The sequence below is a fragment of the Marinobacter sp. BW6 genome, from assembly GCF_008107725.1.
Lineage (GTDB): Bacteria > Pseudomonadota > Gammaproteobacteria > Pseudomonadales > Oleiphilaceae > Marinobacter.
Genome location: NZ_VIRN01000035.1, coordinates 230336 through 288006, shown reverse-complemented (window position 1 = coordinate 288006; position 57671 = coordinate 230336). Strand labels below are relative to the sequence as shown.

At 57.0% G+C, this 57671-nt stretch carries 50 protein-coding genes and 1 riboswitch (2 of these 51 running past the window's edge); of the genes, 26 read left to right on the top strand and 24 right to left on the bottom strand.

Annotation, left to right across the window (positions count from 1 at the left end; all coding sequences use genetic code 11):
- The 6 genes from FMN52_RS01370 to FMN52_RS01345 all read left to right on the top strand — a co-directional run.
- On the top strand, nt 1-69 hold the 3' portion of the coding sequence (locus FMN52_RS01370) for a thiamine pyrophosphate-dependent dehydrogenase E1 component subunit alpha (protein ID WP_148606932.1). 1116 nt of this gene lie to the left of the window's left edge; the window shows 69 of its 1185 coding nt (coding positions 1117-1185); its start codon lies off the left edge, out of view; it ends in the stop codon at nt 67-69.
- Between the two features lies 1 nt (nt 70).
- Nucleotides 71-1048 (top strand): transketolase C-terminal domain-containing protein, encoded by a 978-nt coding sequence (locus tag FMN52_RS01365; RefSeq protein WP_148606931.1) that lies wholly within the window; start codon nt 71-73, stop codon nt 1046-1048.
- Nucleotides 1049-1074: 26 nt separating this feature from the next.
- The gene (locus tag FMN52_RS01360; protein ID WP_148606930.1) at nt 1075-2673 is read left to right on the top strand and encodes a dihydrolipoyllysine-residue acetyltransferase; all 1599 of its coding nucleotides are present in this window, start codon (nt 1075-1077) and stop codon (nt 2671-2673) included.
- 9 nt (nt 2674-2682) lie between these two features.
- Nucleotides 2683-4527, top strand: coding sequence for a protein kinase (locus tag FMN52_RS01355; protein ID WP_148606929.1), 1845 nt, complete (start codon nt 2683-2685; stop codon nt 4525-4527).
- 213 nt (nt 4528-4740) lie between these two features.
- Entirely contained in the window at nt 4741-6606 is a 1866-nt protein-coding gene (locus tag FMN52_RS01350; protein WP_240339364.1) for a methyl-accepting chemotaxis protein, read from the top strand.
- 170 nt (nt 6607-6776) lie between these two features.
- On the top strand, nt 6777-7613 hold the full coding sequence (locus FMN52_RS01345) for a peptidoglycan-binding domain-containing protein (protein ID WP_148606927.1): 837 nt from the start codon (nt 6777-6779) through the stop codon (nt 7611-7613).
- 3 nt (nt 7614-7616) lie between these two features.
- Here the strand turns inward: FMN52_RS01345 and FMN52_RS01340 are convergent, their stop codons facing one another.
- From FMN52_RS01340 to FMN52_RS01335, 3 genes are all read right to left on the bottom strand, one after another.
- Complete coding sequence (locus FMN52_RS01340) at nt 7617-7868, bottom strand: hypothetical protein (protein ID WP_148606926.1); 252 nt, start codon at nt 7866-7868, stop codon at nt 7617-7619.
- A 233-nt stretch (nt 7869-8101) separates the two neighbouring features.
- On the bottom strand, nt 8102-8254 hold the full coding sequence (locus tag FMN52_RS19825; RefSeq protein ID WP_162851843.1) for a hypothetical protein: 153 nt from the start codon (nt 8252-8254) through the stop codon (nt 8102-8104).
- Between the two features lie 169 nt (nt 8255-8423).
- Complete coding sequence (locus FMN52_RS01335) at nt 8424-8675, bottom strand: DUF465 domain-containing protein (protein WP_148606925.1); 252 nt, start codon at nt 8673-8675, stop codon at nt 8424-8426.
- Between the two features lie 167 nt (nt 8676-8842).
- Here FMN52_RS01335 and FMN52_RS01330 point away from each other — a divergent pair, with 167 nt between their 5' ends.
- Nucleotides 8843-9811, top strand: a complete 969-nt coding sequence (locus FMN52_RS01330) for a beta-ketoacyl-ACP synthase III (protein ID WP_064227976.1) — start codon at nt 8843-8845, stop codon at nt 9809-9811.
- Nucleotide 9812: 1 nt separating this feature from the next.
- Here the strand turns inward: FMN52_RS01330 and FMN52_RS01325 are convergent, their stop codons facing one another.
- Nucleotides 9813-11363, bottom strand: coding sequence for a diguanylate cyclase (locus tag FMN52_RS01325; protein WP_148606924.1), 1551 nt, complete (start codon nt 11361-11363; stop codon nt 9813-9815).
- 210 nt (nt 11364-11573) lie between these two features.
- Here FMN52_RS01325 and FMN52_RS01320 point away from each other — a divergent pair, with 210 nt between their 5' ends.
- Nucleotides 11574-11846, top strand: a complete 273-nt coding sequence (locus FMN52_RS01320) for a YebG family protein (RefSeq protein ID WP_148606923.1) — start codon at nt 11574-11576, stop codon at nt 11844-11846.
- Nucleotides 11847-11882: 36 nt separating this feature from the next.
- Here FMN52_RS01320 and FMN52_RS01315 read toward each other — a convergent pair whose 3' ends face one another.
- Both FMN52_RS01315 and FMN52_RS01310 read right to left on the bottom strand, forming a co-directional pair.
- Nucleotides 11883-14339 (bottom strand): DUF2309 domain-containing protein, encoded by a 2457-nt coding sequence (locus tag FMN52_RS01315; protein WP_148606922.1) that lies wholly within the window; start codon nt 14337-14339, stop codon nt 11883-11885.
- The gene (locus FMN52_RS01310; RefSeq protein WP_148606921.1) at nt 14336-15955 is read right to left on the bottom strand and encodes an NADH-quinone oxidoreductase subunit L; all 1620 of its coding nucleotides are present in this window, start codon (nt 15953-15955) and stop codon (nt 14336-14338) included. Before FMN52_RS01310 ends, FMN52_RS01315 begins: the two co-directional genes overlap by 4 nt.
- Nucleotides 15956-16055: 100 nt before the next feature.
- Here FMN52_RS01310 and FMN52_RS01305 point away from each other — a divergent pair, with 100 nt between their 5' ends.
- From FMN52_RS01305 to FMN52_RS01290, 4 genes are all read left to right on the top strand, one after another.
- A complete protein-coding gene (locus FMN52_RS01305; protein ID WP_148606920.1) occupies nt 16056-16967 on the top strand; it encodes a LysR family transcriptional regulator in 912 nt (303 codons plus the stop codon).
- A gap of 90 nt (nt 16968-17057) precedes the next feature.
- On the top strand, nt 17058-18536 hold the full coding sequence (locus tag FMN52_RS01300; protein ID WP_148606919.1) for an NAD(P)/FAD-dependent oxidoreductase: 1479 nt from the start codon (nt 17058-17060) through the stop codon (nt 18534-18536).
- A gap of 92 nt (nt 18537-18628) precedes the next feature.
- Nucleotides 18629-19306 carry a FadR/GntR family transcriptional regulator gene (locus FMN52_RS01295; protein ID WP_148606918.1) on the top strand — a complete coding sequence of 226 codons (678 nt, stop codon included), beginning with the start codon at nt 18629-18631 and terminating at the stop codon, nt 19304-19306.
- 3 nt (nt 19307-19309) lie between these two features.
- A complete protein-coding gene (locus FMN52_RS01290) occupies nt 19310-20305 on the top strand; it encodes a bile acid:sodium symporter family protein (RefSeq protein ID WP_148606917.1) in 996 nt (331 codons plus the stop codon).
- A 14-nt stretch (nt 20306-20319) separates the two neighbouring features.
- On the opposite strand, the gene FMN52_RS01285 is transcribed toward FMN52_RS01290, so the two are convergent.
- Nucleotides 20320-20964, bottom strand: a complete 645-nt coding sequence (locus tag FMN52_RS01285) for a J domain-containing protein (protein WP_148606916.1) — start codon at nt 20962-20964, stop codon at nt 20320-20322.
- A gap of 130 nt (nt 20965-21094) precedes the next feature.
- Between FMN52_RS01285 and FMN52_RS01280 the strand changes: the two genes are divergently transcribed.
- The 3 genes from FMN52_RS01280 (at nt 21095) to FMN52_RS01270 (ending at nt 26188) form a co-directional block, all read left to right on the top strand.
- Nucleotides 21095-23242 (top strand): TonB-dependent receptor, encoded by a 2148-nt coding sequence (locus FMN52_RS01280; RefSeq protein ID WP_148606915.1) that lies wholly within the window; start codon nt 21095-21097, stop codon nt 23240-23242.
- Between the two features lie 119 nt (nt 23243-23361).
- Nucleotides 23362-24252 carry an ABC transporter substrate-binding protein gene (locus FMN52_RS01275; protein ID WP_240339363.1) on the top strand — a complete coding sequence of 297 codons (891 nt, stop codon included), beginning with the start codon at nt 23362-23364 and terminating at the stop codon, nt 24250-24252.
- Nucleotides 24245-26188 carry an ATP-binding protein gene (locus FMN52_RS01270; RefSeq protein ID WP_148606913.1) on the top strand — a complete coding sequence of 648 codons (1944 nt, stop codon included), beginning with the start codon at nt 24245-24247 and terminating at the stop codon, nt 26186-26188. Before FMN52_RS01275 ends, FMN52_RS01270 begins: the two co-directional genes overlap by 8 nt.
- Nucleotides 26189-26225: 37 nt before the next feature.
- On the opposite strand, the gene gorA is transcribed toward FMN52_RS01270, so the two are convergent.
- The 11 genes from gorA to gspE form a co-directional block, all read right to left on the bottom strand.
- On the bottom strand, nt 26226-27587 hold the full coding sequence (gene gorA / locus FMN52_RS01265) for a glutathione-disulfide reductase (RefSeq protein ID WP_148606912.1): 1362 nt from the start codon (nt 27585-27587) through the stop codon (nt 26226-26228).
- Nucleotides 27588-27614: 27 nt separating this feature from the next.
- On the bottom strand, nt 27615-28286 hold the full coding sequence (locus FMN52_RS01260) for a GNAT family N-acetyltransferase (protein WP_148606911.1): 672 nt from the start codon (nt 28284-28286) through the stop codon (nt 27615-27617).
- Nucleotides 28287-28342: 56 nt separating this feature from the next.
- Complete coding sequence (locus FMN52_RS01255; protein ID WP_148606910.1) at nt 28343-28873, bottom strand: type II secretion system protein M; 531 nt, start codon at nt 28871-28873, stop codon at nt 28343-28345.
- Nucleotides 28874-28877: 4 nt separating this feature from the next.
- A complete protein-coding gene (gene gspL, locus FMN52_RS01250; RefSeq protein WP_148606909.1) occupies nt 28878-30182 on the bottom strand; it encodes a type II secretion system protein GspL in 1305 nt (434 codons plus the stop codon).
- Between the two features lie 2 nt (nt 30183-30184).
- Nucleotides 30185-31189, bottom strand: a complete 1005-nt coding sequence (gene gspK, locus FMN52_RS01245; RefSeq protein ID WP_148606908.1) for a type II secretion system minor pseudopilin GspK — start codon at nt 31187-31189, stop codon at nt 30185-30187.
- A 6-nt stretch (nt 31190-31195) separates the two neighbouring features.
- Nucleotides 31196-31972, bottom strand: a complete 777-nt coding sequence (gspJ, locus tag FMN52_RS01240) for a type II secretion system minor pseudopilin GspJ (RefSeq protein WP_148606952.1) — start codon at nt 31970-31972, stop codon at nt 31196-31198.
- On the bottom strand, nt 31972-32346 hold the full coding sequence (gene gspI / locus FMN52_RS01235; RefSeq protein ID WP_148606907.1) for a type II secretion system minor pseudopilin GspI: 375 nt from the start codon (nt 32344-32346) through the stop codon (nt 31972-31974). The genes gspJ and gspI overlap by 1 nt, the downstream gene beginning before the upstream one ends.
- Nucleotides 32343-32873, bottom strand: coding sequence for a type II secretion system minor pseudopilin GspH (gene gspH, locus FMN52_RS01230; protein WP_148606906.1), 531 nt, complete (start codon nt 32871-32873; stop codon nt 32343-32345). Before gspH ends, gspI begins: the two co-directional genes overlap by 4 nt.
- A 6-nt stretch (nt 32874-32879) precedes the next feature.
- The gene (gene gspG, locus FMN52_RS01225; RefSeq protein WP_148606905.1) at nt 32880-33332 is read right to left on the bottom strand and encodes a type II secretion system major pseudopilin GspG; all 453 of its coding nucleotides are present in this window, start codon (nt 33330-33332) and stop codon (nt 32880-32882) included.
- A 68-nt stretch (nt 33333-33400) separates the two neighbouring features.
- Nucleotides 33401-34612 (bottom strand): type II secretion system inner membrane protein GspF, encoded by a 1212-nt coding sequence (gspF, locus tag FMN52_RS01220; protein ID WP_148606904.1) that lies wholly within the window; start codon nt 34610-34612, stop codon nt 33401-33403.
- A 3-nt stretch (nt 34613-34615) separates the two neighbouring features.
- Complete coding sequence (gspE, locus tag FMN52_RS01215) at nt 34616-36124, bottom strand: type II secretion system ATPase GspE (RefSeq protein WP_148606903.1); 1509 nt, start codon at nt 36122-36124, stop codon at nt 34616-34618.
- 165 nt (nt 36125-36289) lie between these two features.
- On the opposite strand from gspE, the gene FMN52_RS01210 reads away from it, so the two are divergent.
- The 5 genes from FMN52_RS01210 to FMN52_RS01190 all read left to right on the top strand — a co-directional run bounded on the left by FMN52_RS01210 (nt 36290) and on the right by FMN52_RS01190 (nt 42523).
- Nucleotides 36290-36940, top strand: a complete 651-nt coding sequence (locus FMN52_RS01210) for a type II secretion system protein N (RefSeq protein ID WP_148606902.1) — start codon at nt 36290-36292, stop codon at nt 36938-36940.
- An 8-nt stretch (nt 36941-36948) separates the two neighbouring features.
- Complete coding sequence (locus FMN52_RS01205; RefSeq protein WP_148606901.1) at nt 36949-37611, top strand: transglutaminase-like cysteine peptidase; 663 nt, start codon at nt 36949-36951, stop codon at nt 37609-37611.
- 122 nt (nt 37612-37733) lie between these two features.
- Nucleotides 37734-39338 carry an FAD-binding oxidoreductase gene (locus tag FMN52_RS01200; RefSeq protein ID WP_148606900.1) on the top strand — a complete coding sequence of 535 codons (1605 nt, stop codon included), beginning with the start codon at nt 37734-37736 and terminating at the stop codon, nt 39336-39338.
- A 37-nt stretch (nt 39339-39375) separates the two neighbouring features.
- Nucleotides 39376-40974, top strand: coding sequence for a glycerol-3-phosphate dehydrogenase/oxidase (locus FMN52_RS01195; protein WP_148606899.1), 1599 nt, complete (start codon nt 39376-39378; stop codon nt 40972-40974).
- Nucleotides 40964-42523, top strand: coding sequence for an FGGY-family carbohydrate kinase (locus FMN52_RS01190; RefSeq protein ID WP_148606898.1), 1560 nt, complete (start codon nt 40964-40966; stop codon nt 42521-42523). The genes FMN52_RS01195 and FMN52_RS01190 overlap by 11 nt, the downstream gene beginning before the upstream one ends.
- Here FMN52_RS01190 and FMN52_RS01185 read toward each other — a convergent pair.
- Complete coding sequence (locus FMN52_RS01185) at nt 42504-43724, bottom strand: D-amino acid dehydrogenase (RefSeq protein WP_148606897.1); 1221 nt, start codon at nt 43722-43724, stop codon at nt 42504-42506. The genes FMN52_RS01190 and FMN52_RS01185 overlap by 20 nt on opposite strands.
- Before the next feature lie 163 nt (nt 43725-43887).
- Nucleotides 43888-43980, bottom strand: a riboswitch (glycine riboswitch).
- A gap of 196 nt (nt 43981-44176) precedes the next feature.
- Entirely contained in the window at nt 44177-44458 is a 282-nt protein-coding gene (locus FMN52_RS01180; protein WP_148606896.1) for a hypothetical protein, read from the bottom strand.
- On the opposite strand from FMN52_RS01180, the gene FMN52_RS01175 reads away from it, so the two are divergent.
- Both FMN52_RS01175 and FMN52_RS01170 read left to right on the top strand, forming a co-directional pair.
- On the top strand, nt 44451-46361 hold the full coding sequence (locus FMN52_RS01175; RefSeq protein ID WP_148606895.1) for a hypothetical protein: 1911 nt from the start codon (nt 44451-44453) through the stop codon (nt 46359-46361). The genes FMN52_RS01180 and FMN52_RS01175 overlap by 8 nt on opposite strands.
- A gap of 91 nt (nt 46362-46452) precedes the next feature.
- Nucleotides 46453-47925 (top strand): DUF3336 domain-containing protein, encoded by a 1473-nt coding sequence (locus tag FMN52_RS01170; protein ID WP_148606894.1) that lies wholly within the window; start codon nt 46453-46455, stop codon nt 47923-47925.
- Between the two features lie 15 nt (nt 47926-47940).
- Here FMN52_RS01170 and FMN52_RS01165 read toward each other — a convergent pair whose 3' ends face one another.
- Nucleotides 47941-49428: a leucyl aminopeptidase family protein gene (locus tag FMN52_RS01165; protein WP_148606893.1), complete on the bottom strand. Its 1488-nt coding sequence runs from the start codon at nt 49426-49428 to the stop codon at nt 47941-47943.
- Between the two features lie 187 nt (nt 49429-49615).
- Here FMN52_RS01165 and FMN52_RS01160 point away from each other — a divergent pair, with 187 nt between their 5' ends.
- Nucleotides 49616-50923 (top strand): carboxylate--amine ligase, encoded by a 1308-nt coding sequence (locus FMN52_RS01160; protein ID WP_148606892.1) that lies wholly within the window; start codon nt 49616-49618, stop codon nt 50921-50923.
- A 50-nt stretch (nt 50924-50973) separates the two neighbouring features.
- Here the strand turns inward: FMN52_RS01160 and FMN52_RS01155 are convergent, their stop codons facing one another.
- From FMN52_RS01155 to FMN52_RS01145, 3 genes are read right to left on the bottom strand one after another with little or no spacing between them, the layout of a single operon-like run.
- Nucleotides 50974-51543: a hypothetical protein gene (locus FMN52_RS01155; RefSeq protein ID WP_148606891.1), complete on the bottom strand. Its 570-nt coding sequence runs from the start codon at nt 51541-51543 to the stop codon at nt 50974-50976.
- On the bottom strand, nt 51536-52936 hold the full coding sequence (locus FMN52_RS01150) for a hypothetical protein (protein WP_148606890.1): 1401 nt from the start codon (nt 52934-52936) through the stop codon (nt 51536-51538). Before FMN52_RS01150 ends, FMN52_RS01155 begins: the two co-directional genes overlap by 8 nt.
- Nucleotides 52929-55868 carry a hypothetical protein gene (locus tag FMN52_RS01145; RefSeq protein WP_148606889.1) on the bottom strand — a complete coding sequence of 980 codons (2940 nt, stop codon included), beginning with the start codon at nt 55866-55868 and terminating at the stop codon, nt 52929-52931. The genes FMN52_RS01150 and FMN52_RS01145 overlap by 8 nt, the downstream gene beginning before the upstream one ends.
- A 261-nt stretch (nt 55869-56129) precedes the next feature.
- Between FMN52_RS01145 and FMN52_RS01140 the strand changes: the two genes are divergently transcribed.
- The 3 genes in view from FMN52_RS01140 to FMN52_RS01130 are tightly spaced (at most 16 nt apart) and all read left to right on the top strand, a layout consistent with a single transcriptional unit that may run on beyond the window.
- Nucleotides 56130-56657: a CIA30 family protein gene (locus FMN52_RS01140; RefSeq protein ID WP_148606888.1), complete on the top strand. Its 528-nt coding sequence runs from the start codon at nt 56130-56132 to the stop codon at nt 56655-56657.
- Between the two features lie 16 nt (nt 56658-56673).
- Nucleotides 56674-57516, top strand: coding sequence for a hypothetical protein (locus FMN52_RS01135; RefSeq protein ID WP_148606887.1), 843 nt, complete (start codon nt 56674-56676; stop codon nt 57514-57516).
- Between the two features lie 4 nt (nt 57517-57520).
- Nucleotides 57521-57671: the 5' end (the start) of an SDR family NAD(P)-dependent oxidoreductase gene (locus FMN52_RS01130; protein ID WP_148606886.1), read on the top strand. 668 nt of this gene lie beyond the right edge of the window; 151 of the gene's 819 nt are visible here — the first part of the coding sequence; its start codon is at nt 57521-57523; the stop codon falls past the right edge of the window.

The window sequence follows — 57671 nt, the reverse complement described above, 5'->3', positions numbered from 1 at the left end:
AAAGCACACATTCGCCGCAACCCGGATGAATACCCGAAGAGTGCCGAACACGCCAAGGGAGGAGCCTGAGATGTCCAAGATGAATATGCTCCAGGCCATCAACAATGCCCTCGATACCGCCATGGCGGAGAACGAGCGGGTTCTGTGTTTCGGTGAGGATGTTGGGGTCTTTGGCGGTGTTTTCCGCGCCACCAGCAACCTGCAACAGAAATACGGCAAGGCCCGTTGCTTCAACACGCCGCTGGTAGAGCAAGGAATCATCGGGTTTGCCAACGGCCTCGCAGCCCAGGGTTCGGTGCCGGTGGCCGAGATCCAGTTTGCCGACTACATCTTCCCGGCGTTTGATCAGATCGTGAACGAATCCGCCAAGTTCCGCTATCGTTCAGGCAACCTGTTCGACGTAGGCGGGCTGACCATTCGCGCGCCTTACGGCGGCGGTATTGCTGGCGGTCTGTATCACTCCCAGTCGCCGGAGGCCTACTTTGCCCATACCCCGGGCTTGAAAATCGTAGTGCCACGCAACCCGCATCAGGCAAAAGGTCTGCTGCTTGCTGCTATCCACGATCCCAACCCGACCCTGTTCTTTGAGCCCAAGCGACTGTACCGGGCCTCGGTGGGTGAAGTGCCGGATGAAGACTATCGCCTGCCACTGGGCGAAGCCGAAGTCACCAAGGAGGGCACGGACGTCACGATTCTGGGCTGGGGCGCCCAGATGGAAGTGATTGACCAGGCCGTCGAACGGGCTGAAAAAGATGGCATTTCCTGTGAGGTCATCGACCTGAGGACCATTTTGCCCTGGGATGTGGAAACCGTCGCCAACTCCGTGTTCAAGACCGGAAGGCTGGTGGTCACCCACGAAGCTCCCCTGACCGGCGGATTCGCCGGTGAAATCGCCGCCACGATTCAGGAACGCTGTTTCCTGTATCTGGAGTCTCCGATCGCTCGGGTAACCGGGATGGACACCCCTTTCCCGCTGGTGCTGGAAAAAGAGCACCTGCCCAACCACCTGAAGGTCTACGAGGCCATCAGGGCGAGCGTTGAATTCTAGGCTGATATCAGGACAGGAGAGCGACTATGAGTGATTTTATACTGCCCGATATCGGCGAAGGTATCGTGGAATGTGAACTGGTCAAATGGCTGGTCAGTGAAGGCGATGTGATTGAAGAGGATCAGCCAGTCGCTGAGGTGATGACCGACAAGGCTCTGGTGGAGATTCCAGCGCCCTACAAGGGTCGGGTGACCCGCCTTTACTACAAGGAAGGCGATATCGCCAAGGTCCATGCCCCGCTGTTTGAGCTGGTGGATGAGAGCGAAAGTGGTGGCCAGGCGCCGTCGGCCAGCTCTCCGGAGCCTGCCAACCCTGAGCCGGATGGCGAGACCAAAACGGGATCTACCGCAACTCCGGCGTCTGACGATAACGCCACCGAGGACTTTATCCTGCCGGATATCGGAGAAGGGATAGTCGAATGCGAGGTTGTGGAATGGCGAGTCGCCGAGGGTGACGAGATCGAGGAAGACCAGCCTGTTGTCGACGTGATGACCGACAAGGCCATGGTTGAGATTACCGCCCCCAAAGCCGGGCGCGTAACCAAGCTCTATCATCAACAGCAGGCCATGGCCAAGGTTCATGCCCCGCTGTTCGCGTTCATTCCCCGGGATCGGGAAGCACCGGACGAGCCCAAAGCCAAAGCGGAGCCCGCTGCTCAACTCTCAACCGCAACGGCCTCACCTGTGGCTACGGCCAGCCGACAGCGAATTCCTGCCAGCCCGGCCGTTCGTCGTCTGGTTCGGGAGCACGAGCTCAACCTCGGTGATATCACCGGCTCCGGTAAGGATGGCCGTGTGCTGAAAGCCGATGTACTGGCTCATCTTGAGGAAGGCCCAAAACCTGCTCAGACTCAGGCGCCCGTCAACGATACGCACGCTTCCACCACTGGTCGTGGCCGCGGGCAGCCGGCGCCCGAACAGGACGTTCGGGTCGAGCCCATCCGCGGCATGAAAGCCGCCATGGCGAAAAGCATGGTGAGATCGGCCACCACCATTCCTCACTTTATCTACAGCGAGGATATCGATGTCACCGACCTGCTCAAGCTACGAGAGCAACTGAAACCGGAGGCAGAGGCACGGGGCTCAAGACTGACCCTCATGCCCTTCTTCATGAAGGCCATTGCGCTGGCCGTGCAGGAATTCCCGGTACTCAACAGCCAGCTCAACGACGATGTGACGGAGATTCACTATCTGCCCCAGTGCAACATCGGGATGGCAGTGGATGGTAAGGCAGGTCTGATGGTGCCCAATATCAAGGGCGTCGAGAGCCTGTCGTTACTAGGAATTGCCGATGAAGTCGCTCGCCTGACAGAAGCGGCCCGCTCGGGTCGCGTCAGCCAGGAAGACCTCAAGGGTGGCACCATCACCATCTCCAACATTGGCGCACTGGGCGGCACCTACACCGCGCCCATTATCAATGCGCCGGAAGTGGCCATTGTTGCCCTGGGGCGCACGCAGAAACTGCCCCGGTTTGATGCCGATGGCCAGGTGGTGGAACGCGCCATCATGACTGTGAGCTGGGCCGGCGATCATCGCATTATCGACGGCGGCACCATTGCCCGATTCTGCAACCGCTGGAAAGGTTATCTGGAATCGCCTCAAACCATGCTCCTGCATATGGGCTGACACTTCATCATGGCGCAGAAGACTCAGCTGCAGCAGTTCTACATCCCCGAAGAGCAGTCGATCTATCTGCTCAGCCATGATGATGCGAAGAAGCTCAAGGACTGGGTGGCGCTCTGCGCCGCCCAGCTCCGCCAACTCGGTTATGAAGACATTCAGTTGATTGGCAAGGGCGCATACGGATTTGTATTCTCTGGCCGCCTACCCGGAACCGGGGTCGGCGGTCCAGAACACGTCTTCAAGTTCACTCGCATCAACCTGCCCCGACATCTTCAGGACCGCCTCGAAGATGAAGCCTATATTCTGGAACAGGTCCGGCATCCCAGAGTGCCCCGGCTGATTTCCTACCAGCGAGCCAATAACCAGCCGATTCTGGTAATGGAGCGTGCCGCCGGGTTGAACCTGGAAGAGGTTTCCCTGCGAGATGGGCGCCTGAAACCCCGGCTCGTTATGCGCATTGCGGACCAGCTTGCCGACATCCTGCGCAACCTGCGCCGAGAGAACGGGCCCGCCGGCAGGCCGATCGTCCATGGCGATATCAAACCTTCCAATCTGGTCTTCGACGCCAGCACGGAAAACATTGCCCTGATCGACTGGGGCTCCTCCGTGTTTGCCCAATTGGACGCCAACCAGCAATTCATTACCGCCAACGTCATGGAGCTGATGTCCGATAACGTGCAGCAGACCAACGCTCGGCTCGGGGACGTCTATTTCATCGGCGATGAACAGCTAAACGGCGGCCTGTCTTCTCCCCGGTTTGACGAACAGGGTGCAGCCGGCACCCTCTATGCCCTGGCGTCCGCGCAATCGTGCCGTTTTGGTCATCGTGCCATTCCGGCCACTTCCCTGGGGCTGCCCATGGAGTTTGCCCGCATGCTCGACGGCATGCTGTCGCCGGATCCGGATACGCGACGCCAAGCCGGCGATTACTATCTCAGAGAAATGCCGCGGATGGCCCGGACGGTGATGATTGATCTTCCGGAAAGACCAGTCACGGCACAGGTGCCGGTGTGGGTGCGGGCCTCAGACCAGGAAATTGACACGGTGGTTTACAGCTCCCGAAAATCGTTCCTCAGGGAGGAAGGCGCACCGGAAACCCTCAACGACGTCAATGACGTGCAGCTGGACCGCTACTACAAGAACTTCATGCAGGGCATGGGCGAAACCGAAAAGGCGTTTCTGGCCGCCGTCAGCCGGCTCGGGCGTTACCCGGTGGAAGGTGGACTGGCTGTGCGCTGGGAAACCGATGGCGTCTACATTGATACCTCCCTGAATCTGCACGATCCGGCCTTGAAGTCTGCGTTTGTGCAGGCCGTCAACAATATGGTCTACCTGGCTCAGGCGATTTACCGTAAGGGGATTTTCAAAAGCTGCCTCTTTAACGCCCGGAACACGTTGCACATTGATCGCGACGAACCCGACCAGCCGTTTCTGGTGTCGCCGGACATGAAGCTGCATTACGAGGTCAGTGCCGCACCAGAGGTGGAAGACGAAAGTCGCGTTCACTCCTACTTTGAAGACGGCCCGGATCCGGAGGAATTTCTCGTTCTTCCTGAAACCATCATTCGTTCGCTTGAGGCACTGAACAATATTCACCACACCGGCATGATCATCTTCGAAGCCCTGCCCCGTCATCTCAAAATCCATAGCCACTATCGTCTGCTCGACCCTGATCAGGAACCCGAGTTCAGCCGGCTGTTAGATGAGATCCTGTCAGCTGTTGAACAAATCACCGGCCTCGGCGTATCCGGCTTTATGAAGATGCCTTACAAGGACACCCGGTTCTTTCCCCACATCGAGCGGCTTCCCGAACGCTACTACCCGCGCAATCCCAGGACTGAGCAAGTTTCAACCTGAGCGAAAACACAGCTTCAGTTTTAAGAGTCCGAGCCGATAACTGATAAAACAAATTGATAGAAGGGCTACGCTTTGGCTTCCTCTTTCCTCGAATCCGCAGAACGAACATTAGGTGTTCCAGGCAAGCTATTGATTGCACCTATTTTTATTTTAGTTCTTTTTGCAGCAGTCACGTTTTTCAGTGTTTCCGAGTTCCAGCAGCTGGACGAGCGAATGAACACTGTCGCAAGGGACCTGGCGCCGGATACGGCGATTGGCACAGAATCGGTCATAAGCGTTTACAGAATGCGCCTGCGGGTTTTCGACTACTACGCGTCAGGCAATGAGGAAACCCTCGAGCGCTTTGACGAGCTTGAGTCAGATTTCAACGCGGTTATGGCGAAGGCCCAGGAAAACATTCAGGAGCCAGAGCGCGCCCGTCTTGTCGATGGGATCGAACAAACCACCAACCGCTATATTGATGCCTTCAGAAATGAACTGGTGCCGGCAAAACGTCAGGTCCTAACCATTATCGATGAAAGGCTGGACGAGCACGGCCCCAATGCAACAAAGGCGCTCAGGCTGGCGCTGAACGGTGTCGCCAACCGAGAGCCCGATAGTGAGCTCAGAGCCGGACTGGAGCAGCTCCTCAACGATGCCCTGATCATGCGGATGACTGCCGAACGGTATCTGGCAAAGGGTGACGAGGATTCGAAAAAGGCGCTGGGCTGGGCGATTGAAGATCTCTCCGACGCACTGAACCTGATCGATGCAGAGAATGGCCCGGAATTCGTCCAGGTTTATCTCAATACGGTCGTGGAAGAACTCGGGAGCTACCGCGCAGCCGTTCAGGAGATGCTCGAGCAACAGAGTATTCTGGTAGACGTGAAGTCCAGCAAATTGGACGTTCTGGGGCCTGAAATTGCGAGTATGGCCCGTGAGCTTGAAGCCAGCATTTTTGATGCGCTTGAAGTAGAAGCGGATGAGGCGACGTCGGCAACTGATCTTGCGCTCAGATTCACCCTTATCGCTTTCGTGGTATCGGCAGTACTCGGCCTCATTGTTGCGGTACTGATGAGCCGTCTGATGGGATCGAGCGTGAAACGGGCGAAGACAGAAATTTTGGATTACCTCGACGACATTGCCAACAACAATGGTGATCTGTCCACTCGGCTCACTCCTGGTCGCCCGGATGAAATCGGTGATTTCATCGGCGCCGTCAACACCTTCCTCGAAACTCTCGAGGAAACGATCTCAAACATCGTTACGGCTTCTCGCCGACTGACTGGTGAGTCTGAATCGCTTTCGGGCATTACGGAACGTACCACCGCCAATTCTGAACAACAGCGCGACCAGATCACGCAGGTGTCCGCCGCAATGCAGGAAATGGTCTCGACCTCCGAAGAGATTGCCTCGAACACCAGTGAGACAGACGAGTCAGCCCGCAAGGCCTCCTCACTGGCGGATTCTGGCCAGGAAACGGTTGGATCAGCGATTCGTGCGGTTACCAACCTCGCCAATCAGGTGGAAAAAGGGTCGACGCGCATCCAGCAACTGGAAACCGAGTCAGCCGAGATTGGCAATGTTCTGTCTGTGATTCAAAGCATTGCGGAACAAACGAATCTCCTCGCTTTGAATGCTGCCATTGAGGCGGCCCGAGCCGGCGAAGCAGGACGGGGTTTTGCCGTGGTTGCCGATGAGGTCCGCGGTCTCGCCAAACGTGTTCAGGAATCGACGGTCGACATTGAGCGGATTGTGTCCCAGCTTCAAAGTGGCGCGGCCGGTGCAGTCGTAGACATGAGCAAGGCCAAGCAGATGGCCGAAGAGGCCAGCGAGGAGGCCAGCAAATCGGGCGAGGCTTTGACGGACATTCTAGCGGCGGTTAACAGCATCGTTGAAATGACAACTCAAATAGCCAGTGCAACCGAACAGCAGAGAGCAACGGCTTCGGAGATGACTCAGAACGTGGAAATCAGCAGTGGCGCCATTGAGGAGCTGGCCGGGGATATTTCCCAGGTAAACCAGTCAAGCCGTTCTCTGGCGGACATGGCTGATGATCTAAATACTCTCGTGCGACGCTTCAGGGCCAGTGAATCCTGAACACACAATGGTTGCAGATGTTAACCAATTCACGAGAGCGCAGATGATTACCTGATACCTTGGGGTTTCAAGTTACACAATGTAACCGGAAACGGACTGCCCGGAGGTATCCCGCCATGACGCGCTTTCATTCACAGAGAAATCCAGGCATTCGTGGTTCTGTCATTGCCTTGCTGGCAGCGGCCACTTGCCTTGGCAGTGCTCACGCCTCCCAACCCGAAAAAGTCATTTTCGCCGCGGAAAACGCACTTTACGGTGCCGGTCATGACATCGGGCGCGCCGATGGCTGGCTCGACAACCAACTCCGTGCAGCTATCCGCGCCTATCAAAGTGAAAACGGGCTGCAGACAAATGGCAACCTGGATGCTGACACGCTCAACGCGCTCGGCATAAACGTTCCATCGGGGGCAACGATCACCGCCAATTCTGTTGGTAGTCGCACGGACTCGATGGAAGGGCTTGGATTATCCATACCCAAGCCAAAGCCGGTCACCCCGAAAGTTGCAACTGCCGAGCCAGAACCTGTTCAGGAACCCACCCAGCAAGCCGATCAGAAATCCTCGGGAAAAGTCCAATCAACGGCAAAACCGAAAACGGAAAAATCAGTTGTTCAGATAGTTACAGACGAAACTTCAAAACCAGTTGAAGATGAAAGTCCCAAAAAACCTGAAGTGGTTATTTCAGACACCGCCGAGCCGGCGGTTGCAGAGTCGCCTCAACCAAACCTCGAACCATCCCCCGAACCGAGCCCCGAACCGGAGCCTGAGATAGTCGATAAGGCGCCAACCGCAACCCGGGCCGACAAGGACCCGGTCCTGGCCCGGATTCCGACCGAGCCCACCAGTGCAGGACAAGCAGAGCCGGAGACAACGAAAACCGAACCATCAACGACTGAACAGATCGACACCCCTGCACGGGAAAACCAGACAGTGGCCGACAGACCGCGAAGCTCTGGCGGAGGCTTTTTCAGCGCACTGTTTGATTTCTTTTTTGGCTGGCTGGTGTGAGCGTCAGCTCTGCAACCGGTCTTTGAAGACCTTCCAGTCGATCACGTTGCCGTCGGAATCAAAATGAACGTAGCCACGGAAGCTGGGGTCATCTTCCCAGGCTTTCACAAAGCCGACAGTTTCACCGGCATCGGATACGATCTCAAAGGCTTCACTACGGACGTGGGCTAATTCAGTGTCGGGTTCAGTATCTGAACGCTTGAGGGTAACGGAGGAGTCTAAAGGCAAGGTGCTTTGAAGGAATTCCTGGATCATCGTCAAGCTCTCCTTTCAGGGTGAACCGGTCTGGTTCTGGAGGTAGCGACACTATAATCGGATCCAGTAAGAGAGAATACAGATTCAGATCAATTTTCTTAGACTTTTTTGAGATAAAAACGCTGTAATAACAACAGGATATTTCATTTTTGTGACAACATGTAACCTGCGAGACTGATTAAATTTCAATCAGCTCAGCAGGTTACCGAAGCCAACGCCAACCACCGCGTTGATCAGAATTTCCAGAACGGTGTGCTCAGCTTTTGCTCAACCATTTCCGGGGAAAATCCAACGTCGTTCAGCAAATGCCGATCCATTGTCATTACCATGTGGATAAAGTTGCGCTTCATCCGCCAGCCTTTGTATAGAGAAGCAGCTCTTTTCATTTCATAACTCCTTAGTCAACCCGAATTGCAGTCTGTAAAAACCGGGACCTTGTTTAATTAGGATCCTATTCTAGGCCTGACGAGGAGTTTTCTGAATACTTGGAAACCCCTATAAACAGGGGCTCCAAGCATTTTTTTGTTTCAATATTGTGTGATTTTGATTGCAGCGTTATGACGCCTTGGCGTTTGAAAGTAACACCTGGTAGAGATCGTCTTTAAGCTGTGCCCGCTTCTGCTTCATGCGGTGCAGTTTGTCGTCGCCAATGGGAGAGTCTCTCTTTTCCAGCCCTTCAATTTCGTGATCAAGATGCGTGTACTCCTGAAGCTTTTCGTTGAACCTGAGATCATTGCTCTTGAGTTCCTGAATCAGGTCTCGGTACTGCGGGAATTCTACGTGAAGCTCGTGGCTGGAAATGCCCATCGTTTTACTCTCCTTTTCTTTGCAGAGTGTTGATCAAGGCTGATCACCTTCAGCATAGACGAGCCTGCCAGTTTCTGGGCGTCTTTGACAAATCGCTAATTACGCACGACGTTGCATGGGTATAGCATGGTAGTACGTTATCCAGTTACGCCTCGGGACACTTGCGAATGACCTTTGCACGAATCACCGGCACCGGTTCCTACCTGCCGGACAATATTGTTACCAACAAAGACCTTGAGAAAATGGTCGACACAACCGACCAGTGGATTCGCGAGCGCACGGGAATCGAAAGACGTCACATTGCCATCGAAGGTCAGACTACCGTTGATCTTGCCGAGCAGGCGGCCAAGAACGCCATTGACGCAGCAGGCATCAAGGCGGAAGACATTGATCTCATCGTGTTCGCCACATCCACGCCGGACAAGATCTTTCCCAGCTCTGCCTGCATCCTCCAGGCGCGCCTCGGCATCCATGGCTGTCCTGCCTTTGATATACAGGCCGTCTGCAGCGGCTTTGTTTACGCGCTGGCAACGGCAGAAAAGTTCATTAAGACTGGAAGCAGCAAGAAAGCGCTGGTTATCGGCGCCGAGGTCTTTTCCCGCATCATTAACTGGGAAGACCGTGGTACCTGTGTCCTGTTCGGGGATGGTGCCGGAGCAGTGATCCTTGAAGCCGATGAAGAAACCGGCATCCTCTCTACCCATATTCACGCCGATGGTCAGTATGCGGATCTACTTCACGTGCCCTGCGGCATTGCCGATGGCTACGACCAGGTCAAGGCTGGACGTGCATTTGTTGAGATGAAAGGCAACGAAGTGTTCAAAGTGGCGGTAAACACGTTGGGCAAGATCGTTGACGAAACCCTTGCGGCTAACCAGATGCAGAAATCGGAGATCGATTGGCTGGTTCCGCACCAGGCTAATCTTCGCATCATCTCGGCCACGGCAAAGAAGCTGAACATGTCCATGGACCAGGTGGTCGTAACGGTTAATGAACACGGCAACACGTCTGCCGCATCCATTCCCCTGGCCCTCGACGTTGCCGTTCGTGATGGGCGAATCAAACGCAACGAAGTGCTTCTGTTGGAGGCCTTTGGCGGTGGCTTCACCTGGGGTTCGGCTTTACTGAGGTACTGACTCAGCTTCGGCACACCCGGTTACGCCCTGCGTCTTTGGCTCCATAAAGGGCGGTATCAGCTTTGTCGACAAGCTCTTCGGCCGTGACCTCGGTTGCCTCGCACGTCATGGCCACGCCCAGACTGATCGTCACGCAGCCTGCAATCGACGACAGTGCGTGCGGGATTGCCCTATCGAGCACCGCTCTTCGACAGGACTCGGCAATAACTCCGGGATTGTCGGTATCAGGCAGGATGATGGCGAATTCCTCGCCACCGTAACGCGCCACCAGATCGCCGGGCCTTTTCGCCATATCCCTGAGAACGCCTGCGACCTGTCGCAAGCAATGATCGCCTGCGGGGTGACCATACTCGTCGTTGTATTCTTTGAAGAAATCGATATCGATCATGATCAATGACAGGTTTGTTTTTTCACGATTGGCCCGGCGAATCTCATGCTCAAGCACGGTATCGAAATGCCGCCGATTTGCCAGACCAGTAAGCGAATCGGTAAGTGAAATCCGCTCCAGCTTGGCCTTGGCCTCGCTCAGTTGCAGGTTTCTTCTGGCACCGGCAAGGAAGTAACCGACCACCACACAAACAAGAATGATGCCGGAGGAACTGACAAAAACCGGTAATACGCCGCGTTTCTCACTGATTAATTCGGCCGAAGGGACCGCTTCGACCGACCATTGACGGCCCGCGATCTCAAACTCCCCTGCTCGGTATCGGTCGTCGAACCGCCAGGCTTGCGCGCTCGGTTTTCTCGACCTGTAAAGCAGGCTCTCCCCGCCGTTCGTGCGATCGATAACTTCCAACAACAGATCTGTTCTGAGTTCGCTGCCAACAGCCTGCTCGACCAGCTCTCCGACACGAAAAACACCGTTGATAAAACCATAATGGTAAGCTTCTGCCGCTGACTCCGCAGCTCCCGGCTGGATTTTGTACAACGGCGCGAAGACGAGAAACCCTTTCTGATCCTCAGGTTCCTGAACCAGGCGGATGCCTGCCGTAGCCACCATCTCTCCAGTCGCCCGTGCCAGAGAGAGCGCTTCGAAGCGGGATTCTTCGCTGGCAAGGTCGAAACCAAGGGCCGCGCGATTATCGGCAAGCGGCTCAATGTATTGGACCGGCACATAAAAATCCCGTGGTTTAACGGGAACCAGTCCCTCCAGACCGGTCTCGGTGACATTGAAGTCCTGAAAATCCTCACTCTGTTTGCGAATGAAATCCGTAAGCTGATCCGGCTCTTTCAACGGCGCCCAGGCGAACGCCTGGATGGCAGGAGATCGATCCAGCACATTCCTGGTCAAGGTCCCAAAGCGGGCCGGGGTCATCTCGGGCATGATTCCAACGGCTGCCTTGAGCGCGTATAGGATTTCAAGGTTTAAGAGAACCTCTCGTTCGATGCTGCCAGAGAGCTGATCTATGTCTGACTTGAATCCCAGTTTAATGGCTCTCGATTCCTCGACATAAAACAGCCTTCCCAGGGCAAGACTGATCGCCACGCCCACAATGAGAGCAACCACGGCTGGAAGAACTATTCGCCGTTTCGAGAAAGTTGCTGCGGACAACGTTGAACACCCCCTGAGTCGCTCAATTTAAACCCGATTCCCGGACTGGATTTGCGCAGATGTTTGTTTTACGAGCCTCAGCACCCCTGAGATGTGAGCGTATGTAAATTAAGTCTTCGGCTTTCCTTGGAATAGCGTTGGCACCCGAATGACGGCTCAGTTATACTGTTTTTTTATACAGTAATATGCACTCCACTGCGAGGAATAACCATGGCAGTACAAGCAGTCTACTTTTCTGATAGGGACGGCCTGGATATGGCACTGAAAAATCCTGAGACGATGCTGTTCACTTCAAAAGCCGAAGCCGACGCCCGGGACAAGATACTGGAACTGGCAGAAGAGATTCAGGTATACCTGGGCCGCAAAGTTGAAGGTCTGGGGGACGAACTGGCCGAACGTTGCGCCATGGCCATCGCAGAGGACAAAGACCTGTTCCAGAAGGCGCTCAAGAAACCCGAGCTGCTGAACGGCGAACAGGAATAAGGAAAACAAGGGCGACCTGTGATGGCCGCCCTTCCCTCACGATACGGCGACCCAACAACCATTGTCGTAGCGCTCCGCACCCTGGCCGGACATCCGATGCAGACTGACCCACTGATTCTCCACAAGAGCGGCCACATCCGGTTGCCGATGCAGAACTGATTCAATTCGGTCCGCCGGCGCATCGATCAGAACAGTAAGACGAAGCGGCTCATGACGCCAATGAGTGCCATCGTGAACCGACTGCAACGGCAGGCCGATTCTCAAGTGCGTTCCGTTGCCTTCCACCACACCGACGTTACCTCCAACCACCGAATGCAGCAGTTTGTTGCCCGAGCCGTACACCTCGGGAACGGTGACCGACGCAAAATACTGAAGGTTGATCCAGTTGGCCACGACCATGGGTGCCGAAAGCAGCGCCTCAAGAAGGCCGCCATCAGCATCCAGGGCGGGGTCGTAGTCGTGCAGGAAAACCCGACCCGACAGGTCGCAGCCCCGAGTCTTGGTCCGTTTGGCAAAAACAATCGCTGCGTTGTTGGCGAGGCCCCATTCCGGGCGAACCTCGGACCAGTCCCGGGTTCGAGTTTCCATGGCCTGTTTGAGGTTGTCGTCGTCCAGTCCGTTCAATTTCAGCGGTGTGGCACGTTCCTTACGAACGCGGATGCCGGCCTCCTCAAACCCGGCTTCAAGATCCGCCAGCTTCTGTACGTGGGAATCCGGGACCAAATGGCGATCTGCAATCGTCACCTTGTCAGTCGCGGTGCAATGCACCGCAGCGACCGCCCATGTAAAGTCCGGGATCTTGATGCCCTCAGCTGCCAGCCCCGCCCTAACCTGGGGATCATTAACCAGGCCGGCCGCAAGTCGCGCATTCACGCCGCCGCTCTGACCACCGCAGGCGCCGCAGTCAAGACCGGCCTGGTTCGGGTTGTTATCGGTGTGGCTGCCATGGCCCACCAGTACCAGCAATGGCGCAAAACCACTGGTTAGTGACATACCACGGAGCATGTTTGCCGCCAGAGTTACCTTTTCGGCATCCGACAGCGGATCCCCCCCATGATTGTGCACCAACCGGCCCTCAACACTCTGTTCCTGCCTGGGCTGTTGGCCTTTCTTTAATGAGTCTTTTACCAGCTTCCAGGCCCAGGCCAGCCCGGTCGTTTCAACCAGTGTGAAAGTCGACAGACTGGTGTATTTCGCCTTTCGAACCGATTCCCGGGCGATCTCCCTCTGATCCAGAGAACGATTCTCTGCCAGGTCCTCCCTCAAACTCCCCTTGGTATCGACCAACCGGTATGAGGCTGGCAACAGACCAGGAAGACGGCGGGCCGGCGCGAACGGTCCATGCTGCTGATGGTCAATTGGCATGCCGAAAAAGCCTGCAAAACCGAGCGTCTGCACTCCCGGGTAGACCTCCTCAAGATGGCGACGCATCACTTCGGAGCGAACATCAATACAGAATACGGCCTGAGCGAGCGGAATTTCACTTTCAGAGTCCGGCACCGCTTGTTTAGCGTGGGCAGACCCAAGCGCCCGCCACAAAGTGCGCTGATAGCCAATCTCTAAGGCACGCTGCCAGACCCAAAGTCTTCTTTGATCGTTGTGGTCGCCGCTGCGACGTGCCCGGGCCCTCTGCCTCTGCCATTCTGCCCTCTGGCCCGTCGAGGCAAAGGCTACACCGGCAGACTCCCACACCAGCATAATCGCCAGGATTTGCGCGCAGCGATCAGATGAACGCCCCTCCAGGCCTGCCCGCCAGTCTTCGCCCCGGCACCAGGATGCCCAGCCATTTACTCTCAGTAACAAGCTGTGGCACAGGGCCTCCAGGTCTTCTCCGGAGACACGAATCCGCTTGATAGCATCCAATATCGCCTCGTCCATGCTGTCAGGCACGGTTTTGAAGTAGGCCCTGGCGCCTTTAAGTCCGGTACTGAAATCCAGTGACAGGTCCTGTCGGACTGACTCCAGCCAGAATTGGAACAGGTCCGATGAGGCGTTATCGCCAGCAGCAGACCACCGACCCTGCCGCTGATCAAAGAAAGCACCACAAACTCGTGAGACCTGGTCACAGACTGTATCGGCCAAACCGCTTACTTCATCGTTGCCGCTCGCTTGCTTGAAGGTATCGAGAATGGAACTCCTCAGGGGCGCTGCTATGGAAGGCTTGCGACCAAGCCAATCCAGGTACCAGGCCGTATTCCGCTCGTGACCACGCTCAGCGATACTGGCCTGGAGATCCTCCTCGCGAATCCGGCCGCCCGCCCATGCCTCTCGGTAGTATTCTGTTGGCATTAGCATGCTGAAGCCGCCCCGCTCACCAAGCACCTGATCAGCCCGCGCCGCCGGAAGGTGCCGCAGGCCCCAGAACGGATTAACGGCAATCCACTGATCCAGAGGCCAGACCGGAGCGATCAGGTCGCAGGCCTGCCGGAACGGCTTTCGCCAGCCATCATTGATAACCTGCAGCTCAGGTACCGACACGCAGACGTTACTCATGATCTCTCCTCCAGTCTGAACGGATGATGGGGAACCCGGCGGAACATGGTGGGAACCTTCAGGGCTTCCGCCGCCAGGAAGCGTGTCAGCCGGTCGAACGGCAACTCAAGATACAGACCCTGGCGGAAATGGGCACAGAGGGCGCGGGTTGCCGGGAATCGCGACCCGAACACGATCAACAGGGAACAGGCGGCCAATAGCGCAACCACTGCAGAACCAACCGACCAGGCTGTCGTCGGGATAGCGAACCCCTCGTGCACGGGCACCGCCGGTCCAACAAGGAAGTGCAGCAGTGAGTACACGGGGACCAGAAGTACCGCCAGGCCTGCAAGCCGTAGCTTTACGGCGGCAGTTGCTCCGGCCGGAATACCCATTGCAGCCGCAGACACCGCAAGCACCAGGAGCGCTGCGAATACCGGGTTGTTCTCCACAATCCAGGGCGCCTGGAAGAGTATGCCAGCCGCCACCAGGCCTGTAGAGCCTGCCCAGAACAGCCGACTGGCCGACGGAGACTCCGGGAAACGACTTGCCGCAGACACTGCCACGGTGCGACCGGAGGCCAGGAAAGAGTGTGCCTTATACAGTGAGTGCGCCAGCAAATGCAGCAAGGCCAGCGTGTATGCCCCCATACCAATCTCGAACAGCATGAATCCCATCTGGGCACAGGTTGACCAGGCCAGTGCGTGCTTGACCGAGTACTGGGTCATCATGGTCAGGACCGCAACAACCGCGGTCATTCCGCCAATCACCAGCAGAATCATGTGACCCGCCGTAAATCCGTCGAACACCGGGAACAGACGAAGCCACAGGAACCCACCGAGATTGATAACGCCGGCGTGGAGCAGCGCCGATACCGGTGTGGGCGCTTCCATAACCCGAATCAGCCAACCGTGGAAGGGAATCTGGGCGCACTTGAGGACTGCCGCCAGGGCCAGAACAACCGAAGCAAACGTCAGCGCGGTTGATCCGCCAGCACGAGCGGCCTCACTCTGGACCATTTCCGGCAGGTAGAAGGTGCCGTAGTGAAAATACAGGGCCACCACACCGGAGATGACCAGCGCATCACCCACACGGCTGACAATAAACTTCTGAACCGCCGCCACACGCGCCTGAGGCCGGTCCTGGTAAAGGGTGAGCAGGTGATGCAGGGCCAGACTGACACCAATCCAGGCGCCCGCGAGAATCAACAGGTGGTTGGTAAACACCAGCACCAGAACGGAGGCAACCGTCACCAGCAACCAGGGAAGAAACCGGTCGCGACCAGGATCCTGACTGAGGTAATTGTCGGCAAAGCGCAGGATCACCCATCCGATGAAGGCCACCATCATGGCCATCCAGACGGCAATGCCGTCCGGATAAAGGCCAAAACGCCCGCCAAGGGCAGCCAGGCTCTGGCCATCGCTGCCAAGCCGGGATTCAATCAGGAGTAAAACTGCCACCATCAGCGACGCGGCCATGGAAGCCACCATCATCCATCCGGCAATGCGCCAGCAGTGGTTTAACTTGAGGGGACTCTTCAGCCAACCACTCAAACCGGCCAGTATAAAGAGGCCCACCGGCAGCAGCAGCCAGGTTGCGAGGATCACGAGCGATGACAATTCGGCGATTGGATTCATATCTACAAACCTCCTGTTTGCATGTACTTTGCCCTTGTCCATCACATATAAAAAATGGTTTATACTGATCACTTCATTCTGTTTTTGAGAACGAACGACTGTGAAGCTCAATTACCATCATTTGTATTATTTCTGGAAAGTCGCCCGAACCGGCCACCTGACACGCGCTGCCGACTCGCTGCATATTTCCCAGTCCGCCCTGTCGGGCCAGATAAGAAAGCTCGAGGAGAGCCTGGGGCATGATCTTTTTATCCGAGAGGGGCGGCGGCTGAAACTTTCGGAAGCGGGGCGAATGGCGTTTTCCTATGCCGAGGAGATTTTCCGGCAGGGTGAAGAGCTGACTGCATTGTTTGCCTCAGGCGCTCAGCCCAACCGCGAAATCCTGCGGATCGGCGCAGTTGCAACGCTGTCCAGGAACTTCCAGGAGGGTTTCCTCCAGCCGCTGCTGAACCGGGAAGACCTGGAGCTGAGCCTGCAAAGCAGCCACATCGATGAACTGCTCAGACGGCTCTCAGCCCACCGGCTGGATTTGATCCTGGCTAACCAGTCTGTCCAGGGTGATGAACAGAATCCCTGGCGCTCCCGGCTGATTGCAAAACAACCCGTGAGCATCATTGGGCCCCGGGGGATCGATGTTCAGGGCAATTTTGCGGAGGTATTGCGCGGCAGGAGCCTGATCGTTCCGGGGCCGGACAACAACATACGCCAGGCCTTTGATCAGCTCTGCGAGTACCACAGACTGCGCCCGAACATTGCCGCTGAAGTGGACGATATGGCCATGATGCGACTGCTGACCCGGGACACCGGTCACTTTGCCATCATGCCTCCGGTGGTCGTGCGGGACGAAATGAAAAGTGGAACTCTGGCAGATTACGGCGCCCTGCCCGGCGTCTTCGAGGAGTTTTACGCCATCAGCATCCGGCGCCAGTTCGAGACACCGGCTCTGCGAGAGCTCCTGTCACAAAGCGAGGACAATTTCCTGACCAGGACACCGATTGGTCATTCTGACTAGCCCGTCTGGAGAAAAATGCCATCCATCCGGGCCGGTTACATCCGTATACTCAACCGGAAAGACCATAATAATAACGCCGGACATCTGATCATGAACCAAGCCAACCTCCGTGAACGCCCGTCCATTCTGATTATCGGTACCGGTTTCGGTGGCCTTGGCATGGCCATAAAACTGAAACTGGCAGGCTTCACGAACCTGACCCTGCTGGAAAAGGCCGACCGTGTTGGCGGCACCTGGCGCGATAACACCTACCCCGGCGCCGCCTGCGATGTCCAGTCCCACTTCTACTCCTATTCGTTCGAACCCAAACACGACTGGTCGCGAAAATTTGGCTTGCAGCATGAAATACTCGGCTATATGGAGCACTGCGTCCAAAAATACCGGCTTGGCAGTCACATACGGTTCCATTCGGAGGTCCAGGATGCGACCTTTGACGATCACTCGAATCAATGGACAGTCACCCTGGCTAACGGCGAGCACCTGACCGCCGACGTGCTGATTACCGCCACCGGCCAACTCAATCAACCTGCCTGGCCAAAACTCGACGGCCTGGATCGCTTCCAGGGCAAGATGTTCCACTCGGCCCGCTGGGATCACGATTACGACCTGACCGGTAAACGGGTGGCCGTCATCGGTACTGGGGCCAGTGCCATCCAGTTTGTCCCGGAGATTGCGCGGAAGGTGAAACAGTTGGACCTGTTCCAGCGCTCGGCTGCCTGGGTGCTGCGCAAACCGGACCGTCCTTTCAAGACCTGGGAGCAGACCTTGTTCCAGAAAGTGCCGCTCTGGGACCGTTTCTACCGCTATCTGATTTACTGGAAAAACGAGAGCCGAGCCCTGGCGTTCACCAGATTCAGCGGCCTGCTGGAGTATTACGCCAATCAGGCGAAACGTGAGGCGCGAAAGCGGGTTACGGATCCCGCCAAATTGAAAAGGATCATTCCCGATTACAAGATCGGTTGTAAACGTATCCTCATTTCCAATGACTGGTATCCGGCCATTAACCGGCCTAACGTGAATCTGATCACTGATCCGATCGAACGAATTGACGAAACCGGCGTGATCACCAGAGATGGGCACCACCATCCCGTGGATGCCATTATCTGCGGAACCGGATTCCGGGCCTCGGAGTTTCTATCCCCCATCCGGATAACTGGCCGGGACGGGAAGACGCTGAACCAGGCCTGGCAGAACGGCGCAGCCGCCTTCAAAGGCATCACTGTCAGTGGCTTCCCGAATATGTTCATGCTGTATGGGCCAAACACCAACCTGGCCCACAACTCAATCCTCTACATGCTGGAATCCCAATTCCGATATGTTCTGGCGTGTCTGGAAGCTCTCGAAAAATACCCGCACTCCGCCATGGATGTCCGTCAGGACCGTCAGGACCGTTTCACCCAGGTGGTGCAACAGGGCCTGGAAGACACGGTTTGGAGCTCCGGCTGCACCTCCTGGTACCTGGATGCCAATGGCCGTAACACCATTAACTGGCCGGGATTCACCTTCACCTACCGGTTTGCCACCCGGCGCGTCGATACCGCTGATTACCAGTTTCTGTACCCCGGGTAGTCCAAGGGTTAAGTAGCCGGTTTGACTTTCTCTTGAAGCTCGACTGCATTCATAGGATGATTGGGTTATCGGTTTGAGGGATGATAGACACCATGTTGCAACGTATCCGCAAAGGCTCTCTGGTAGAGACCGCCATAGAGAGCCTGAGAAACGCTATCGAGAAAGGCGATTGGTCCGTCGGCGATCGCCTACCCGTGGAATCGGAGCTGTCCGACTCCCTTGGGGTCAGCCGCAATACCGTGCGCGAGGCGGTTCGAGTACTGGTCCACGTCGGGATGCTGGAAACCCGCCAGGGCGATGGCACCTACGTGCGCGCCACCCGCGATGCCGGAGAAACATTACGGAGGATTGCCCGCACCCAGCTGGCGGACCAGCTGGAGGTAAGAATCATGCTGGAAACCGAGGCGGCCAAGCTGGCCGCGGGCAGGAGAACAGATCAGGATTTGCGGCATATGACCACAGCACTGGATGCACGCGCCAAAGCCGGAGCGAACCTGCAGGCACGAATCCACCACGATGAACGCTTCCATCACGCGCTGGTAGCAGCCTCCCATAACTCGGCCCTGGTAGAACTCTACGATTACTTCTCTCACGCCGTCAGCCAGACCATCGAGCAGACTGAAACCGACACGGATCTGCCAGAGCCTTCCCAGGAAGACCACGAACTGTTGCTCGCTGCTGTAAGAAGGCAGGATGAGAGCAAAGCGGAGACCCTGGCCAGAGAACTCTTGAAACCGAGCCTTCAGGCACTCAAGCGCCGGGAGCCCTGATTCATGAAGTTCCGGATCGACACCTTCACTCTGCTGCTGCTTGGCGCCATCGTATTGGCGACCTTCCTGCCCGCCACTGGCCAGGCCGGGGACGCTCTGGCAACTGCCGGAACGATTGCGGTCGCCCTACTCTTCTTTTTCCACGGCGCGGCATTGTCCCGTGAGCAGATCATTGCCGGCGCCACCCACTGGCGCCTGCACATCCTGATCACGTCGCTCACTTTCATATTCTTTCCGCTGGCGGTGCTACCGATCAACGGGCTCAGCGACATAGCGCCCTCCTGGATGCCAAAGGATCTAGGCCTTGGGTTCCTTTATTTGGGGGTGCTCCCCTCCGCAGTTTCCTCCTCTATCGCCTATACAGCGATGGCCAGGGGCAACGTGCCCGCAGCCATCTGCAGCGCAGCCGCCTCGAATGTCTTCGGTATGATGCTGACGCCGTTCCTGCTATTGCTGCTAGTGAGCACCTCTGGCGGTGGGGACTTCTCCATAGCGGAGGCCCTGAAAGACATCATCCTGCAATTGCTGTTGCCCTTTGCGGTTGGTCACGCCCTCAGACCCTGGCTCGGAGGGTTCCTCGGCAGAAACGAAACGCTGATGTCGCGGTATGACCAGTGCGTGATCTGGCTGATTGTCTATTCCGCCTTCTCACACTCGGTAGAAAGCGGATTGTGGGAAAACCTGCCGTTGCAGGCCATCCTGTTCGCCATCGGGCTATGCCTGGGCTTGCTGCTGCTGTTTATGGTGTTTGCGAAATTCCTGGTACGGCGTTTCGGCTTTAGCCTGGAGGATGAGGCAGCGGTGGTGTTCTGCGGTTCGAAAAAGAGCCTTGCGTCAGGCCTGCCCATGGCCAAGGTGCTGTTTTCCGGCCATCCCGGTTTCGGCATGATCGTATTACCGATCATGTGCTACAACCAGATACAGGTGATAGTCGGGGCGATACTGGCGCAGAAGTACCGCGAAAAGATCGAACAGGCGAACGCCGATAAGTTGAGCTAACCGGGCGGGCGGAGTTAACCGCCGCCCATCCCGCCAAAGAGCGTGGCAAGAATCACCAGACCAACAATCCAGCCAATCACCGCCGGCCAGAAATTCACCATCTGGGGTGGTTGCTCATCCTGTTCTTCCGCCATGCCCGGCTCCGGGTACTTTCGCTCGTCGGCTTCCTCAGGAGCCTCCTCGATGGCAAACCAGCCAAACCATTCCCCAAGAAACTGGGCAACCGGTGCCGGGAAAGTGCCGTTTTCAGCCATCGGTCGCACCTGGGGCTCCAGTTGCCGGCCAATCTCACGTCGCAACTGCGGCTCATCAGCCGGTGGCTCAGCCAGAATGGCTTTCCAGATGCCAGCGTCCTTGCTGCGGGAGGAGTCATTCAGCAGGGCCTTGATCTGAATGACAACCTCTCGAACCACCTGCCCCTCATTGGCATCCAACGGGCGCTCAGGCTCCTCATCCTGGCTTTGACTGTGCTGTTCAGTCTGAACAGCGTCGTCAGCCGGCTTTACCGGCGCCGGCGCATCGCCCACCGCTTCCCGGAAGGCCTGCTCCAGGCGCCTCGCCTCGTCTTCAGAGGCAAATTTAAGCTGTTGCTCATACGCATCCTGGATTCTACGGCGGTCGCCGGTTGGCTCAATTCCAAGGATTTCCCAACAATTCATACAACTGCAACTCCAGCGCCGAGATTCATTACATTTCAGAGAGACAAACAGTGTGTAGTCCCTTACGATAGGGCAAAATCATAATAAAATCGCTTTAACCACTTTCTCGGCAGATTATAGAACGTCAACCATGCATCAATCGACAAAAATGGCAGGAACGGGTGCACGCCGCCCCCTCGGAACCTGCCTCGGCCTCAGCCTTGCTCTGTCCACGCTGCTTCCGGCTGCCGCTCTTGGCCAGACTGACACACCTGATTTCATACCCGGCTTACTCGCCCTTGAAGGCGAACAAAGCGAAATCCCCGAAGTCCTGACCACCACTCGATTGCGTCAGTCGAAACTCAGGGTGCCCGGGACAACTACGATCATTACCGGGGACATGATACGTGATCTCGGCATCATGACCCTGGTTGAAGCGCTCAGGCTGGTTCCCGGTATGGTGGTTGGCCATTGGGGCAGTACCAACCCCGTAGCAACCTACCACGGTACTTCCCAGTACGAACAGCGCCGACTGCAAGTTCAGATTGACGGGCGAACCGCCTACCGAATCAGCCTGGCGGATGTAGACTGGCTGAGCATGCCCGTAGCGCTTGAAAATATCGAACGCATTGAAGTGAGTCGCGGACCAAATTCTGCGGCCTACGGTATCAATGCGTTTCTCGGCAGCATCAACATCATTACCCGTTCCCCCCATGATACGGCTGGCGTTGAGGCTTACACATCAATCGGTTCGCGCGGGCACCTTCGCACGTTTACCTCTGTTGGCGACACCGATGCCGATAAGAGTTGGCGATTGTCCTATGAGAAGCGCAAATCCGACGGGTTCGACTCTCAGGTAGATGGCGGCCAGGAAATCCCATTTCATGATGGTCACGACATCAACAACTTCAATTTCGACAGTGTGTTCCGAATTGACCACCAGCATTCGATTGACGTCCGTGCGGGTGTACTGGACGGTGTAAATGAAGAAGATCTTGAGAAGTCCGGAAAACTGGGGGCCACTACAAATCCGGACATCATCATTGATGATTACTACCTCCATGTCCGATTTGATGGAGCGACCTCTCCGAGTCATTTCTATCATATCCAGGCGAGCTATCAGAACCAGCGCCAACGGCAGCGGTGGACGGTTTCATTCCCGGCAGAGGATTTCAATGACCTGTTGCCGCCAAGTGTTCCACCCTTCCCCGAAGATCAGGGACCATTTATCGCTGATCTGAACGAGGATCTCGAAGAGACTCGTCAGGAAATTGAGCTTCAGGACACGTTGATTCTGAGTGACGATTTCAAGCTGGTCTCGGGAGTGGGTTACCGCAAGGATACGTTTAACTCTGAGACGTACTTCAACGGTAAGGGCCATAACCACCAGTCACGCGTATTCGCTAACGCAGAATATTCGCCATTCCAATGGCTGACGTTCAACGCAGGCGGCAATTGGGAAAGGACCACAACGACCGACCAGGACTATTTCTCGCCCCGCGCTGCCGCCAACTTCATCTTCAATAACAATCACGCTTTGCGGTTTGTTTTCTCGCGGGCAGTCAGAACACCCGATGCTTTCGAGCAAAACCCGGATTGGTCCTACACGCCAAGGAACGTTCAGGCTCCTTTCGAGGTACTCGAAGGATCACGGATCCTGATCGAAGACCTGCTCGATCAAACAACGTCAACCTATGGCGAAGAACTTGAAGAAGAGTGGATAACGTCCCGAGAAATCAGCTATTTTGGTCAGTTCAATCTGGAGCGAGCGATCCTGTCGGTCGAAGTTCGCTATTTCAACGACTACTTCCGCGACATGATTAGCGGCTTTATCAATGAGGAAGAGTGGTTCATAGCCAACAATGTGAACCTGGAACAGGAGGGAGTTGAACTAGAAACCTCCCTGGATTTCTCGGGGACAAAACTGCGGGCCACCTATGCCTACCTCGAGCAGGAAGGAAGTTACATTGGGGATAGTTCATTACCCGCCAACACTCAGGATAAAGTCGTAGACCTGCTTGGCCGCCTTTCCGCGCGAGATTCCGGAAGCTTCGCCTGGATTCAGGATCTGCCGATGGGGTTCATGACCTCAGCGTCAATGTACTGGACCAATGAGGTAAGGGATACCCGGTTTGAGCGTGCCGATTTCAGAATCGCACGCCGGGTGGACAAAACCGATTACAGCTATATGCTGGCACTAACGATCCAGCATTATCTCAACCCCAAGCCATGGATCAGCCCAGATAACCGGATTGAGGACCAGAACCAGTTTTTTGTTGAAGCTGGTATTCGTTTCTAAGTTAAACAAGGAAAGCACGAGCCCTGGACGGTATGGAGCGAAGTACAGGCATGATTCACCGAGAGCGGTCCGGATGCGGAAGCCGGGGCCTTTTAACAAGGGCTCTTTGGATTCTGCTTTTGACCGTTTACTCCACGTTCGGCATCGCGGAGGAATCACCGGCCAGAACCGTCTACTTTGCCGGTTCTGGCAACGCGGCGCTTGATCAACACCTCATCCAGCTCCTGAGAGGGGAACTGGAACCTGCAACTTCCGTGACCGAGGTTTCTGACGACCAGCTGTCAACTCTGGATAACGGTCCGATTATCACCGTCGGGCCTTCCGCTTTTTCCCGCGTTCGCCAGGCAAACCGTTCCGCACCCATACTGGCCATGCTCGTTGACCGACCGTTTATCTCAGGGTTTGCGGGCCGGTCACCCGGACAGATCACCGCTGTTTTGTACGACGTCCCCTTGATTCGCCAGGCCCTGACAGGAAAGGCCATCCTCCCCCAGGCGACCAAGATTGCCCTGCTGGCAACCGCAGACTCGGTGGAACTTTACGAACCTCTGATTGATGAGCTGCCGGCCTATGGCATGTCGGCCAGAATATTTCTGGTCGAAAGCAACGACAACCTGATTTCAACACTTGTCCGGGCCCTGGGTTACGGAGATTTTCTGTTGGCCGCCCCGGACAGTGCCATATACAACCCAAGAACCATCAAACATATTCTGCTCACCGCCTACCGCCGTAATCAAATCGTCATCGGGCCGACTCAGGCTTATGTGAAAGCGGGTTCCCTGGCGTCCAGTTACGGCCCGTTTCCGGAAATGGTTGAGATGGCCGGTGACTTTCTGGCCACGTTTTTCGAGACCGGACAGTTTCCACCACCCGCCTATCCGCAAGAATTCCGGGTAGATGTGAATGCCCAGGTGGCGCGTTCCCTGAACATCCCACTGCCCAGCCGTGAGGACATTGCCACACGGGTGGATCGACAACTGACCATTAAAGGGGAGGCGTCTGATGAGTAATACCCGCAGACAGCAGCGCCCCCTGTCCCGAAAACTGTTGCTCCTGGGAGCACTGCCGGCCGTTGTTATGTTCATCGTGCTGATGGTGTTCTTCACTTCCGCACGCCTGGAAGATGCGCGCCGGGATCTGTCCGACAGCAGCCAGATGCTTGCAGACAGCCTGGCCCCTGCCCTGGAATACGCCGTTGTTTCCGGGAACACCCTGGCCCTGGATCAGATCCTTTCCCAGTCACTGCGGCGCAGCAAAGCTGACTGGATCCGGGTTTCCGACGTTATGGGAGACCAGATCGGCTTCGTATCCCAGAAACCGGTGAATCCCGGTGATATGCCGGAGCGCTATCGTATCTATGAAGCCGACATTCTCCAGCAGCCCCTGGAGTTTGGTACAGAGCGAACCGCTGAATGGTTTGAACCGGACTACGGCTTCGGCTCGGGCTCCCTGCGCGTTGGCACTGTTCAGGTTGGCGTTGGTCACGACATTCTCGCCGAAAGGCAACAGGATATTCTCTGGACCTCGATTGCCGTGGGCGTAGCCCTGCTTCTGTTTACCATTCTGATCATCAATCATTTTCTCGGGACGATTCTTGCGCCAATCCGGGATCTCGCTGGGCGAATCGGAAAAATGACCGACGGCGACTACCGGGAACGTCCGCTTAATACCCATCAAAGTTCCCGGGAGATCGTCGCCATTGAAGAGCAACTCAACCAGCTTGCTCAACATCTGGCCGCCTTGAAAACGGCCCGGGACCAGACACTGGCCGCCTCGGAAGGCGCCCGCGAAAAGGCGGAAATGGCAAACCAGGCGAAATCCGAGTTCCTGGCCAATATGAGCCATGAGTTACGGACACCCTTGAATGGGGTTCTCGGCATGGTGGACCTAATCCAGGAAGACCCGCTTTCTCACCGCCAGCGGGAGTATCTCAATACCGCTCGCCAGTCCACAGAGGATCTGCTCACGGTGATCGGAGATATCCTCGACTACTCGAAAATGGACAGCGGCACCCTGAAGCTCGAGAGCCAGGAATTTGACCTTCGTGAACTGATTTCCAACTGCACAGCCACTTACCGACACGTGGCTGAGCAACAGGGCCTGGCGCTCAATCTTAAATTCTACGGGGACTGGCCAGACAACCCGGTTGTGGTTGGCGATCCGGCTCGGCTTCGCCAAATACTTGCCGGACTGGCTGACAACGCCATCAAGTTTACAGGCGACGGTTTTATCAACATTCAGGCAGGCTGTTTCGCCCTGGAAGACAACTGCGTCATTTTGAACTGCTCGGTAAGCGATTCGGGTTCTGGCATTCCGGTGGAGCGCCTGCAGGACATCTTCAATTCCTTTGAACAGCTGGACGGCGGAAATAGCCGGCTATATGGTGGCACCGGCCTGGGTCTGTCTCTGGTCCAACGCCTGGTGGAACTCATGGGTGGTCACATTCAGGTGGAAACCGACTTGGGTAAGGGCTCCTCGTTCAGGTTTGAGCTGCCCTTCGAGCTGGCCAATCAGGCCGGCCCGCCAGAGCCTTCCGGTTTACCCACAAGGGAAGCCATCAATGGCACCAGCCATGCACTGGTGGTGGAGGACAACCCAGTGAACCAGCGCGTGGCCACCGCCATGCTCAAGCGGCTGGGATTCCAGACGGACTCCGCCAACAATGGCAAGGAAGCACTGGAGCGAGTCACCACCAATCACACGGGCTATGACATCATTCTGATGGACTGCCAGATGCCGGTGATGGACGGTTATGAAGCCACCCGTTATATCCGGGAATGGGAACAGAGTAACGGCCAGATTGGCACGCCGATCATTGCGTTGACTGCGGATGTACTGCCCGGAACCGAAAAGAGCTGTCTCGACTGCGGCATGAACGACTATCTGGCCAAACCTGTTCGCAAGGAGATGCTGCGCGAGGTGCTCAGCCGCTGGATTCAGCTCTAGGAGACACCGGCGCCCTCACCCGGGCGCCGGTTATGAATCAGGCCACTGGCTCCCGCATGGTGACAAACTCTTCCGCAGACGTCGGATGAATGCCCAGGGTGGAATCAAACTGAGCCTTGGTAGCACCAGCCTTGATGGCAACCGCCAGTCCCTGGGTAATCTCACCCGCGTCCGGCCCCACCATATGGGCACCTAATACGCGATCAGTCTCGTCGTCTACAACCAACTTCATCAAGCTCCGTTCTTCGCGACCACTGAGCGTGTATTTCATCGGACGGAATTCCGAGCGGTAAATTCGCAGGCGATGCCCGGCTTCCCGTGCCTCCTCCTCGGTCAGTCCGACGGTACCGATGTTGGGCTGGCAGAATACGGCGGTTGGAATGGCCGAATAATCCATCTCGCCTTTGCCGTCGCCGAACAGGCGCCTTGAGAGCACCATGCCCTGCGCCAATGCGACCGGAGTGAGTTGTGGGGTACCGATCACATCACCCAACGCTGTGATTGAGGGCACCGCTGTCTGAAAGTGATCGTCCACCACGACATGCCCTGACGCGCTGAGCTGCACGCCAAGATCGGTCAGACCAAGCCCGTCGACCAACGCCCGGCGCCCGGTTGCTGCCATAACAAGGCCGGTTTCCAGGGTTTCGCCATTGTTCAGTTGAACCCGGTAGTGGGCATTCTCGGCTTCAACGGATTCAATGGTGACACCAAACTGAAGGTTTACGCCTTTCTTGCGCATTTCCTGTTCGGTAAACCGTCGGATATCACCATCAAACCCGCGCAGGAACAGATCGCCGCGATACAGCAAGGTTGTATCAACACCTAATCCGGCCAGGATGCCGGCGAATTCCACAGCGATATAGCCACCACCCCACACTACAGCCTGCTTGGGCAACTGCGGCAGGTAGAACATCTCGTTGGAAGTAAGAATGCATTCCTTGCCGGGCACATCCGGAATAACCGGCCAGCTGCCCGTGGCCACAGTAATGTGTTTGGCCCGGTACGAGGTGTCGCCCACCACTACGGTATTGGCGTCCGACAGTGACGCCGTCCCTTCAATGATGGTGACACCGGCATTTTCCAATAGCCGGCCATAAATGCCGTTGAGGCGTTCGATCTCGGCGTTCTTGTTGGCCACCAGTTTGGGCCAGTCGAAACTGACATCATCGAGAGGCACCTGCCAGCCATAACCGGCGGCGTCTTCCAGCTCGTCGTGCACATGGGCCCCGTACACAAACAGTTTCTTGGGCACGCAGCCAACGTTGACGCAGGTTCCGCCAAGATACCTGGATTCAATAACGGCCACCTTTGCGCCCCTCTGGGCAGACATTCGGGCGAGACGGACACCGCCGGAGCCGGCTCCGATAACGATCAGATCAAAATCCTGCTGGTCAGACACAGCTTCTCCCGTTAAACAATAAAAAAATCAGGTTTGGCCGGGCGCGGCCGTTTTGGTTTCCGGATGCACTTCCCTGAACAGCACGTGATCCTCAAAATCGCCAAGCTGTATCTTGCCAAGGCTCCGAAAACCTTCGGATTCGTAGAAAGGCAGATAACGATTGTTGCCGGTATCAAGCACCAGCCCGCTGCCCCGCGGGTTTTCAGCACAGAGTTTTTCGACGGTCTTCAGCAACAAACGACCATAGCCCCGATTCTGATACTTGGGATTTACGCCCATCATGGGCAATTGGTGCGCCAACGGCTGTGGCAACATGTCACGAATCTTCTCGTGGTAATCCAGATATCGGCGGGTGGAGGCAAAACCGGTGGTAAGGACCATTCGGATCCGCCAGCTGATCTGGTCAGCCAGGTTCATTCTCAGTTCCGGGTCGCCGATGAACGCGACGGCAACGAGCGTATCATCAACCATCACGCCGATAGCATCCTGATCAAGCTCAAAGTAAAGATCAATCAGTTCCCGGATGGTCGCGCGCACCCGCTGATCGTAACCGGGACGACGATGATCAAACAGGTACTGGAACGTTGGCTCGTTCCGATAGGCGTGAAACAGAATGGATCTGGCTTCATTGCGCGCCGTTTCGTCCAGACGAACAATGGCCGGCTCGGATTTGTTCTTGTTGTCGCTGCCGTTACTCATCGCTTCCTTCTCCTGCGTCAGTCCCGGACAGAAGGCCCGGAATCTGGTTTTCAGAATCAGATGGCCAGTGTTAAACGAACGGATACCCGCCCCGGTTCACTCGCCCTATCCATGGCGGCCTGGTCAATCACCACGCCATGGTTGCCATTCAGCAGTTCCAGCCACGCCGCCACCTCTGCAAACGGTGCGTTCTCAAGCCAGACACGAATGGCGTCCTCGCCACTGGGCTCAAAGCGCTGAAGCGACAGCCCCGCCTCACCGGCGGAACGCGTCACCAGCGCCATCAGGGCACGTCCATCAACAGGCTTATCAGCCGCAGTCGTCGCGGCATTGCCACCGGCATTACCCAGTCGCTGAATCGTCTGTTCGTTTGCCTGCATCCAGGCGAGCAATTCACCGGCGTTGTCTCGTGCAGTCTCGGACTGCTCATAAAAGCCTGCAGCCGGACGCCAGACGGCAAAATACAGAATGCCAAGAAAGACCGCGATGGCGAGTACCACCAGGGCCTGCTGGTCGCGACGGGGCAACTGGTCGTATTGCGCAATGAGTTTGCCGACCGCCGGCTGATCCTTGATTCGGGATAGCATACCCTTAACCTCCAGAAACCGTCAGGCGGCCACGTGCACCGCTCGCTTCGTTCACAACCGAGCCAATCTGTGCTTCCAGACCCTGGTTCGCCAGCCCGTTTCGCAGGGCGCTCAGACGATCGTAGCTATCCGCTCTCACGTCCACAATCAGCTCACCCCGTGAGCGACTGTAATTCACCGAATTGAAATTAACCCCCTGGCTACCCGGCAGGCGGGCGTATTGCTGACCGGTGTATTTCATCAGGGTGATAAAGTCCACTTCCGGGCCACTGGAGCCGGCAACCCGCAACTGCCCCTCGATGACACGCCGGACGTTGCCTGCGTGGGTTCGCCGGTCATTCGGAAACGCCCCTCGATAGATCGCCATGGCCTCGCTTTGCAGTGCTTCCGCCTGATTCTGATAGTAAAACCCCATCCCGGCATTCAATGCCACCTGGACGACGAACCAGACTGCCGCCACCGCAATCAGCGGCTTCCATGGCTTCAGCGGGCTGACCTTGCCGGATGTAGAGGAAAAGATTCCCTGACACAGATTCACCGGTTCGCACAGGTGATGGTGATGGGCGTAGGACAGTAATTCCAGAGGCATCAGTTCCAGCACCTCCTTGCGAACCGCAAGGCGACCGGAGCCATTCAGCTCGGTAATGGCCGATTGCTGGATTTCAAACTCATCGGCAGTTCCGTAAAGGGTGACCGGTATTTCCGCAACAACTTCTTCGGCAGAGGGTGCCGCGAGGGTATGGGCAAACATACCGAGGTTTGCAGACTGCATGCTCAGCCACTCGCCACGCTCGCTCACCATCATTGCGGTTTCGCCATCGAGACAGACGGACCAGCCACCCTCCGTGCGGGGCAACAAAGAGGCATCCGGATAAATGGCTTCGAGGCGCACATGCTCCCAGCCCCCAAACAGCTGTACCCATTGCCCCATCCGCTCCCGGTCTATGGCAGCCACCCGGTAGCCATGGTCGGTGTGGGATCCCAGAGCCAGGTGCACTGAATCAATGTCCTGAGCGATCTGCTCCTCAACAGCGTAGGGTAAGGCCTGATTGATAAACCGACTCTGCTTTGCGGGAATGTCGGCCAGACAATAAATCGCTTCTTCTCCGGGAATGAGGCCGATCAACAGAACGTTATCCAGGGCATTCTGTCCCAGAGTCTGCTCGATAGTATCGCGACTGTCGCCAGTGCCACGGGCCTGGGCATCGCCACCGGCATCGTGCAGGACCCAGTTGAACATCTGGGCATCGGGGTCCTGGTCAGCGTCCGCAAACGGCGGTATCGGGCGGACGTAAAGGCGATAAGACATGGTTATCCTTCTGAAATGGTAAAAGGCTCTTTGGTAATTCGGTTCTTCTGCCCGGTATCCCTGTTAACCGTCTGGACTTCGCCTTCCGGAGTCCGGAACACGGTACTGACCATATTCACGACACGGTTATCGTAAGTAATCCGCGAGGCAACTTCAAAAAACCGTGTCTGCAGACCCAGGCCAACCGACTTAAGCCCGAGACCGGCAAATTCCGGCAACGCCAGAAAATCCTGAAGATTCTCAAACCGCTCCTCTTCCCGCTTCTCAAGAATAGACGCAGCCTGAGCGTCCGTCAGCTCTTCATGCAGGGAGCGAATCACCATGCCGGTGGCTGTGTTCACATTGATTCCCGCCCCGGTCACCGGAAGCGCAGCCACATGGGGCCGGAGGGCCTGAAAAATCTCTTCAGTCATGCCCTCTATCAGGCGCAGCTCGGTTACGGTGGTAAAAGGCTGGTTGCCGGCACGATACCCGGGGTCTGCCATAAGATACTGACCATCCTCGGCCCCATAGGCGGTAATGGTCTGGTCATCGGGGTCAATCCAGTCCACCAGGGAGTCCACAGAAACTGCAGTAATTCCCAGGGCAGCAAACAGCTGAACGAACCGGTTCCTGACGACAGGATCCACCTGGCCATTAGCACCTACAAGATCATTCAGATTCAGTCGGCCACCAAGATCGTCAATCTGGACCTCAGCAACGCCGTTATCATCCAACGGCAGAACGGCCGCATTGGCGGCCCAGAACTCGTCCAGACTGTCGACCATCAGATTCTCTTCCTTGTCCTCGTCATAATCCCTGCGCAGGATCTGGCGGGCAAAGACCTCGGCACCCAGGGCAATACTCTGGCCCTGCTGCTGGGCCAGATAGTGACCCGCCTTGAACACCCGGAGGCTCTGTTGCTGGGTCATGCCGGAGGCAAGCATGACAACCAACGCCATAGCCAGGAGCACCATGATCAAAGCCACGCCGCGCTGACGGTAAGGTAACGCCGGGATGTGCCCCATATCGGCCTAGCCTCCCTGCCCCGTTGCGCCGGTATTTTCACCGGGTTGTTGTTCGGTGGTCTCCTCTTCAGAGCTTTCCTCTCCCGCTTCGCTGGCAGCCTGGTTGGCCTGATTCAGGGCTCCCTGGGCAACTGCCGGATCAAAATCCGGCAGTGCAAAGGTCCGCACCAGCGTTCCGAAACGCTCATGCTCCAGAGTCACTTCCATTCCCAGCGGCAGTGGAATATCCGGGCGACTACCAGGGGTCAATCCGGCCATCACCTCATCGGTTGGCCATTGGAGCTGCCAGCTACGGTTAGAATCCAGAAACCGCACTTCCAGGCGTTTTACACCTTCCAGAAGCAGCACGTCGCGGCTGTCATCTTCCTGGCCCTGGTCCACCATGGGCCAGTACCGGCGCCGCAATTCGCTGCCGGTATATTCCCAGCCAACGCGCTGCAAGCCACTGCGGCGGATGCCCAGGGGGTTGCGCCAACCCTGACGGGTTAACAACAGGGAGAAGTCATCCTCACGACTGGACAGTGCGGGCTGGAAATCGCCATAAATGTCCCTCGCCGGGCGGTTAACCACTTGCATAATGTCCCGCTCCAGCAAGAGCATGGACCGTTGCAGGCCGTCAAACTGCTCAGCCAGTTCATTCACCCGATCTCGTGAATTTACCACCCCGTTAATCACCTGCCACACACCGAGCCCGATGACGGCGGTTATGGTGACCGCAATCAACACCTCCAGAAGGGTAAAACCACGTTGCTGCGGTTGGCAGATCTGGCGGGGCACGGCCATCATTGCGCCCCCACGAAAGCAGACAGGGTATGAATAGGAACTGGCGCCGCGCCCTCCTCGCGGTACCGGGCAACCGTCACCTCAACGCGACGCATCTTCGCCTCGGCGGTAGCCAGTATCGCTGTGGTCACCCGCCAGCGATAAGGCCCGAAGTCGGTGTCCTTGGAGTTCTCGGAGATCCCCGGGATGTTTTCCTGCAGACGGATTTCATTGACCCGATTATCCGCCAACCAACTGGCCAGGGTTTTGTCCCGCACCCGTTCATAACTGGAAATATACTGGCTACCAACTTCGGCTGCTGCGGTCGCAATCAGGCCGAAAACAAGCAGAGCGATGAGCACTTCGATCAGGGTAAACCCTCTCTGCGTTTTCACCCGCCGCTCCCTTCATCACCCGGTTTGCGCCACTCCATGGGCGACACACCATCAGAGGCCAGCACGTGCATGTTGTCTGACCCGTTGCCAATGGTGAATTCAAGCTCGAACGGTGTAGTCTCGCCACTGGAGAAGAACACCACATCCGGAAGCAGTGTGTCCTCGGATGACGCCAGTCTCGGTGCGTCACTTTCAATAAACTCGGTAACGGTGACCCATTCGGGAAGACTTCGGGCCCGGAACATGCGTTCGCCTGACGCTTTCCAGTCCCCGGTCTGATCCTGATAGGCCACGAACTGGTAGCCATCTTCTTCCAGCTTCAGGCCCAGTTCCAGGTTATTGAGTACCGCCTGCTCCGAGGCTGTCTGCATGAGCAGATACAGCTCCCTGACTTCGTTTTCCAGGTCACGCTGCTGGGAACTTCCCCCCATCGTGAAAACCGCAAGGGAGGCGAGCAGACCCACAACCACCAGGACCACCAGTATCTCAATCAGGGTGAAACCGGTCTGTCGGGATCTGACCTGCACAGTGATTTAGCCCTCGGTGTCCCAGACGCTGATATCGGCAGCGTCGCCATCGCCGCCTTCCTGGCCGTCAGAGCCATAGGAATACAGGTCGTAGGGGCCTTCAGTGCCGGGACTTACATACTGGTATTCAGAACCCCAGGGGTCTTCAGGCACGCTCTTCAGGTAACCATCCTGATTCCAGTTCTTTGGTTCCGGGCTGCCGCTGGGCTTCGATACCAGTGCTTCAAGACCCTGCTGGGTAGATGGGTAATGGCTGTTGTCCAGACGATAGAGATCCAGAGCATTGGCAATGTTGCTCAACTGGGTTTCCGCCACGGTGACTTTTGCCTGGTCACTCCGGCCCATGATGTTGGGTGCCACGATGGCCACCAGCAGGCCCAGGATCACCATCACCACCATGATTTCGATCAGGGTGAAGCCGCGATTGTGATTGTGTGTATTGAGGTTCTTGATGGTCATTGTCTCACTCGTCATTGGCATGGATTGCTTTCGGTTCGGATTTGTCGACTGACAATCCGGCGCGGGTTTCATCCCACGAGATTACTCATATTCAATATCGGCAGCATGATGGCCAGCACTATGATCAGTACCACCACGCCCATCACCAACAGCATCATCGGCTCGAACAGGCCCACGATCGCGGCAATCTTGGATTGCAGGGTGTTTTCCTGCATGCGAGCGGTCCGTTCCAGCATGCTGTCCAGTTCTCCACTGGCCTCCCCGCTGGCGATCATGTGCAGCATCATCGGCGGGAAATACCCGGTCTGATCAAGCGAACGATGTAATGAGCCGCCTTCACTGACCTTTCGGGCCGCATCCCTCAGTTCCTGCCTCAGAAAATCGTTGGAGAGCACCTCACCGGCAATACGCATCGCCTCCACCAACGGCACACCACTGGTGGTCAGGATGCTCAGGGTACTGGCATACCGGGCGGTATTAACTCCACGGACCATCCCGGAGAACAGTGGCAGATGTAACAAGCGCTTGTGAAACCGAAGCCGGAACCCGGGCTTGGTAAGGAAAAACCGGAACACCATCAGTGCGCCGACCAGCAGTATAAACAGGTAGACACCGTAATCCGCCAGAAATTCCGACACTGCAAGCATCGCCATGGTCAGCGTTGGCAGCTCCTGTCCCTGCTTCAGGAACACATCGATGATATCCGGTACCACATAAGTCAGCAGGAACACCACGATGGCAATGGCAACGATACTCAGAATGATGGGGTAGATCGCTGCCAGTTGAATCTTCTGCCGCGCTTCCTGACGGCTTTCGGTGTAATCCGCCAGCCGGTTAAGCACCAGATCCAGGTGGCCGGCGTGCTCCCCTGCAGCAACGGTAGATCGATACAGCCTCGGAAACGCACGCGGAAACTCACCGAGACTGTCTGCCAGAGTGTAACCTTCCATGACCTTGGCCCGGATAGCGATCAGCATGCTGCGAATTCTGGGCTTCGGCGACTGCTGGGCTGCCGCAGAGAGCGCTTGCTCAATGGGAATACCCGACTGGATCAGCGTTGCCAACTGGCGGGTAACCAGGGCCAGATCGGCCGCGGCAAGGGAGCCACGGCTGCTGAGAGGATTGCTTCGGGCCTGTTTTTCCGCTGCCGGTTCAACCGCCAGTGGCGTCAGACCACGCTCCCGGAGTTGCTGGCGAACGGCTCTCGGAGCATCAGCCTCAACCACACCATGCTTCTGCTTGCCCCGGGCATCCAGTGCCTTGTATTCGTATGCTGGCATGGTTTACTGACCCCGGTGTGTAACGCGGAGCACTTCTTCCACCGTGGTCACACCGTCCAGTATTTTCTGCACACCGTCTGCGTGAATACTGGGGCCATGCTGGCGAGCAATTTTCTCCAGGTCCAACTCACCGGCCCGTTTGTGAATCAGAGAGCTGATCTCTTCCGAGATCTCAACCACCTCATAGATACCGATCCGGCCACGGTAACCGAGTTGGTTGCAATGACTGCAACCTGTTGCACGGTAGATTGTGGGCGGATTGGCGGGGTCTTGCTGGAGGAACTCGCAGTGTTCCTCTGTCGGTGTGTAAGGCTCCCGGCACTCTTTGCACAGAACCCGAACCAGCCGCTGAGCGACAATGCCCACCAGACTGGATGAAATCAGGAAAGGCTCGATGCCCATGTCCATTAGCCGGGTGATGGCGCCAACAGCGGTGTTGGTGTGCAGCGTGGACAGAACCAGGTGGCCGGTCAGACTCGCCTGTACCGCGATCTCTGCCGTCTCCAGATCACGGATCTCACCGATCATCACCACATCGGGATCCTGACGCAGAATGGCTCGAAGGCCGCGGGCAAAGGTCATGTCCACTTTCGTATTGACCTGGGTCTGACCAATACCCGGCAGGTTATATTCAATGGGGTCCTCAACGGTCAGGATGTTGCGGCTGCGATCATTGATTTCCTGCAGCGAGGCATAGAGTGTGGTGGACTTACCGGAACCGGTCGGGCCGGTCACCAGAAGGATACCGTAGGGCCGGTGAATCAGCTTGCGCAGAACTTTCAGGTCCCGCCCGGCCATGCCCAGGGATTCCAGCCGAATGGCACCTGCCTGTTTGTCCAGCAAACGCAGAACCACACGTTCACCGCTGGAAGACGGCATGGTCGACACACGGATATCCACTTCCCGACCGGCTACCCTCAGCGCAATCCGGCCATCCTGGGGCACGCGCTTCTCGGCAATATCCAGCTTCGCCATAACCTTGATCCGGGACACCAGCAACGGGGCCAGCGCCCGCTTGGGCTCTACCACTTCCCGCAGCACGCCATCCACCCTGAAACGAACCACTAACCGCTTTTCGTAGGTCTCAATATGAACATCCGAGGCGCTGGTTTTCACGGCCTCGGTGAGGATGGCGTTAATCAGGCGGATGATCGGGGCATCGTCTTCCTGCTCCAGCAAATCCTCGGTTTCGGGGACGGAATCAGCCAGGGAAGCCAAATCCATGTCGTCGCCGATGCCCTCCACCATCTGCATGGCTTCGGCGGAATCGTTCTGGTAAGCGGAATTCAGGGCCTGATCGAACCGGTCAGGGTCAATGGTGGCAAAACGGGCGCGACCGCCACTGATACGGTTCGCTTCCGCCAGCGCCGAGTGAGACGCACCGGGCCGAACCAGAATTACCGGCTCGCCGGCATCCGAACGGGTCAGAATTACTCCGTTGCGCTTGGCAAAAGTGAAGGGAAGACGGCCCAGCGGAGCATCCTGCGGCTGAAGTTCAGTATCTGTGGTCAAGGTCGTCCTCGTTCGTGAAACCCTTTTCGATTCAACTAATTCAGAAAGGCTACCACAGGATATGGACCCGCTGAATAACTCTATACACTATACTGCCAATAAAACGTTGCAGTCTGATAACCTGTGAGCTTTTTCCGGCCCACAAACTTGCCTTCAGGATGATCAATGCTCTTAAACAATGAACGGTTTCCCCTGATTCTTGCGCTCGTGGCAGGGGCCGCCATGGTCGCCCTGACAGCCTGGCAGGGTTACCGGTTCTGGCAGATGGAAAGCCACCAAGGAAATTACAGCGCCGCACAGCCACTGGTCTCCAATCCGGCTGTCGGACGTGAACCACCCACGGTGAACCTGTCCTCTCTGGATCTTTTCGGGGCCGCCTCCGGCGAGCGCGCGCCGGTAGAAGTGGACACGGAGAATCTGCCGGAAACCAACCTTCGATTGTTTCTCCGGGGCGTTCTGGCCGCCGATGGCGAGTTCCCGGGCAGCGCGCTGATCGAAGATGACAAGAGTAAAACCGAGGCCTACCTGGTGGGTGATGAACTGCCCGGCAACGCAACCCTGCGCTCGGTACATCCGAACCGGGTGATCATTGAGCGCTCCGGCAAACTCGAGAACCTGTACTTCCCGGAATCCGACGACCGCAGCGGCATGTCCTTCACTGCCGACCAACAGGAAGAGCCCGCCTCTGAGACCCAGCAGGCTGCATCCTCCTCGCCCTCAAGAGCGCCCGCCTCCGCCAGCAGCGACGAGCAGCGCCGGGAGGAAATCCGCCGGCGCCTTGAGCAGCTCAGGGAACGCCTACGGAACAATAACTGAGGCGCCCCATGGAAACGGCCGCTATCCAGATACGCCGCCGTTCAAGCCTGTTGCCTGTGCTGTTGCTTCTGGTTTCTGTTGGAAGTGCCTTTGAGCTCAGCTCCCGCCTGATGACCTACGTACAGGAAGAATTCGGCACCGAGGCACACCAACGCCTGGAAAACTGGCAACGACTCCATGCGCTCGCCGCAAACGCCCCCGTTGACCGACAGCTCCGGCTGGTCAACTCCTTCTTCAATCGGGTCAGCTTCGTCAGCGATATCCGCCACTGGGGCGAAGAAGACTATTGGGCAACCCCGGTGGAACTGCTCACCACCAACGGCGGGGATTGTGAGGATTTCTCCATCGCCAAATACCTGACCCTCAAGTCCATGGGCGTGCCGGACGATCAACTGCGTATTGTCTATGTCAAAGCCCTGGAGCTGAACCAGGCCCACATGGTGCTGGCATGGTACCCCGAGCCGGATGCAGATCCACTGATTCTGGACAACCTTATAAATGACATTAAATTAGCCTCCCAACGAACTGATCTTGAACCTGTTTATAGCTTTAATGGCGATGGCCTCTGGCTCAATCAGTCGGGCGGAGCGCGAACCCGAATTGGCGAAGCAGGCAAGCTTTCCCGGTGGCAGGATCTGAACAGCCGACTGACGGAATCACTCCGGCCCTGAGGTCCATTGCGAAGAATCTTCTGGCGGCAAATGACAGCGCGACTGGCGCCAAGCGACATCTGCAGAAGGTGCCGACCCGCTAGAATGCTTCACATTATTTCTTAACCCGGAGAATTACACACATGCGACGCTGGAACGGCTGGGGCGACGAAGGATTTAATCTGGCAATGCCGGAACAGGGACAGGACTTTCTGGCATCGCGCATCGGTGACGGCCGTCCTCTGACGGACGCCACCCTGGAATCTGTCTGCGCGAAAGTGCCGGACGCCCGCCTGAACCTTCCGGCAGAGCTGGAAGCACTGATCGATATAAGCCCGGAAGCCAGGGTTCGGCACGCCCGTGGCCAGAGCCTTGCTGACTGGCTGGCCATGCGCAGCGGCACGTTTGGCATGTTTCCCGATGGCGTTGCCTACCCCAGCACCAGCGACGAAGTTCGAGCCCTTCTCTCCTGGGCCGCAGAGCAGAATCTTCACCTGATCCCCTACGGGGGTGGCACCAGTGTGGCCGGGCATATAAACCCGGTGGACAATGGCAAACCCGTGCTGACTGTGGATATGGGCAGGATGAACCGCCTGCTGGATCTGGACCGGGAAAGCCAGATCGCAACGTTCGGCGCGGGGACGCCCGGCCCCCTGGTAGAGTCTCAACTCAGGGCCCACGGCTACACTCTCGGGCATTTTCCGCAGTCTTTCGAACTGTCCACCATTGGCGGATGGGTGGCCTCCCGATCGAGTGGCCAGCAATCCCTGCGCTATGGCCGCATAGAACAACTCTTTGCCGGCGGCTCCGTCGAAACCCTGCAAGGCACCCTCACCCTGCCAACCATCCCCGCCTCCAGCGCCGGCCCTGATATCCGCGAGATGATTCTGGGCTCTGAAGGCCGCATCGGCTTGATCACCGAAGTGAAGGTTCGGGTCACCCCGCTGCCCGAACATGAGAGTTTCCATGTGGTCTTTTTCCCGGACTGGGAAAGTGCCCGCACAGCCAGCCGCCTGCTGGTGCAGAACAGAACCCAGCTATCCATGCTCAGGCTCAGTAACGCAATAGAGACCGAAACCCAGCTGGCGTTGGCCGGCCACCCCCGACTGATCGGCATGCTCGAGAGCTTCCTGTCGCTTCGTGGCGCAGGCAATGGCAAATGCATGATGACCTTTGGCATCACCGGCACCCGGCACCAGACCAAAAATGCCCTGAAAGAGGCCCGCAGCATCTGCAAGGCCCAAAACGGCGTCTATACCGGCACCCGGCTCGGCGATAAATGGGCAGCCAAGCGCTTTACCATGCCCTATCTCCGAGAGGCGCTCTGGCAGATGGGATACGCTGTAGACACCCTGGAAACCGCCACCGACTGGGACAACGTCGACAATCTTCTGGGCCTGATCGAGACCAACCTGCGTGACGGGCTGAAAGACCAGCACGAGAACACCCATGTATTCACCCACCTGTCCCATTTCTACAGCCAGGGCTGCAGCATATACACCACGTATGTGTTCCGGGTGGGCGACAGCTACGAAGAAACACTCGCGCGCTGGCAAAAACTCAAGACCAGCACCTCCGAGCTGATCGTGAACAACCGCGGCACCATCAGCCACCAGCATGGGGTTGGCAAGGACCATGCCCCTTATCTGCCGGTGGAGAAAGGCGAACTGGGCATGCTCGCCATCCGCTCTCTGTGCAACACCTTTGACCCCAACGCCATCCTGAACCCGGAAACCCTTTTGAAATGAGTGCGAAATGAGCGCAAAGCTGAATGGGAGACCAACCATGACCCGCACCGAGACCCTCGACGCGCTGCGCGCCGGGACCAACCAATTTGATGTGGTGGTGGTTGGCGGCGGCATCACCGGTGCCGGGGTGGCCCGCGAAGCCGCAGGCAGTGGTCTGCGCACCCTTCTAGTGGAGCAGAAGGACTTTTCCTGGGGCACCTCCAGCCGCTCCTCCAAGATGGTGCATGGCGGCCTTCGCTACCTGGGTAGCGGCCACTTCGGTCTTACCCGGGACGCGGTGCGCGAGCGGGAACGGTTAATGGCGGAAGCACCGGGGTTAATTGAACCCCTGCGCTTTATCATGCCGCACTTCAAGGGCCAGTTCCCCGGACCTCGCCTGTTTCAGACACTGCTTCGGGTTTACGACTTTATTGCCCGCAACCGGAGCCGCCACTTTCTGACCCCGGCCGAATCCATGCTCTGGGTGCCGGGCCTGACGGGCGAAAAACTCGCCGGCGCCAGCGGTTTTACCGATGCAGTAACCGACGACTCAAGACTGGTTCTGCGCCTGATTGCCGAAGCCCGCCGGGATGGAGCGCTGTGTCTCAATTACACCCAGGCGATCGAAGTGAAGCGCAGTAGCGGTCAGGTATCCGGCTTGTTGATTCAGCCAGAGGAACAGGAATCGCCCATCGATATCTCCACCCCCCTGGTGATCAATGCCACGGGCGCCTGGGCCGATCGCCTGCAATCCAGTGAAACGTCCGATGGCACCATGCAAATACGGCCGCTGCGCGGCAGCCATCTGGTTCTGCCCTGGGCCAGCCTGCCGGTTTCCTGTTCAGTATCCCTGTTTCACCCGGAAGATGGCCGTCCGGTGTTTGCCTTCCCATGGCTGGGCACGACCGTTCTCGGCACCACCGATCTCGACCATCAAGGCAACCTGGATCAGGAGCCGGTGATTTCCGAGGCGGAAACCGCCTACCTGCTTGAGATCGCCGAAAGACTGTTTCCCGGCAGCCCCATTGACCGGAGCGACATACTCTCGAGTTGGGCCGGCGTAAGACCCGTGGTTACCGATGGCACAGGTAAGGCACCTTCCAAGGAAAACCGGGAACACGAACTTCGGGTAGACCGCGGCCTGGTCAGCATTGCCGGCGGCAAGCTCACCACCTTCCGGGTTATCGCCCGGGAAGCCCTGACCCAGGGACTTGGCGAGAACACCGGCAAGGTACTTCGGCCCGACTCCGAACCGGTATTTCAGCCAGTCGATGACGCTTTACGACCGCCTGCAGTGGGTCACCAGAGTTGGCAGAGACTTCAGGGGTTCTACGGCCCTGAGTTGAACCAACTGATTGATTCGGGCCCCCTGGATCCCGTCACACCGGACCGGGCTTCCGACCTTATATGGGCAGAACTGTGCTGGGCCTGCCAGAAAGAAGATGTACAGCATCTGGATGACCTACTTCTTCGCCGAGCACGATTGGGCCTCGTGTTGCCAAATGCCGGCCAAGCCCTATTGCCGGAGATCCGGAACCATTGCCAGTCCCTGCTTGGCTGGGACGACCAACGGTGGGAAGCAGAACAGGCCCGGTACCTGAGTATCTATCGCAACGCCTATTCGCTGCCACCCGGGGAGGCCTCCGATGCCAGCTGATCCGTTGATCCTGGCCATCGACAATGGCACCCAGAGCGTTCGTGCGCTGTTATTCGATACCCGGGGCAACCTGGTGGGCAAAGGCAAGCAGGAAATCGAACCCTATTTTTCCCGAGAGCCCGGCTGGGCCGAGCAGCACCCGGACTATTTCTGGGAACAGCTCGGGGAAGCCTGCAAGTTGCTCTGGAACTCGACAGACGCAACACCGGATCAGGTTGTCGGAGTCACAGTAACCACCCAACGGGGCACCGTCATCAATCTGGATGAAAACGGCCAGCCCCTGCGACCAGCGATCATCTGGCTCGACCAGCGCCACGCAAAGGTCGAAGGCCCAGTCAAAGGTCCTTGGGGATGGCTGTTCAAGTTGACCCGCCTTGAAGACACCATCAACCGATTCCGAGAAAAGACCCAGGCCAACTGGATTGTCCAGAATGAACCGGAACTCTGGAGCAAAACCCGGCACTTCCTTCTGCTTTCTGGCTACCTCAATTACCGGCTGACCGGGGAGTTTAAAGACTCGACCGGAAGCCAGGTCGGCTACCTGCCTTTCGACTACAAAAAACACCGCTGGGCCGGCCGGCGCGATTTCAAATGGCAGACCATGCCCGTTGAGCCTTCGATGCTCCCAGAGCTGGTAGCGCCCGGAGAGACCCTGGGGCATCTGACCGACGACGCCTGCCGGCACCTTGGCCTGACGCAGCGACTGCCCGTGATCGCTGCCGCTTCTGACAAGGCCTGCGAGATTCTCGGCTCCGGCGGGCTGACCCCGGATATCGGCTGTATGAGTTACGGCACTACCGCAACCATCAACACGACCAGCCAACGGTATGTGGAGCCCATCCGGTTGATGCCACCCTATCCCTCTGCGCTGCCTGGTCATTACTCGACGGAAGTGATGATCTACCGGGGGTTCTGGATGGTGAGCTGGTTCAAGCGGGAGTTTGGCCTGCGGGAACGAAAAATAGCCGAAGAACGGGGCATTGAGCCGGAAGCGTTGTTCGATGAACTGGTCAAGGCGGTTCCACCCGGATCGATGGGCCTGATGCTGCAGCCCTACTGGTCACCCGGCGTGCGCCAGCCGGGGCCCGAGGCGAAAGGCTCGATTATCGGATTCGGGGACGTTCACACCCGCTCCCACATTTATCGCGCCATCCTCGAAGGTCTTGCCTATGCGCTCAGGGAAGGAAAGGAAAAAATCGAGAAGCGAAGCGGCGTGAAGATCAGGAAATTGCGAGTGGCGGGCGGCGGTTCCCAGAGTGATGCGGCCATGCAGTTGACTGCCGATGTATTCGGTTTGCCGGCCGAGAGGCCTCACACGTATGAAACCTCCGGGCTCGGCGCCGCCATCGATGCGGCGGTTGGGCTGGGTCTGCACCCGGATTTCGAAACGGCCGTGGCGAACATGACCCGGGTTGGCGACGTCTTCCATCCGAACGATGAAACCCGGGCCCTTTACCACCGGCTCTACTCCGAGGTTTACCTGAAGATGTACCCCCAGCTCCAGCCCCTGTACCGGAAAATCCGGGAGATTACCGGCTATCCCCGGTAACACTCTCCGCGACCAACTCAGCGGTAATCGCCGAGAGCGTCCAACCCAGGTGACCGTGCCCGGTGTTGTAGAACACGGTCGGCAGGCGTCCCGGCCCGACCCTTGGCATCATGTTCGGTAGCATTGGCCGCAAGCCGGCCCAGGGCACAACCTTGCGAGTACAGACACCGGGGAAGCACTGCTCAACCCAACGGGTTAGCGGGCGGATCCGGTCGTCCTTGATATCGCGGTTGTAGCCGCTGAACTCGGCGGTACCGGCAACCCGGAAACGGCCATCACCCAGGCGACTGGTAACGATCTTGGTGGCGTCATCCAGCAAGCTGACCGTTGGTGCCGCATTTTGCGAGGCTTCGTCGTCCAGTTCCACGGTGATGGAATAGCCCTTAACCGGATAGATATTCACCCGGTCACCCAGCTTTTTCGCGAGCCCGCGACTGCCGACACCGGCACAGATCACGACACCGTCGAAAGTATCCCGGGACTGTTCGGTGCCGTCGTGGGCGGTAACCCAGGCATTGCGCTCATCGGCGCTCAGCTCGGTCACCGTGTGGCCGTAACAGGTTTTAACGCCAAGCCGTTGGATGGCATCTGCCAGTCCGTTGGTGAATTTGTGAATATCACCGGTGGAGTCACTCTCGGTGAAAAATCCGCCGTAATAGTTACCAGCCAGGGTCGGCTCGATGGATTTCATTTCCTCCGGGGTTACCGAACGGCGCTCCAGGCCGCCAGCGGCCAGCAGACGCGATACCTTTGCAGCGTGATCAAAACCGGCCTTGTCCCGGTAGATGTGCAGAATACCCTGCTTCTTCAGATCGAAATCGATGCCCTCTTCCTGTGCCCAGGCAAACAGGTGATCGCGGGCAGCAATGGCCAGACGGGCGGTTTCCGTGGTGTTTTTCTCATATTGGGGAATAGCGGCAATGAACTCGGCGAACCAGCTCAGCTTGTGCCAGGAAGGCTTGGGATTGACCAGCAAAGGCGCATCCCGGCGGGACATCCACTTGATGCCCTTCATGACTGTCTGCCAGTTATTCCAGACTTCGGCATTAGAGGCGGAGAGTTGCCCACCATTGGCGAAAGAGGTTTCCATCGCCGCATAGCGGTGTTTCTCATAAACCGTAACATCAAGCCCGCGCTTGGCGAGGGTGTAGGCCGTGGTAATACCGGTGATACCACCGCCAATTACTGCGATTCGCTTCATTCCTATCTCCGTGAGCGCCCAGGGTTTCCTCCCTGCTCGAAATGGCAGAAAGCACCCCTTCCGTCACGGGACCTGAGAGATTCACGAGCCGTTTCAGCGAAAACGGTCGTTTGCTCCTTCGGTGTGCCGACTGACGCGATTGTCGACAGCTCTTCGGAAAGTATTCATGTCAGCGGTCCTTTTGCCTGAGAGTTTCCGGGGCAGTTGCTCCTTCGGCGCTGATCGCAAGGGATTCAGTCTCTCCCGCAGACATGTCTGATTGGTAATAAACGCCAATCCACGGGTGTAAACATAGCAAATAACCGGAAGGCATGGAACCAAAGCATTGGTGTCACAGATGTGACAAAAATTGACCACCGTCAGACAATCCAGCATCCATCAGCATTATGCTTATAAGTACAGAACCAGATCGTCTGAGATAGACGCAGCGCTATGAACGCACCGTCAAGCTGTTATCCGGCAATCATGCTCTGTCCGAATAGTTTGTTGAGGTTTCCGGCACGCGCCTTGAGGAGTATGACCATGCCCCGTAAAAAAACAATTAAGCATCTGATAAATCTGCCTTTAATTGCTTCAATGACTTTTGTGAGCGGCTGTTTTCTGGATGGCTCGAGCTCTTCGAGTAGCTCGAATACAACGCCCTCAACCGAGCAGCCTGCAATCTCAGAAAAAGTGCTCGACAGTGCCGCTTCGTTCCTGGGAGCGGCGACTGGCAAAGAAATACCTTTGACCATTGATTCCGTCGTCTTTGTGAACTCCGCATTGGGACTCAACGACGTTCCCACAGATCCGAAAAACCTGTATGGCGACCTCTGGATGGTGGTGCGTGATGAGTACGGTGTTCCGGTACTGGACGGAAATGGTTGCATACAGCCGATTTCATCCGAAACCATAACCTGGCCGGACGGCAGCGAGCACGATACCGTCCCGATGGTTGTTGAAGAATTCGACGACACCGAACTGGACTTTGCCTGCACGGTGGTAGAAGGCTATGAGACCTATACCATCGAGCTGGAAATTGGGCGTCTGAACATGATCAGGACCGTCACCCAGAATCCAGCCGTCTTTGCCCGGGCACTGGCCGAGGCGGTCGACAACATCAATGCCTCTACTGCCATCAAAACCGACCCCGCAGGCAGACTGGTGCTGGTAACGGAAGTTGATGGTGAGCTGGTTGAGAAGACCATAGACTCACCCCGTGAAAACCTCGCTCTTTACTATGCGCTCCTTCAAGAAGGACGCATCGCTGGTTACGGACCCGAGAGCCGCGAAGGCGGGCAGGTGGTTCCGCCTGAATGGAAGGAAATCCGCGATGATCTGGAACTGGGCGACCTTTCCTACCTGCGCGACGGAACGCCTGGCCGTACCGGTGGTGTGAGTCTGCATGAAGGTTATGCAGATCTTTCAAACATGACGCATAACCGGATGACCGATTATGTAACCCAATTTGTCTCCTATGTTCAGTACATCGACTCGGGCTCGACCTGCCTGTATGAAGATCAGGTTGCGAATGCCTGGAGCCGTATCTTCGACATGGAAGACTACTACGGCGAAAACATTGCCGGCTTCACAACCCATGCCGACGATGCGAGACGGACTATCGTCTTTACCCATGATGTCATTCAGGATATGCCGGAAACCCCGCTGGAAACCCTCCCTCCCAACAGCTTTGATTTAATGCATGCTGCGGCGGCATTCCTCGGCGGCGCCTCCAACAAGAGCGTTCCACTGACCATTGATGGGCTGGTGTTCCTGAACACAGTACTCGGGCTGAACGAGGGCGTTGAGTTCACCTACAAAGGCGAGGTATTCGGCGATCTCTGGGAGCTCGAGCGGGATGAAAATGGCGTACCCGTCCTTGACGCAAACGGTTGCCCGCAGCCGATCTCGGTTAACGGCGGTTTTGTTCCCATGGAACTGGACGAAACCGGTGAATGCATCATAGTGGCCGGCTTCGAGGAGGATGTCATTGAGCTGGAACTGGGGCGCCTTAACGTGGCACGGGTTGCCCTCAGCAATCCTCGCGTCCTGGATCGCACCCTCAACGACGTGATGAACTCCATCAATGCCTCCGTTGGCCTGAAGCTGGATCTGTCTGGACGACTTGCCTACGGTGTTGACGACGGAACCGGTAATCTCAGCTACTACCAGACCGTGGACTCCCCCCTGGCCGGACTGGCGTTGTACTGGGCGCTGATGCGTTGGGGCAAGCTGGAAGGCACTATTGAAGTCATGGAAGAAGGGGTCTGGGTTACCAAGCAGATCGCCATTGAATTGCCAGACCAGGTACTGGCCGATGAAGGCCTGCTGTTTCTCAAACACGGCACTGCTGCATGCCAGGGCAATGCCGCAGAATGCGGAGCCAAGCATCTGCCAGTCAGTGGCTACATTGACTACAGTAACTTTAACCATTCAACCGAATCTATTTACTCCGGAGTGGACGTAAGTTATGTGGAACGCCAGCCAGATAACCTAAGCTGCGCCTACACAGACAAAACAGACGACCTCTGGATTCGCGTTCTTGGCAGCGATAGCTACACCGGCAGCAATATTGAAGCTTTCGTCAAACAGGCGGAGGATACTCGTAGCGTGATTCAGTTTATCCATACGGTTATCCAGGATCCCGTGGCGACCTGACATCCCACCGGGCTGACACCTGGTTCAGAAAGCGACCCCTGCTCCGGCGGGGGTTTCTTTTTGCCCGCCATGATGAGTTAAGCTAAAAGCCATGAAAAACGCCTCGAAGACTCGCAGACAGTTAACGCAGCAACTGGAACAAGCCGGCAACTACGAACAATGGTGCAAGGCCGCCACAGCTCTGGATGACCTGGACGGATTGCTTGCCTGGCGCGAGCAGGAAGAAACCGGAATGCTGCATGAAAGCCTGATGCGCAAGCACATGGACCTCATGGACCATTGCCAGCAGACTGGCGACACACGGCGATTGATTCGGATCCTCCAGGAGAGCCTCTACCGTCACCTCGGGGAACTATCCAACCCCGATCTCTATACGGTCGCTCGTAGCGGAACCAACCGGTTGGTGGGTGAATTCCTGGATGCGGTAGAGACGTCCATGACATTCATCTGCGACCACCCCATTCCAGAGGTCACAACCGCCCGTAAACTGAAAATGTTTCGGGACGCCGAGCGGGTCTATGGCCGGCCAGCTCTGATGCTCAGCGGTGGCGCGGCCTTCGGCATTTACCACATTGGTGTTACCCGGGCGCTCTGGCGCCAGGATCTTCTGCCGGATGTCATGGCCGGCTCCAGCATGGGTGCCATCGTGGCGGGTGCCATCTGCACACGAGACGAAAAGGAACTGGCAGACTTCTTTAACCATCCGGAACGCATTCACCTGAATGCCTTCCGCTGGCTCGGCGTCGCGGAAGGCCTGAGGGCCGGCCATGCCATGGATCCGCGCCAACTTCAGGAGCATCTCCAGCACAATCTGGGCAGCGTCAGTTTCAAAGAAGCGTATGAGCATAGTGGCCGTACACTGAATATCTCCGTCTCCCCTACCCGCACCCAGCAAAAGCCAAGGCTGCTGAACTGGCTCTCCTCCCCGGCAGTTCTGGTGGATTCAGCGGTGATGGCCTCCTGTGCGGTTCCAGGCATCTTTCCCCCAGTGACCCTTCAGGCCCGGGAGTCGGGCAGAAATAGCGAGAGCAGCGTGCCCTACATGCCCACCGAGAGCTGGATTGATGGCAGCGTGCATGGCGACCTGCCATTGATGAGAATGGCCCGTCTGCACAACGTGAACAAGACCATTGTGAGCCAGGCCAATCCCCATGTGGTGCCGTTTATCAGTGACCATGACCGGAGCGGCGTGACCGCCTGGGCCAAGCGGGCAGCGTTTTCACTGGCCCATGGTCAGATCGCCACAGCCCTGAAGCTGACCCGCCAGAGCCCGCACCCCGGCATCATCCGGCCATTGATTGAGCAAGCCCACGCCATGACCAGCCAGCAATATCTGGGCGACATCAATATCCATTTTCCGCCGAAAGCCTCCCTGTACCGAAAGGTGCTGTCTAACCCGAGCCCCGAGGACCTGGAGATGTATATAAACCTCGGGGAACAGGCGACCTGGCCACGACTGGCCATGATCGAGGATCAGACGCGGATCAGTCGGGCCTTTGATCGCTGCATAAGGCAGCTGGAAGCCGCGCTGGAGACAGAAAACCGGGACGAAACCCAGCTGTAGAATGGTTGGCGGAGATTACTCGTCCGCGACCTTTCTGAGCCACTCCACACCGAAACGCACGCCAAAACCCTGCAGATCCGTCGGTATATGGCCCAGCCCGCCGGTGTGGGTGCCAGAAGACGCCATATCTACATGGACCCAGCCGATATCCTTATCGACAAACCGCCCCAACAGGCGCGCCGCGTATATGTGGTCTCCTGCGCCCGTGGTCCTGCATTGCAGGGTGTCTGCAACCTTGGATTCGAGGTCCTCGTCATAATCCTCTTCGTATGGAAAAGGCCAGACTCGCTCACCGCACCGTTCGCCTGCCTGGATGATTGGCTCTATCCACTCACGGCGGTTAGTGATTGCCCCGGCCATGCGCTGCCCCAACGCCGCAACAACGGCACCTGTCAGCGTCGCGTAGTCAATAATCACACGGGGCTTTTCGCGGGAAGCCAGCGCTAACGTATCCGACAAAACCATCCGCCCTTCTGCATCGGTATTGATCAGTTCAATGGTCGTGCCATCCAACGCTGTAATCACATCATTGCATTTCACCGCCCTGGATCCGATATGGTTTTCCGCAAGAGCCAGCCAGCAATCCACCGGCTGATCAAAGCCCAAGCGCGTCATGGCCAGGAAGGCGCCAAGCGCAACAGCACTCCCCTGCATATCGCCGTGCATGCCCAGCATGCCACCGCCAACTTTGAGATTGCTGCCACCGGTATCGAAACAGATGCCCTTTCCGACCAGCGCGAACGGTTTACCTTTAGCTCCAGCGGGTCGATATTGAAGATGCAATATCCCGGCATCCCTGACCGGACTTGCCTCAACCACAGAAAGAAAAGCCCCGGCACCCAATTCCTCAAGCTTATCCCGATCAAAAAACGTCGCTCGCCAGCCTTCCTCTTTCGCCAGGTTCTCCGCAAAATCCCGATAAATACCCGGGGTCAGATAATTGCCTGGAAGATGAGTTAGCCACCTGGCCAGATTATTTCCCTCGGCCGTCGCTTCGACATACCCGAAATCAGCGCTTTCAAAAGGTCCGAAGAAGCTGATCGAGTCCAGTTTTTTCGGCTCCACAGACTTACCAGACACCCTTGGTAACTGGAAAAGGTCAGCATAGGCAGCAGCCAGAATCGCTTCCGCCATCCTGCTTCCAGACTCGCAGTCCCCAATAAGAGAAATAACGTTGATTCCAACAAACCGCTCTGAGATCAGGGGCCCTATCGCTTTTCGGGCGAGAGTCAGAGCTTTGAAAGGCTGCATCTTTTCAGGCACGAACACAGCGGCGACTCGCCCGGCCTCGGATGAAGACAGGAACACCGGGTTCTCATTCTCCGGGTACCTTGCCAGAGCACTTTTTACGGTCGCGGCCCAGGGGCTCTTATCGATTGCGTTTTTCTCCCCTTTTGGTAGCAGAAGGACAACGCCAACGTCAGACCCAAAATCCCAGGAGGTGGGTGTATTGTCGTATTTCTGAACATTCAATGGATGTAAGCCTGAAAATGTCGGTCTCATAGATATCCTCGGTACCGTTGTTCCCGGATTTCTTTGAATCTGGTGGGTCTTTGATTTGTCCTTGGCGGAACAGCAACTATAGTTAGTGATGGGGTTGGCATTTACCGAATCCGTTCCTGCCTCCGACTAACTCTAGCTTCCCAGGCAACATATTGCCCTCTTTCTCAGCTCACCAGGAGTATATTCAATGTCAATTACGCCCGATTCCAAGATGTCTCAAGACGTGTTGGCGTGGCGCGACGCCACCTTGGACTCAGTTCTTGGAACTGAGACACCCAAAGATCCGAACAAAGGCTATATCGCGCTACTCGGCTGGAGCATCAATGCGATTAAGGCCGCCCAGAAATTCGACCGCCGCTACATCGTAGTCGCGCCAGATTGGGCCGCGGATTTTTGCACCGCAAACAACATTCCTTTTATTCCCTGGGACTTTGTTCGCCTTAATGATCGATCAATGGAAATCGCCCACAGACTGAAAGACGAAGGCGTTGACGTCGCCGTCCCATTGTTCGAAGAAACCGTTGAATGGTCCGGCGCCATTAACTCTGTGTTACTCGATAATCCCCGTATGTACGGCCAGTCTATCCTGTTCCGGGACAAAGCCCTGATGAAGCGGCGTGCCCAGCTCGGCGGTATACGGGTGGGTATCTTCGAAGAAGCTCACGAGAAAGAAGACATCGTCCGCTTCATGAAGCGCGTCAACCAGACGCTGCTTAAACTGGATGGCGACCCGGATGACCCGATTCACGTCAAGGCCTTCGACAAAGCCGGCTGTCTCGGCCACCGGATGATCCGAACACTCGAAGAAATCGACCAGATCCCGGATGAGGAATACCCGCTACTGATGGAAAGCCACCTCAGCGGCTGGGAATTTGCCGTTGAAGCCTGGATTCATAATGGGAAAATCAAGTTCCTCAATATCTCTGAGTATGTAACCCTGGGCTATTCGGTGTTTGTGCCGGCAACCAAGGAACTCGAGAGCTGGCGGAACGCTATTACCAAGCAGATCGAATTGCTCATAAAAACGTTCGACATCAAGTTTGGCCTGATCCATCCCGAGTACTTTGTTACCGCCGATGGCGAGATGTACTTTGGTGAAGTGGCCTACCGCCCACCAGGGTTCAAAGCTTTCGAATTGATTGAACGCGCTTACGGCTTCAATGCCTATCAAGCTTCAATGCTGGTGTTCGATCCAAAGAGCACCCCAGAAGAAGTGGATGCGTTCTTCCCGCGTGAAGTGGTTGACGCCAAAGGCTATGCCGGCTGTTTCGGGGTTTACCCACGCCGTCGCGTGGTCAGCAAGCTGGAAATGCCTCCCGAATGCACTGAACACCCCTACTTCGAATCACACGAACTACTGGAGCCAACAGAGGAAACCGTTCCTGACAGGTCGGCCTTCGGTACACACTGGGGACTGGTGTTCTTCTTCGGGGATGACCCAATCAAGATGCGGGATCTGCTGAAGGCTCAGGAAGATCTGGACTTCTACGTGTAAATCGCAGCATCCGGGCTGTCTTTGGCAGCCCGGAAACCTCTAAATCCTCCCTAACCCTGCTCATACTCCCGAACCAGCTCCTGCAAAAAATAAAGCCCTGCAGAACTCAGGAAGCATCGACCGGCTCCCGCACGAAACATCAGATTTCGCTTATCCAGATAGTCGAGAGCTTCTGGAACGCCTTTTTCAAAGCGAGCCGCCCTAAGAATCTCCTGGTATTCCTCATCGTCCTCCAATGCGGATAGATCTTGCTCGTTCAGCCCGGCATCCGGACGGCCAAGGTACTCCAGATCCCGACCGCTGCGCGCGAAATACCGCCCGATCAGCAGCAATATCACCTGCACCCGGAAGGCGTTCTCATCGTGCTCTTCATTCTCGTCGTCGCTGCTTTCCTTGAGAAAGAAAAACGCGCCGGTTTCGTTAAACACCAGCTCGCTGCCCAGGTGTTCGTAGAAGGTCCGGAAGTGGGACAGATGGTTGTACAGGAGATTGTAGAGCGGATTGGCACGCAGCTCGGAACGGTTGCTGTCCCAGACGTCACGCACGATTACCCGGCCGGCCTGGAATTCCCGGTAGATCGCGGCGCTGTGGGCCGGGAGGATCACATCAAATTCAGACATTCTGTTGCTCCAGGCGACGCTTTCGGTAGACAAACTGTTCACTGTCGGATGACTGATCGAGGATTCGGAAGCGGTTGGTCGTAACCACCTGCAGACCCTCCGGCGGCGAGTTGACCAGCCGGTTCAACGCCGCCAGCAGGTCCGGAAAGCGATAACCAGGGATAAAGCCATCCAGGCGGCCATGCAGTTCCCGAACCAGATCCGTGGTGGGCCGCAGTTCCAGTGTTTCCAGCCATTGATAGAGCTGGTTGATACGCTGGACATCGATGCGGGTGTGGCGACCGCTGCCATCCACCTCCTGAAGAACCGGCACCTCGGCCTTACGGCGTAGGTCGTTCAGGCGCAGTTCCAGTTCGCTGAACAACAACTGGTAGTAGCTGGACGATTCACCGAAGGCGTAATGTTTCGGGCGTTGCTGGGCCCGAAGGCCGATCAGGAAGCCCGTGCTGCGGGCAAAGTCGCCACCTTCCAGCCACTTTCGTTTCAAGCTGAGGGTCTCGGTTTCGCCCTTGAGCTCCTGCAGCTTGCCGTAAAAATGCTCCATGGCGTTGTACTGGACCATGCCCTGGCGCGTCTTGCGCAGGAAGTGCTCCACCTCCTGGGCCACCGCCTGAATGGGTTTATACAGGGCGTTCAGGCTGATGGACGAACGGAACAACTGGTCTGCCAGGCTGTGATCTCCGTGATTTTCCAGCAACCGCACCATCGCTTCCAGGGTTTCGAACAGGTTGCTGCCATCCGGCAGCCGTGTATCCGGGTTCAGGAACACCAGGGTCGGCTTGATGTGGCGCTCGTACAGGGTCACGATCTGCTCAAACAGGTTCTGGCGGAACTCCAGGAACTTCTCGGGCGCCCGGCTGGCGTCGCCGGACAGGTCCGCAAGCTGCGCGCTGATGGTCTGCATGCGCAGGACGTTCTGGCGCAGCAAGCCGATGAGCTGGCTCACCCGCTCGTTCAGATCATCCCGCAGTTCGGTATAGTCCGGATCCGCGTCGCTGAAACTGCTGGTTTCCAGCCGATTGCGCACATCGCGCAACGTCACCAGATGGCCGCGAAGGCGGGCATCGGTCAGTTCCTGGTACAGAGAGGCGTTGCAGGCCCGCATCAGGTTGATCAGCGCATCCTGGAACACCAGGCGACGCTCACCCTCGGTCTTGATGATATCGATCACCAGGCCACTGCGGAACAGATTGTCGGTATTCAGAGCAAAACGCACCCTGTCCCGATCGGCATTGCCAAGGGCACGGGTGTAGTCCATCACCTCGGCTACCAGATCACTCTCGAGAATATACCGGGCTTCGTTCCGATCCATCCGCTCGATCAACCGGAACAGGATCTTCGGGTGCTCGAACAGCAGCCGGGTGGTATCCAGGGTGCTGAAACGTTTACTCATCCACCGGCTCCAGCAGGCTGTTCTGAGTCTGGTCCGCCCATTGGCTTACGGGTTCGCCGTTGGTGAAACCCTCGGCGCCACCCCAGAACACCAAAGTGCGTTGCGGGCTGTAGGGCCGGGCGGTACGCATCTGCCCTACTTCCAGATGCCGGCCGATCAGGTAAATCACTTCCGCACTGGCACTATGGGTGGCCGCGGAGAACAGGTTGAAGCCCTGCTTGCGGAGACGCTCCAGTAGCGACGGCATCTGGCTGATATCCACGCTGGCCAGCTCGTCCAGCACCATGGGGAACGACAGCTGCACGCCGGGATACAACACCCGCTTCAGCAGCCGGTACACCAATTCCAGATTGATCAGTGCCGTAGTGGAGGTGGACTGGCCTTTCTTGTCCAGGCTCGCGGCATTTTCCTTGCGGGTACGGTAGGAAATGCCGGTGATCACCTTGTCCATGGTCAGGCGTTTGCTGCCGCCCTCACCAAAAAAGTCCGCCACGAACACCCGCAAACGGTCATAGAACGCGTCCGACTGCAGCTGGTTGCCATAGGGGTCGATGTTGTTGGCTTCTTCCACCAGATTGCGGAATTTCGGATCGGTGTGGATATCCACCCGGATTTCCACCAGATCGTTGATGCGCACGCCTTCCAGCTCGCGGTTCAGCTGGGCTTCAAACCGGGCAATGTGTTCGTGGTTGGATTTCAGGGCCTGCCGGTAGCTCGCCACGGTTTCATTGTGGATGCCAACCTGCTGCTCCAGCACATTCCAGCGCTCGGCCATGCCGGCAAACAGATCCGACAGGCTTTTGAAGGTTTCCCGGATAACGGAGGACGCCGGGCTGTCTTTCTGCAATTCGCCTTCGGTGTCTTCGTGGATGCCGAGATAAACAAACTGGCGCAGGTGGTCGAGGATACTGCGACGGCGCTCTTCCAGGTCGTCCAGCTGGGTTTGCAGGTCGTCGAACGCTGCGACAGATACCTGCTCAATATCCAGAGGCTGCTCGGCTTCCACCGCTTTCAGATGCGGGAAGCGGTGCTCAACAGTGCCAACGCTTCGGCTGAGGCCCGCCAGTTCCCGTTCCCGCTCTTCGATACGCTCTTTTTCGGCCCTGGCTTTGGCGGCCTTCTGCTGCACCGCATCCTGCTTTTCCTGCTCCAACCGGCCCTGTTCTTCCAGCTTGGCCAGCTGCTCCTCCGCCGCCTGCTTTTCTTCATTGGCATCTCGCAGAGTGGTTGCAGCGGCCGGGTAACGCTGGAGCGTCTCCAGGTCTTTCTCGATGGCACGGATCTCTTTTTCCGTGCGCTCGATCAACCGCGGCCGGTCATGCTCCTGGTTGGCAGTGTCTGCCAGCTCCGCCCGCTCCTTTTCCAGGCCATGAAGCTCTCCTTCCGAATGCCGGCGCTGCTCTGCAAAGTCGGTCTGCCGCGCTGGCTGGGCCTGATATTCGGCATCGAACCAGTCAAAGCCTTTATCAGTAGGAACAAACAGCCGGGCGAATGCCTCGATGGCCGCCTTACTGTCGGCGTCCAGATCCTGGCCAGGGCTGGCCATCACCAATCGGGGGTCCACGGCGCGCAGCGGAGCAGCGGTGGCTTCATTCAACTGGTTCTGCAGCTGCCAATGTTGCTTGCTTTCCCGATCCTTGAGGGATTCCAGCTTACGCTCAAGCTCCTGCTTCTTTTTCTGGATCTGCTCCAGACGGATCTCCGCCTGGGCGGCACTTTTCAGGGCGGCCAGATGCCCTTTCTTGCTATCGAGTTCCTCTTTCTGGATCTCCTCGATTTCCTGCAGGGTCATCTCTCCGTACTGCGAGACCAGTAGATCGCCATCTTTCTGGTTCTGCTCCGCCTGCTTGATGCGACGGTCTGCGGAACGGATCTCGCCCTTGAGGCCGCTGGCGTCCTGCTCCAGCTTTTTCAGAGCCTGGAGCACATGGCGAAGCGTCTCGTTCTGTTCATTGAACCCCTCTACCGCCACTTTTCGCCTGGTGCCAATATCCTGCAAGGCATTGCTGACGCCATCCCGGAAAGCGGCAAAATCGTGCTGACTGCGAAGCAGGGTCTGGTAGGCCTGGTGATCCCTTTGCAGCTTCTCGAACCGTGAACGCTCTTTTTCAATCTGGTTCAGCTGGATTTGCTGTTGCTTCAACTGATCGTGCCGGTTGAGAAACTCATCGATGTTGAAATCGAAGGCATCGTCGGCGAACTTCTTGTCTGCCTCGATAATGCTGGCCACCGCATTGGACATGGCCTGATCGTCTGCCTTCATCTCAAACAGCAGCAGGATCAGCGTGCGCAGAGACTGCACCCGGCGCTCATCAGACTCACCCAGGGGCAACACGGAATAGCGCACCGCATCCGCGTTCATCAGCTCGCTGCTGTACAGCATCTGTTTGAGTTTGGCCGGGTCATTCACCAATCGGGTTTCTTTGGAGAGCTTTTTCAAGGCCTCTGACAAACGGCTGAACGACAGCTCCGGCACCGCCTGGCCAATGCCGTCCTCATCATTACCATCCCAGAACAGCGGCCGCAGCTGGTCGTAGCCCACCGGCACAAAAGCTCGGCCATAGCTGAGCTGGCTGGCGCTGTCCCGATAAAGGATCTGGCAATGCACCCCGGCCGGGTTCTCGGCCTCCATGATCAGGAAGCTGAACTGGCTGGGGAAGTAATGCTGGTAGCTTTCCTCGTTGGTGTAAAAGCTGCCGGCGCTGGCATTGCGGAAGGCAAATTTCTTGCGGCTGTTCTTGAAGTTGTTCTCCGGCAACAGAAACAGACGGAGCGAATTCAACAGGCTGGATTTGCCAAGATTCCCCGGGCCGAGAATGAGGCCATGGTTATCCACCGGGATTTCCACGTAACAGAAGCCGGCGGAATCCACCAACACCAGACGGCGAATACCAAAATTGAAATTGCCTGGGCTCCCCTGGGAGTCACTCATCCAGAATCATCTCCTGTTCCATGAATTTGCCGGTATATCGAAACGCTTCCCCAGTGCCTCACTGGCAAAGGTAAGCATCTGTAGGCACTGGTAGAAATTCCACTCGTTCTCCACGTCCGGCCGGCTGGACGCCAGCCTCTAAACAGTGTTTTTGAACGTATGTTTGATGGATAGTGTAACGCTATCAGGCGCCTACTGTATCGGGGACTTTTGATTCACAATGATACCCTGAGTCTTTGCAAAGCGAGTGAAGGTACGCCAATGAAAGACACGCAGAGTAACCGCCGCGGCAAACCGACCCTGGTTACGTTCGATACCAAGGGCGAGCGATTGGAATGGTTCTCCCTGGGTGACCAGGTAATGGGCGGACAATCGGACGGAGCGCTGGTTCCCTCTGAGGAAGGTGTCGGTCTCTTTCACGGCACCGTGCGACTGGATAACGGCGGCGGCTTTGCCTCTGTCAAAGCAGACTTGCCGGAACCCGTCGATGCCACCCAGTGGACAGGCATTGAATTGCTCGCAAAGGGCGACGGCAAAACCTACAAGATCGGCCTTCGAAATAGCGCCAACCGGCGAAGCATTGTCTACCAGCATGCATTCACACCGGATACGGAAGAATGGAGTCGCATCCGTCTTCCCTTCAGTGGGTTCATACCGACCTGGCGCGGCAAAACATTGACCGATGAGGCAGCCCTGAATCTTTCGTACCTGGCTTCAGTGAGCCTTTTCGTTTCCGGGCGACAGGTTGGTGAATTTCAACTGAAGATGCAGGACTGGGTTCTGTACTGATGGAGCTCTCCTGGTCATGACCACGAATACCTTTGCCCTGGACCTGCAACGACCATTCAACCTGCGCATGACGGTGGAAAGCCACGGTTGGTGCCAGCTTGCGCCCTGGCACTGGGACGGTGAGAGTCTTGAGCGAACAGTAAGAATAGGCACCAACGCGGAATGGGCCCGGGTGCACCAGCCCTCTGAGGATCAGCTTCTTATCGAATCCTCCTCATCAAGCACAGCGGCTGTTTCCGAAAGTGTCGCCCGCTGGCTGCAGCTGGACTGGGATCCCTCAGAGTTTCTTGCCCTTTGCGACAGGAACGATCCGGACATTGCCCGCTTTATCCGGTCCGGTGGGGGGCGATTCCTACGCGGCGATACCTTCTTTGAGGATCTCATTAAAACCGTTTGCACCATCAACACCACCTGGAAACAGACCAAATCCATGGTCGACTCTCTGGTTGCTCTGGGCGACGGCCTATTCCCTGAGCCCAGGGAACTCCAGACGATTGGCCCCGGGCGATTGGCCGACGAGTGCAAACTGGGATTCAGAGCCAGAACCGTCGATACGGTGACCGATCAATTGCTGCAGGATAAAGCCATCGAGACCGATGGTTCAGCCCGTGATGACAGCATTGATTACGACTACCTGATCTCTCTGAAGGGCATCGGCCCCTATGCCGCCGCACACACCATGATGCTCATGAGAAATTTTGAGACGCTGCCGGTCGACTCCGAAGTCAGCGCCTATCTCCGCCAACAAGGGTTGGATCCGAAGCATGCCCAAAGCGCTTTTCAACACTGGGGCAAGTATCGGTTTCTCGGCTACAAGCTGAAGCGAATTGTCGATAAAGCAAACTGGATTGGGGATTGATGCAATGACAAAACTAGCCCTGGTAACCGGTGCCAGCGCCGGCATTGGCCGTGAAGCCTGCGCTCTCTTTGCCCGGAAAGGCTACCGGGTGATCGCCCTGTCCCGACAGCCAACCGGCGTCGAGTCTGCCGATCTGGAGCTGGCGCTGGATCTGG

Coding starts and splice junctions, on each gene's coding strand:
- FMN52_RS01365 (WP_148606931.1), top strand. CDS start 71: ATGTCCAAGATGAATATGCTCCAGGCCATCAACAATGCCCTCGATACC.
- FMN52_RS01360 (WP_148606930.1), top strand. CDS start 1,075: ATGAGTGATTTTATACTGCCCGATATCGGCGAAGGTATCGTGGAATGT.
- FMN52_RS01355 (WP_148606929.1), top strand. CDS start 2,683: ATGGCGCAGAAGACTCAGCTGCAGCAGTTCTACATCCCCGAAGAGCAG.
- FMN52_RS01350 (WP_240339364.1), top strand. CDS start 4,741: ATGAACACTGTCGCAAGGGACCTGGCGCCGGATACGGCGATTGGCACA.
- FMN52_RS01340 (WP_148606926.1), bottom strand. CDS start 7,868: ATGATCCAGGAATTCCTTCAAAGCACCTTGCCTTTAGACTCCTCCGTT.
- FMN52_RS19825 (WP_162851843.1), bottom strand. CDS start 8,254: ATGAAAAGAGCTGCTTCTCTATACAAAGGCTGGCGGATGAAGCGCAAC.
- FMN52_RS01335 (WP_148606925.1), bottom strand. CDS start 8,675: ATGGGCATTTCCAGCCACGAGCTTCACGTAGAATTCCCGCAGTACCGA.
- FMN52_RS01330 (WP_064227976.1), top strand. CDS start 8,843: ATGACCTTTGCACGAATCACCGGCACCGGTTCCTACCTGCCGGACAAT.
- FMN52_RS01320 (WP_148606923.1), top strand. CDS start 11,574: ATGGCAGTACAAGCAGTCTACTTTTCTGATAGGGACGGCCTGGATATG.
- FMN52_RS01315 (WP_148606922.1), bottom strand. CDS start 14,339: ATGAGTAACGTCTGCGTGTCGGTACCTGAGCTGCAGGTTATCAATGAT.
- FMN52_RS01310 (WP_148606921.1), bottom strand. CDS start 15,955: ATGAATCCAATCGCCGAATTGTCATCGCTCGTGATCCTCGCAACCTGG.
- FMN52_RS01300 (WP_148606919.1), top strand. CDS start 17,058: ATGAACCAAGCCAACCTCCGTGAACGCCCGTCCATTCTGATTATCGGT.
- FMN52_RS01295 (WP_148606918.1), top strand. CDS start 18,629: ATGTTGCAACGTATCCGCAAAGGCTCTCTGGTAGAGACCGCCATAGAG.
- FMN52_RS01290 (WP_148606917.1), top strand. CDS start 19,310: ATGAAGTTCCGGATCGACACCTTCACTCTGCTGCTGCTTGGCGCCATC.
- FMN52_RS01285 (WP_148606916.1), bottom strand. CDS start 20,964: ATGAATTGTTGGGAAATCCTTGGAATTGAGCCAACCGGCGACCGCCGT.
- FMN52_RS01280 (WP_148606915.1), top strand. CDS start 21,095: ATGCATCAATCGACAAAAATGGCAGGAACGGGTGCACGCCGCCCCCTC.
- FMN52_RS01270 (WP_148606913.1), top strand. CDS start 24,245: ATGAGTAATACCCGCAGACAGCAGCGCCCCCTGTCCCGAAAACTGTTG.
- FMN52_RS01260 (WP_148606911.1), bottom strand. CDS start 28,286: ATGAGTAACGGCAGCGACAACAAGAACAAATCCGAGCCGGCCATTGTT.
- FMN52_RS01255 (WP_148606910.1), bottom strand. CDS start 28,873: ATGCTATCCCGAATCAAGGATCAGCCGGCGGTCGGCAAACTCATTGCG.
- gspL (WP_148606909.1), bottom strand. CDS start 30,182: ATGTCTTATCGCCTTTACGTCCGCCCGATACCGCCGTTTGCGGACGCT.
- gspK (WP_148606908.1), bottom strand. CDS start 31,189: ATGGGGCACATCCCGGCGTTACCTTACCGTCAGCGCGGCGTGGCTTTG.
- gspJ (WP_148606952.1), bottom strand. CDS start 31,972: ATGGCCGTGCCCCGCCAGATCTGCCAACCGCAGCAACGTGGTTTTACC.
- gspG (WP_148606905.1), bottom strand. CDS start 33,332: ATGACCATCAAGAACCTCAATACACACAATCACAATCGCGGCTTCACC.
- gspF (WP_148606904.1), bottom strand. CDS start 34,612: ATGCCAGCATACGAATACAAGGCACTGGATGCCCGGGGCAAGCAGAAG.
- FMN52_RS01210 (WP_148606902.1), top strand. CDS start 36,290: ATGCTCTTAAACAATGAACGGTTTCCCCTGATTCTTGCGCTCGTGGCA.
- FMN52_RS01205 (WP_148606901.1), top strand. CDS start 36,949: ATGGAAACGGCCGCTATCCAGATACGCCGCCGTTCAAGCCTGTTGCCT.
- FMN52_RS01200 (WP_148606900.1), top strand. CDS start 37,734: ATGCGACGCTGGAACGGCTGGGGCGACGAAGGATTTAATCTGGCAATG.
- FMN52_RS01195 (WP_148606899.1), top strand. CDS start 39,376: ATGACCCGCACCGAGACCCTCGACGCGCTGCGCGCCGGGACCAACCAA.
- FMN52_RS01190 (WP_148606898.1), top strand. CDS start 40,964: ATGCCAGCTGATCCGTTGATCCTGGCCATCGACAATGGCACCCAGAGC.
- FMN52_RS01185 (WP_148606897.1), bottom strand. CDS start 43,724: ATGAAGCGAATCGCAGTAATTGGCGGTGGTATCACCGGTATTACCACG.
- FMN52_RS01180 (WP_148606896.1), bottom strand. CDS start 44,458: ATGGTCAAAGGTATTTCTTTGCCAGTCGCCGCTCCCAGGAACGAAGCG.
- FMN52_RS01170 (WP_148606894.1), top strand. CDS start 46,453: ATGAAAAACGCCTCGAAGACTCGCAGACAGTTAACGCAGCAACTGGAA.
- FMN52_RS01165 (WP_148606893.1), bottom strand. CDS start 49,428: ATGAGACCGACATTTTCAGGCTTACATCCATTGAATGTTCAGAAATAC.
- FMN52_RS01160 (WP_148606892.1), top strand. CDS start 49,616: ATGTCAATTACGCCCGATTCCAAGATGTCTCAAGACGTGTTGGCGTGG.
- FMN52_RS01155 (WP_148606891.1), bottom strand. CDS start 51,543: ATGTCTGAATTTGATGTGATCCTCCCGGCCCACAGCGCCGCGATCTAC.
- FMN52_RS01150 (WP_148606890.1), bottom strand. CDS start 52,936: ATGAGTAAACGTTTCAGCACCCTGGATACCACCCGGCTGCTGTTCGAG.
- FMN52_RS01145 (WP_148606889.1), bottom strand. CDS start 55,868: ATGAGTGACTCCCAGGGGAGCCCAGGCAATTTCAATTTTGGTATTCGC.
- FMN52_RS01140 (WP_148606888.1), top strand. CDS start 56,130: ATGAAAGACACGCAGAGTAACCGCCGCGGCAAACCGACCCTGGTTACG.
- FMN52_RS01135 (WP_148606887.1), top strand. CDS start 56,674: ATGACCACGAATACCTTTGCCCTGGACCTGCAACGACCATTCAACCTG.